Consider the following 57,671-nt stretch of genomic DNA (forward strand, 5'->3'; position numbering starts at 1 on the left):
CAAAGCGACGCAGTCAGTCCTCGAACATCAAGGCAATCGGCCATTGCCAAAAAAGCGCCTCTCGCCGCCAGAATCGCGCGGTTTTACGCCGCCGCTAACATCAATTTCGCGCAAGCTTCCTCACGGCAAGGGCACGCGTGAAGAATCACCACCGAGATGCACCGTCGCCGGTGCGCTCAGGGTGGCCGTGGTCCACTGGGCGTTGGGCATCGTCTACCCTGAGATGCGTCGCCCGGCGGTTGGGGCCTGAATCAGATCATGCGCGGCATCCTGGGCTCGAGCTTCCCAGGATCACACATCGTTGGTTGGAGGTGCCGCGACCTCGGATCGTCACCGAACGATGTGAGAGGGCAGTGGCGAGGTGCCACGGACGACTCGCGGCCACGCCTCGCGGTGGATGGGTGGTGCGCTTGGGCGATGAGTTCTTCGAATGGGGGAAGGCAAGCCCGAGGGTCAATGCAGACTCTCGCGTCGTGTTGACATCGGCCACGATGACGCAGAACGGCTAATCGGATCGTTGGACGCGTGAGTTTCGAGTTTCGTTCGTAACTGCTGGGCGGTGGAGAGATCCTCACGCGTCCCGATGATTCCGATCGATGCGGCTCGCGTCAGGATATCAATGGCGCGATTCACGTTGGCCAGTGCTGCATCGTGCTCATCGCCGAGCGCGAAAGCGATCGTCCGGTTCTGAAGCGGCGCTCGCTTTGTAACAGACCCGCCTGCAGCACTCGCCCAATCAAGCGCTCCACGAGAAGGAGTTCGACAGGATAGCGAGCAAGGTAACTGCACGAGTTTGCCGTCCGGATCGAGTCCGGGTTGATGGAACCTCACTCTGTCACCGCCATCGACACTTTGCCAAGTGTCGCCTCCGGCAGGGGCGCGTCGATTGTATTACTCACATCCGGAAGCGTACGCAGCGTGATGGCGCGAATCGATGGCGCGGTCGTGACAGATTTGGCGCCAGTCGATGCCAAGTGTAGGTGAGGCGGGGGATGAGATTGCAGTTGATGTGAATCTATGAAGTATCCAGAGTGCCCGCGTTGGCTTCGCCGATGGAGTTCCGCAGCATCCATGGATACACGGAGTTCTGCTTCGAAGAGTCGTGGTGTGGGCGAGAGCGATGCCATGAGCGGTGAGCGATGTTTCGCGCACTCCACCACAGAGAAGAGCAAAGCCGACTGGCAGCCACTGCAGGAGCATTCGCTGAGCGTGGGGGAGTTAGCGGCGGCGAAGGCCGAGGCCTTTGGAGCGGCAGGCCTTGCGAGGGTGGGGGGCACGCTACATGACCTCGGCAAGTACACCTCACAGTTTCAGAGACGACTAGAGGGCGGGCATCCAAGGAGGGATCATGCCACCAGGGGGGCACGCGTTGCTTACGAGCGGTACGGCATGCTCGGGTTGCTGCTGGCCTATGGAATTGCAGGCCATCACGCCGGCTCAGCGAGTGGTGTCAACGGCGTAGCGCGAACGGCGCTGCGCGAGCGATTACAGGCCGAGCTCCATCCTTTGTTGCCGCAATGGCAGCAAGAGATCGTCCTGCCTGAGGTCGTGGCATGGCCGGATCGCTTTCAGCCCGTGCGCTCGCGCGGAGCATTTCAGTTGTCGGATCGGCCCTCAAACGAGGGTGATCAGCGAGCCGTAATCTCGAAGTGCTTCGTCGTTCGTCAGCAAAATCATCGGCTCTATGGATGCCTGCGCAACGAGTATTCGATCGAACCGATCTTTGTGTATCGGCGGAAGCTTGGCGACTCTTGCCGCGTGCTCACCGGCGATCGGCAACATCGAGAAGCCGGCCGGCTCGACGCTGGCCAGTAGCTCGTCGGGGTCGGCATCGAGCTTGCCAATGCTCGATTTGATGCTAATTTCCCAGATCGATGCGGCGCTAACGAAGACTTCGGCGGCATCAATGTGCTTTCGGGCAGGCGTGGGCAGCTTGGAGGCAGCGCTTACTGCCCATAGAAACAAGTGCATATCGAGCAAAATACGCATGCTCAACGTCCCTCAAAACTGGCGATGACTTCCGGTGGCAACGGTGCATTGAAATCGTCCGGAACCTTCACCTTTCCCTTCAGCAACCCGAGTTTTTTCTTCTTCACCGAAGGGTAAACCGGACTCAATATGGCGAGCGGCTTGCCCGCCTTGGCGATGATCACTTCTGCGCCGGCCGCGACCTCATCGACGATCCTAGAGAGGTGGGTTTTTGCCTCGTGAATGTTGATGACGGTACTCATGTGGCCCGTAATCCGAAACTGACTGAACTAAGCTTACGTTTAGTCGAATGGGTCCGGTCAGGCAAGCCTCCGGCGCCGCTCGCCCAGTCGATCCGGATGCCCGGCTCGGAGGGTAGGAATCCATGTGCTGCGGGTGATCCAGCTGCGCCCGATGTACCGTAGCGCCGCTTGCTCCTTCTGGAGTTCTGATTGAATGAAGACCTCCGTATACAGTCGTCGCAGGATAGAACGTAAGATCCTTCACCTCGACGGCTTGCCGTAGAGCCGCGCAAGTCAGCGACGAGCGCTCCGACGCACACAGGCCGTTACACCGCTGCGTCGTTCTCATCAACGGTGAGAATTAGGATGTCCACTTTAGTAGACAACTTTGCCAAATGCGCCTACGAGGCCTTGATGCGGTGCCGTCGATGCGTCACATTTGTTTCCATGTCGTGACACTCGGTCGGCTTCGACGTTCGTGACGCAGTGAATCGGGGCTCAACGAGCGATCATTCTCGCAGGGGCGAGATGCTCCGATGGGAAACTGCACGGCGTACTTGCTCATTGGAGGCAAGGCATTTCACAGCTCCAATTGACAGAACATCGGCCATCATGATCAGATACCTATCAAATCCCGGGTGTTCCTCTCGACAAGAACGTGAGGGCGGTCGGGCGCAAAAGCCGCCGCAAGGCGGTTTTTGCATTTCTAGGGTCAGTGACGGCGTGCGCTGATGCGGTCAGCCGGCGAAGGAGTACCGTGCATCCGGACGCGCGCGTATATCGATGGCTACAATCTCTACTATGGTTGCCTCAAGCGGTCGGCGGATAAGTGGCTGGATCCGCGGGCACTCATCGAATGTATTCTTCCTACCATCTTGCATGAGTCTCACGGTCAGCCCATCGGTCATCGATGTTACCCGCGCACCTTCAAATTTTTCACCGCGCCCATCCTGGAAGCGTTTGCGAAATCAAACGATTCGATCACGTGCCAATGGCACTATCACTCGGCATTGCAGGCTCATCTGCGCGGTGATCTCCAGATCATTCAAGGTTATTACGACGCCCGGCCCGCACGCGCCTACCGATGGGAGAGAGGGAGGCCGGCGCGCACCTGCGAAAGGATCGAGATCTGGAGGCTAGAAGAGAAGCAGTCAGATGTTGCGCTCGCCTTGCATGCGTACAGTGATGCGATCCGCGGACACGTCGATCAAGTCATCTTCATCACCAATGATACTGACGTGGTGCCGGCCCTCGAGCGGCTCCGAGAGGATACGTCCGTGATCGTGGGGCTCATTGCTCCGATTCGACGGGGGCGCGGTAGTGTCAACGCAGCGTTGGAGCGATGCGCGCACTGGACGAGAAAGCACATCGGTGATGAAGAACTTGCTCGAAGTCAGCTGCCCGTGAGGGTTCGCGGCAGGGCCGGAGTGATCCATAAGCCAATCAGTTGGTATCCGCGTCCCGATCTGCTCGCGCCAATTTTCGAGGAAGCCCGGCGGGTGAAGGGGAGTGCGGGTGGTGCGCGTCGCTGGCTGAATCTACCTTGTGCGCACCTTGGTGGCCGGATTCCCATCGAGATGTGTGCTGACGATGGGGCCGCGCTGGAATTGAAAGCTTACATGAGTCGCTACGCCGAAGAGTTCGGGATCTAAGCGAGCCCGAAAACCGCTCCGGTTGCAGTCAAAGATGTCAAAGGCGACACCGCTGGGTGCGCTGCTGGGATAAGTATCGACCATTCCGTGCATGGGGCAACGCGTTGGCGGCTAGAGCAACAGATGGAACCAACGGCTCACGATACAGCTTCGATGATCGACGCTCTCGACAACCCATCGTGGCGAGAATTGCTGCTCGGCGAGCTGGATGAAGAGGTCGAAGCGTGCCAGCGCAACGATGCGATGTTCAAAGCCTTTCAGGAGTCAGAAAAGGTGGGGAAGATCCATTCCTCATTGCGGCCCTCGGGAAGCGATTGCGTCCGGCTGATCGAGATCGGCATGCGCGGACAGTTTCCCTCGCGCGAACCCTGGAGACCGGTAGGCACAGAGATTCTCAGTTGGTTTTGGACGCTGGTGCATCCTCGTTTCCCCGAAACGGTTCAGACGCACTTCGCAGCAGCGAGCGACCCATCGCGAGCCTATGGGCTCACGCTTCTGGCAACCCAATCGACGCCGGAAGCCGCGGCTTCGATCGTGACGTTGCTTCGTGAATACCCCTTGCCCAAGTGCCTGCCGCCTCGCTTCTTTTGGGAGATGAGCAAGCGCCACGCAGCGACCGGCTCACGGCTGTTTCCGAAGATGCTGGTCGAGGCTGGGCCGCATTTGGCTCACGTCATGAACTTCTTGAATGTCTGCCTCGAAGGCTCTGCTCTGGTCCCAGAGGCACTCGCGCCGGTGTCTGATTGGGTGGCGAGCGAAGCAGTCCGACTTCTCGATGCGCTCGAGCCACTGCAACGATCCGTCGGCAAGCAATGGCGATGCGATGAGAGACATTCGAGTATGCGATCGCAGCTCGGCGTCTTTCTCGATCTGCTGGGGGTCATCCCGGAGGCAACGATGGCGCCCTGCGTTCGAGCGGTTCAGCTCAAAGACCCCCTGTGTGCATTCTTCGCAATGGCGTCGATGCTCAAGAAGAACCTTCAGCCGCCAAGCGCGGCGATCCAGCTCGTTGCAGAGTGTTTTCAGACGCGGGTGTCGCTCTACAATCAACTACGTCATCTCAATCGACTCGATCTGTTCCCCGCCCATTTGCTCACCTTCGACTCCCTTTGCAGCCGCGAGCATGGCGGAGTGGCTCCGGTATCCCACCGAACTCGGATATGAGCCGACCCGACTCGATGGCAAAGGTGTCCGGTGTGGGTGGGGACGAAGAGTTCCTCATGTGCCTCTGGAAAGTCAGTGCGGAGGGTCAGTCCGACTTTGCCGCTGCATCTGGTCCAAAGATGCGAACGCGCCGATCGGGCCACTCTCGGGCGACAACCCGTTCTCGAATTTCACCGAATGGAAAAGCCGAACGCCGGATGAGCATCTGCCGCGCTGTAGCCAAGGCGTACGCCTCAAGGCCTGCTGTAGTTCGTGCACGGGCGCGGCGCCGATGCGCCGCGCGAGATCCTTGCGCGACAGGCGCATCAAATCCGCGATGGTGCTAACGCCAAAGCGCATCAGTTGCAGCTCGATCGCAAGCGGCCAGTGCAGGCTCGCAATCGGCGCCGCGCTCGAGACGCGGGGCAATTCGCGAGGCAGACACACGCGCGGTGCGTTCGAGGTGCGGGCGAGCCACTGGCCGCGCGGGCGGTTGGGGCGAGGGCCACCTGCAGACCTGCATCGAGACTCGCAAGCGCCGCGCGAATGCGCGCGATGAGCGCCTGCGCGCCGCCAAACAACCGAAAGCTGCCGCGCACTTCGAGCAGCACCTCATTGGGCGGTTGTATGCTCTCACCGCCGAGGGAACCTCGAGGCCGGCGGTCGCGATGCGTTCGAGCAGGCGGGTCTCGGCCGCGACCTCGCGCGAGACGAGCACGAGCGATGCGCACGAGGCGATCGCGGCATTCATGCGATGACCGGTCGCACGCCGTGCGCCCAGGCACGTTCGTTACACGCGACGACGTGTTTCAAACGATCGGTGTCGATCACCGCCCAGGCGGAGGCGTCGAGGAGCACGCGTCGTTCGAGGGGGCCCGCTTCGTGCTCCAGGAGAACGAGCCTGTGGTGTTCAAGGGCCGGGCACTCGACGTCGCTCGCATCGGGGCTGCGCTCACCGCTGCAGGTGGTTGGCCTCAGGATATTGCCTCCATTTCCTCATCCCTTCGGTTCTCGAAGCGGTCTCTTGCGTGCTGCTCGTGCCCTGTGTACCCTGTGTACCAGGTGTCGTACTGGTACACCGATGGTCGCTCGGTCATGAAGATTTCCATCGACATCGACGATCCGGCACCGCCGTTTGCGCAGCTGATCACACAGGTGAAGGCGGCCGTGCAAAGCGGCCGGCTTCGGCCTGGCCAACCGCTGCCATCCATTCGTCAGCTTGCGAACGACCTGGCACTCAATCTCAAGACGGTCGCCAAGGCTTACCGTTTGCTAGAGCGGGATGCCGTGATTCAAACCCGTGGCTATCGGGGTTCCTTTGTTCATATGGACGCGGTCGCGAACTGCAGTGTCGACTTGAGTGAGCGTGCGCACGAGAGATTGCAGGAGACGATTGCCGAGCTCAGAGCCGAGGGCGTGACCGATTCGGAGATCCGCAATGCATTCAACCGTTCGATGAACGGCAGCTCTGCCAAATAGGGAGAGACGACCATGGGCGAGACCATCCTGTTTTGCATCGTGTTTCTGAGTCAGGTGCTATTGATCTCCTGGTTCTACCCGAGGCGGATCGTCAGTCGCGGCAGATATGTACTGCACCATTTCCCCCAGTCCACGCATCCGAAGCTCTATCCATACCCGCCCGAACAATTCGAGCGCTGGCTGCGCAAGATCGAACGATTCAACTTCGCGATCGTCGTTGCCGGTGTTTCGATCATCGCCGGGCTGATCCTCGCGACGCTTGGCGGGGAATGGGATGGGAAGATCGTGACGCCCTGGTCGGCAAGCGGCCGATGGGTTGCAGCGATCGTGATTCCGTTCTTCATCGTGCAGTTCATCGTGGCCCTGGCTTACATGAACTTCTCGGGGCGCAAGCTGCTATTGGCGATGGCGAAAGCGCCGCCGCCCCGCGTGCGAACGACGGAGCTGCGCCGTCGGCGACTCGTCGATTTCGTTTCGCCAACCATGCTGGTGGTCGCGGCGCTCACGAACGTCGCCTTCATCATTTATATCCTGTGCGACTATTGGTTTTTCGGGTTATCCAGGTTCAAGGCGGTCGGCAGTATCCTCAGCGCTTTGTTGGTGCTGCTGGTGTTTTCCGTGACCGTCGCACTCGCGCTTCGCGCGCCGAAGTCCGATCCGTATCAGGCGCAAAAAGACCGAGGCAACCTGATCAAGTTAGTGGTGCAACAGGCATTGGCATTCAGCATCGCGTATCCCGTGCTACTCGCGATTTGGCTGACCATCAAGATCTTCGATCCGCACCTGCTCGAACCGGTCATTGCCAGTTTGTTCTGCCAGGGAATTGCGCTGGCTTCGCTGTTGCCTTCCTACCGCTATCGCCTCGATCAGGTGGACTTCAATGTCTACAGGCAGGGCGCCTGAAACTCGACGCATCTATCTCCACGGGGCCACTCCATACACGGGGGTTACCTGCTCGTATGTCATTGGCGTCATGATTGGGCCATCACGCGCTACCGAGAACCAAGCACGCTGCGTGGCCTCGTGGTTCGATGGCAGACTTGCACGATGGATCGTGCGTCGTCGGACAGGTGTGTGCGGCCACGCCATCGTTGAAGGTGGAGTAGGAGCCGTAATCTCGAAGCGGACCCTCCGGCAGATGCGGACACGCCTTCAACGCCCACGGGGTGCTGATCTTCCTACGTGACGTTGTGGCAGCGCGAACGTCGCGACTGGGGGTAGGCCGGTCCGCCAGATTGGCCGGAGGCGACGCATTTCTTCTCACATCGCACTCGTCGCGACATCGGTCGATGGCCCAGGCGCATGCAGGTCCTTCCGGTGCGCGCACGTGCTCCGACCGTCACGGAGGCGCCATGGCAACCTGGACACCCGATCCGAGGTTCTGCCCGTCTGCGCCGATGGCGATGCAGGCTCGGCCGAGAAGCTTGCGGCTGCCGTAGTTCACGAGAGGGGAACCGCAGCAGGTCGGTAGAGTTGCAATCAGTGCACCTTCCGATTATTTCGCAAGAGCCGCGAAAGTATGAATTTGCAGCACGTCCTGGAAGGCTTGAAGCGCAGTGGTCTGTCCGTCTCAGTCTGGGAGCGATGGGATGCAGGCTGGTGCGTCGAGGTGGAGGGCATCAGCGAACCGATCGTGGACACCCTGACGGAGGCCACCACTTGGCTGCATCACACGGCGCTCGAGCTGCCTCACGGGGCCCGATACGCATCGAATGCACAATCGATCATCGAGTCTCCCGCGCCCCGCGGGTTCGAGTTTCCCTGGGTGCTGCTGGGTGTATTCGAGAGTGAATATCACGTCGGCATCGCTTCTGCGGGCAAGAAGGCCTGGAAAGTCACGCTCAATTCGACGACGGATCGCGTGCCAGACCTCGACACTGCCGCGGGTTGGCTGCATAAACAGGCCTTGCAGCAGGATGCGGACTCGAGCTATGCGAAACATGCCAGGTCCGTGGACGAATTCGAGCGGTGGCTGCGACGGCGTACTTTGCGTCGGGAGAAGCACAACGAGCGCTCCCTCGTGGCGAGCCGGCGCGGGTCCGCGGATCAAGGGCAAGCGCGGGCGCATGCACCGTCTCGTCCCTGGCGAACCCGTGAGCCGGATTTTTGGGCCGATGTAGCGAAACGGCAGGGCCTTCTCGACCGGCGCGAGGGAGATCTGCTGTATCTGTGGGGACCGATCGATTCAGCGGGTGTTCGGCTGCCTGGCACCGTTGAGTTGTCGCACGTTCGACGATTGACGAAAGCGGAGCTCGCCATCGTCCGCGAACACGAGCGCTTGACGAACTCCATTCCCGAGCCTGTCGATGAGGAGTGGTCGAGCGACGAGCACTCAGGTGAGGGAAGCTAGAGTCCCGCCGCTGATTCCTGGACAGGGACACGCATGTTGGCGCGATCCACACTCCTCGAAATCCGAGGCGCCCGCCGAGCGCCGATGCCCGGCTTCATCGCGCCCTGCCATGCGACCCCAACGACGCGCATTCCGCCGGGGCAAGCCTGGTCTCATGAACTCAAGTTCGACGGTTACCGCCTCCAGGCGCACCTGCACGAGGGCACCGCGACGCTGTACACGCGGCGGGGCTTCGACTGGACTCACCGCTTTCGTGTGATCGCCGCGGAGCTTATGAGCCTGGAGGTGGGCAGCGCCATCCTGGATGGTGAAGTCTATGCCCCCGATAAAACGGGCCGATCGGATTTTCATTTGTTGCAGCGGGATCTGGCGCAGGGCCGGACGGATCGGGAGATTTATTCCCCTTTCGATCTGCTGTACGTCAATGGCATCGACCTGCGCGAGGCGACACTCGCGGACCGGCGCCGGGTGTTATCGAGCCTGGTGGTCGCCGAGAATCATCGTCACATCATTCTGAGCGAAGCGATCGGCGTCGAGAGCGAGGAGCTGCTGAAGCGCGTGTGTGAGATGGGCTTTGAAGGTGTCGTGAGCAAACGTCTCGATGCGCCCTATCGATCGGGCGAGCAGGCGTCCTGGCTCAAGGCCAAGTGTCATCTTACCGGGGATTACCCCATCGTTGCGTTCGTCGAGAAGCTGGGCGCCCGACCGCGAAGAATTGCTTCGCTCTATCTCGGTCGATTCGAGCTGGGAAAGCTCCTCTACGCGGGCAAGGCGCAGACGGGATTTCAAACTGACGACCTGTATCTGTTACGGGAACGGCTCGATCCCTACATCACATCGACCTCTCCGTTGAGCATACCGGTGAACAAGCCGAAGGCGACCTGGGTACGTCCCGAACTCGCGGCTGAAATTCGATACAACGGAACGACCGCCGACGGGCTGCTGCGGGCCCCGGTGTACAAGGGACTGCGCGAGGACCTGGCACCGTTGGAGGTCGCAGACACCGGGCGCCGCAAGGCGCGGAAAACACCCGTGCCGATCCGCCACCCGCGCGCCCCCGCCGTACCGAAGGAGAACATTCTGCAGCTGCTCCCACAGGCGGTGCCCATCCCCCACGATGACTTGAGGCGCTACTGGCGGCGCGTTCATACCGTGGCGTTACCGTATCTTGCGCGGCGGCCGCTGAAGCTCGTCCGGCAGGTGCAGGGCACGAGCTTCTATCACAAGGGGCCGTTGCCCGAGATTCCGGCGAGCGTCCATCAGCTACGGGTGACCAAGCGCGAAGGTGGCCAGGGGACGCGGGTGTGGGTGGATGATCTGGACGGGCTGCTCGGGCTCGTCGAGATGGACGTGGTCGAGCTCCATCCGTGGAATGCGACGGTCGAGGATATAGAACTCGCTGACCAGATGGTGTTCGATCTCGATCCCGGTGAAGGTATCTCCTGGACCTTTGTGCTGGACACCGCATTCACACTGCGTGAGCTGCTCGAGCAGCACGGCTACGAGCACACTTGGCCGAAGCTCACCGGCGGCAAGGGCCTTCACGTCATGGTGCCGCTCGCTCGACGCATCCCGCATGAGTCGGCGCACCGGCGCTCCCGGCGCATCGCAGAAGCACTGTCGAGCCTGGATCCCGATCGATACACGGTGTCGGCCGCATTGTCCGCGCGACGAGGGCGGCTGTTCATCGACTACTTGAGAAACGGACGCGGGACGACGGCGGTGGGTGCGTACTCGCCGCGAGCGAAGGCGCGCTGGACGATGGCGGTCCCGCTCGAATGGAGCGAGCTCGAGACCAGGCTGCGACGCCCGGATGAGTACACCATCGATGCGCCACCGATGACGGAGAATCGGACACGCCGTTCATTGCCGACCGCGCAAGCTGAGAAAAAGGCACGACGCCGACGCCGAACGAGGTCGGTCTCGCGACGTTGAAGCGGCCGCATCGTGCCGCGCCTCGCATCGCCCATGGTTGCCTGCGGCTAGTGAAAATCCCGGGATGGAGCCTCGAGCACGCCGAGCCATTCGGTGTGATCGAAGAGTGCCTGCGCGATGAGATGTTTGAGGTTGCTTTCAGTCTGAAATATTCCTCGAACCTCTAGCAGCGAGGCACAGAGAAAAGCACCTCGATACTTCCGTGCAACGCCATCCCACACGATCACTCGTACGTCCGGTTTCATCTTCCACCGCGAGAAAGGCGGTGTGTTTCGTTGTGCTCGGTGCTTGCCGTAGTGTGACGAGCCCGCAAATGCGCACGCCGGCACCGTTCTGCGACTGCAAGACCTCGCTGGCGGCGTGCATGCCTCCTCGAATGAGGCGATCTCGTAACAGCGCGACGGGATGACGGCGCAGCCACAGCCCTGTGCTGCGCAAGTCGGCGAGAATGTTTTGGGCCTTTCGCTAGGGGGGCTCGAAGTCACGGGCTTGCCTCGTTGGATATTCAGATATTCCAGTATCCGAACTCCGCATCAGAGGATCAGCTGGACGATCCGCTCCCTCAGCAGAGCCTCATCGCGGCATTGCATCTCACTCAACGTCGGTCTGTGCGACATGCGTCGCAACGGAACACTTGATTGGCTGGGCGCCGTCTCGCTTCAGCGGGGTGGCTGCCAGTCCACTCTTACGGATTGACTCGTACGAAACTGATGGTCAAATCTGCGTAGCACGTTACTGGCCGACGGCAGCTGAATGACGTGTGCGCGCGCACGACGAATAGGAAAAGCTCTTGCCATCCGTGGGGGACCGATGAAGAAGTTGTGGCGGTTCGTTAGTACGCCCCAGAACCTAGCGGTGCTCGTGGCGGTCGGTGGCGCGCTTGGCTTCCTAGTCACGCAGGTACTCGTGCCCCTGTGGGGGTCCCCGACGAGTCACGGCGACGCGAGTACATTTCAAGAGGCGCGTGCTGATCGCGGTACGGCGATCAACGCCTCTGGTCAGTCGCGGGTCGCCGTGGGTCAGCCGACGTCGACCGCATCTGCGACTCTCGCGCCTACGCCGTCGAGGGCGGCTGATGCGAGCGAACAGAAAGCCCAAGCGGGCCCTGGTGGCGTAGCAATAAACTCGAGCGATTCGGCGAACGTTCGAGTCGCCACCGACTCCGACCGTTCCCAGCAGCCATAGTGCGACGATATCGGGCGGCGGCCGCCGCGCTAATCTCCATCGGCTACGTGCATGCATGTGAGGCTGCCGACTCACAGCTGGCCACCGCATCTGGGCCCTGTGGTGTGGCGATCAACGCGTCCGGGCAGGCGCACGTGATCGTAAACAACGACAGGTGCGATTCGGGTACGGCTGCTACGGTTCAGAAGCTGCTCGATGACTCGCAGCGACTGGCGCAGCACCTTCTAGACTATCAGAAGTCGACCGATGAACAGCTGGCGACCCTGACTCGTCAGGTCAGGGAACTCACTGTGGCCATCACGAGCGTCAACGCCATTGCGGCCGAGCCAAATGCCAACGAGGCAGACAAGCGTGCCGCAGAGTTGCTGGCGCAAGGTGATGCGAGCGGCGCGATCGCACTGTTGGGGCGTGAAGCAGAACAGGCCCGTCAATCAGCGCTGGACACCAATCAGCGCGCAGCAGATCTGTATCGCCAGCAGGCTGCGTTGCTCACCGCTCGCAATGTAAGGAAAGCGTTGGAAGCGCTGGCGCGATCCCTAGAGATGGTTCCGGACCAATTCGACACGCTATGGGATGCAGGTGACCTCGGGTTGCTCGTCGGTGACACACAACGGGCGAAGGGCTACTACACGCATATGGCGGAGCTGGCACGAGCGCAGATTCGCTCGAACCCGGCGAACACGAAGTGGCAGCGCGATCTTTCGGTGAGCTACAACAAGATCGGCGATGTGTTGGTCTTCCAAGGTGCCGGCGCCGGTGCACTCGAGGCTCACCGTGAGGCGCTGGCGATCGCCGCCCCGTTCGCGGCACGTGATCCAGAGAATACGCAGTGGCAGCGCGATCTGTCGGTGACCCATGAGAAGATCGGCAATGTGTTGGTCACGCAGGGCGATGGTGCAGGTGCGCTCGAGGCGTACCGCAAGAGCCTGGCGATCCGTGAGATGCCCGCGGTACGCGATCCGGCCAACACAGAGTGGCAGCGCGATCTCTCGGTGAGCCACAACAAGATCGGTGATGTATTGGTCGCCCAAGGCGCCGGTGCCGGTGCGCTCGAGGCGTACCGCGAGGCTCTGGTGATCCGTGTGATGCTCGCGGCACGCGATCCAGCAAACACCCAGTGGCAGCGCGATCTCTCGGCGAGCCACGAGAAGATCGGCAATGTGTTGGTCGCGCAGGGCGATAGTGCAGGTGCGCTCGAGGCGTACCGCAAGGCTCTGGCGATCCGTGTGAAGCTCGCGGCACTCGACTCGACCAACACGCAATGGCAACGTGATCTCTCGGTGAGCTACGACAAGATCGGCGATTTGTTGACCGCTCGAGGCAACCGCGCACGTGCGCTTGTGGAATACCGCAAGGCTCTGGCGATCGCCGCGGCACTCGCGGCACGCGATCCAGCAAACACACAGTGGCAGCGCGATCTCTCAGTGAACTATGACAGGATCGGCAACGTGTTGGTCGCGCAAGGCGAGGGCGCCGGTGCACTCCAGACGTACCGCAAGAGCCTTGCGATCCGTGTGGCGCTCGCGGTCCGCGATCCGTCCAACACACAGTGGCAGATTGACGTCGCAGTCTCTCATTCAAAATTGGGCATGCTTGCCTTCGGTCAGACGTTGGAAAACCGGCGAGAGCATTTGCTGCGCGGAAAGAACATTCTGCTATCACTCAAATCGACTGGGCGCCTTTCACCAGACCAGGACCACACCGTCTGGTTCGAACAGCAGCTCGCCAAGCTGCCGGCGGAGTTGCAGTAGGCGGAAACTGGTTGCGCCGCGTTCTTGAATGAAGATGTGCGCTTTCCGGAAAGCGCAGACTCGGTCATGAGCGGCGGGAATTGCCGAAGTCAGACATGTAGCACGCGAAACTCGAGTTCGGCGCCTTCCCGAATGGCCATTGCACGCTGACGCCAAAGCAATGCTCATCGTGGTCGCATGGTCCATTCAGTCAGCGGGCGAGGGCGACTTTTCGTCCTAACACTCCGCGCGTTCCTCCAATCATCGGAATCGATGGTATCCGTAACGCCTCGCGGCTCCGTCGAAGGCGGTCACGTCCACTACAATAAACATTCTCGCGTCGCAGACTTGCGGCTGCGCCGTTCATCCGTAACATTCTTTGCGTCCTTTGATGTCACATGAGCACCGTCCCGTTACGGAGCGCACGCGACGGCGAGGCTCGCCTCCATTTGGCGGTTTTCGGCCATGTGACCCCGGCCGTATTCCCGTATCGGGACATAGATAAGATGTTGGGTCTTTTGGCTCTCGACACATTGCGGCGTGGCCGGGTCGCTTGCTAGGCGCTTAAGTGATTGATTTACCGGGCCCCATTGTCAAAGAGATGAATTGGGTGAGCGGCTTCTCTGTTGATTTACTCTCACCCATTAGGTACCTTGTGGGTATGGTCAGTCACTCCGAGTGCGATGAGGAGATCGAAAGCGTTGCGACGCCTGGCGCTCAACTCGCCAATATCGCAACGTCTCTGGTGCGCACTCGTGAGCGCGTGCAAGCGACGGTGCACGCCAGTCTCCAGGAAGAATGGCTCGCCTCACATTCGCGAGAGTCCCCGGTGGAAGTTGCCGGGGAGGGCGCCGCGGACAGTGGCGTTGACCTGATCCTTCGCAAGGAAGGTGGTGGGGTCGTGCGGATTCAGGCGAAGAGTCGCGCCGAGGCCGCTGCGTCCAGCGCGCCCGTCTTTACTGTCAGTGGGCAACCGGGCACGGGCAACTCTCATGTTGCGCGTCGCGAGTCGCTAGATCACCGGGTCGAACTGCTCGTCGTCGGCGTTGAAGTGGATGCGATGTATGCGACGGTGCGTACTGAGCCGGTGCGTGATCGCGATCGGTACGATGTCGACGTGAACATCTCGTTGAGCGATTTGGATGGGTTTGAGGTCACCGCCTTGAAGCGGCTACTGACCGAGAAGCTGCGATCGCTCGTGACTGCCGCACGCGAAGAAAATGCCGATCGCCGCATCACACAGCTCGTGCAGGCCATCGCGCCGGAGGACCCGCTGGCGGACGTGGAGCTGCAGGTGGCTGAAAGCACGGTCGAGCTGCGCCGTGAGTTCATCGATCGGGTGCCCGTGCTCACGAGTGCCGATGTGCACAAGAATGCAGGCTTTCCGGGCTCGAATCCCTCGCAAACGGTGCTGCGGTGGCGGCGCAGTGGCAAGATCTTCGGCATCAATTACGGTGGACGCGATCTCTATCCGGCCTTTCAATTTGGTGTTGATGGTCGGCCGTTACCCATCGTGGCTGAGCTGCTTGCGATCTTGAAAGACAATCCGGATCGTACAGATTGGGATAATGCACTTTGGTTTGCCGGCGACACCGGCTGGCTCAATGGCGCCTCACCTATTGAACGTTTGCAAACCGATCCTGAATCGGTGAGGCGGGCGGCGGAACAAGAGGCTTTGAGGGATGAGTATTAATCACGTCCCTCCGCCACCCCATCCTTTTCCTCAACACATCAATTCGACGACACTGCCTGTTGGCACCGAGCTTCATCGGATCTACGGCGCCAAATTCCCGGGCAATGGTTTCAATCCGCGCGTAGACAAGCTCAATCGCTTCTCCCCGATTTTTAGCCGAGGTGAGCCGGTTCCAGTGCTCTACGCCGGTAGCACGGCCGAGACTGCCATCTATGAGACGCTGTTTCACGACGCTCATGTGAAAGGGGCGAAGCATCAGTCGCTTCCGTTGAGTGCGCTGACTCACCGACGCTACGGAAGCTGGAAGACTCAGCGCTCACTCAAGTTGGCCACGCTGCACGCACCGGACCTGGCTGGCTTCGGCGTTACCACGGACCAGCTAACAGCGACGAATTCAATTTACTACGTGCAAACGGCGCGCTGGGCGGAAGCCATTCACGACAACCACGCTGATATCGAGGGTCTTCAGTGGACATCCTATCGCGCCGACCCTGGGGTCGCTTATGTGTTATTTGGCGATCGCGTCGGCTCGGAGGATCTCTTCTGTACGGGTAATGAGGTTCTGATTCGAAGAGATGTCGCCCTCTATCGCCTCGTTCTCGAGTGCGCGGCGCGCAGCGGCGTGCGCATTGCGCGTCCTAGAATGCCCTAGCGCTCAGAGCCCTGACATAAACAACGCACTTGGCTTCTCTCATCAATAGGCAGACCGAACAGTTTCCTCTAAGCGGAGGTCATGGGTCCCAATGGGTGGTGCCGGCGTTCGGTCGCGCCCCGCAAGGGTGCGTGAATTAAAACACGTTGTTATCAATCCTCCAGCCGCTACCCTGGGATCGCCCCAGCGGACGCGAGGGTTGAAATGTTCACAGCCTCAGCGCCTAGTGCCTGATTGCGCCGTCGCGCTCCACGCGGGCGCGTGGGTTGAAACCATTGGCCACATTCGAACTGCTCCACCTCGTAAACGTCGCGCCCACGCGGCCATTGATGGGCTTAGAAAACATCCCGCCTTCTGTGGAACGGGCCACGTGGCCCTCTATCTCAATTGGCTGGTTCGCGCCGCTCGGGCCATATGCTTATAAATTTCACCGATGTATGTTGACGGCGTTGCGTCCCGCGCGGACGCGTGGATTGAAACACTCAGGGCCTGACGCGAGCGGCTTCCGCCGGCAAGGTCGCGTCCCGCGCGGACATGTGGATTGAAACTCTTGGACTTGTAAGTACGCCACCTCGAAGACCCGGTCGCGTCCCGCGCGGACGCGTGGATTGAAACCTTCCGATCACCGAGGTTTCCAACAAGCGTCTGTGTATCGCGTCCCGCGCGGGCGCGTGGATTGAAACCGATTCACCGAGCGCTCGCATCGCGCTACGATGCCGCTCGATCGTCTGTTGCCGACGCGACGGCTCGGCGATGATGTTCCGTCTGCTCGAGCGTGCCCATAGCCGATGAAACTGCGCATCTTTTCGGATCTGCATCTGGAGTTCCAGCCTTTCACGCCGCCCCACCGTGAGGCGGATGCCATCGTGCTCGCCGGGGATACGGCGGAGAAACTGGCGGGTCTCGATCGGGCGCGCGAGCAGTTTCCCACGGAGCGCATTCTTTTCGTTGCGGGCAATCACGAGTTCTACGGGATGCGATTGCCCGATGCGCTCACCGCGCTGCGCGCGCGTGCCGATGAATTGGGGATCGATTTCCTCGAGAACCGAGCCGTGGAGATCAGCGGGGTTCGCTTTCTCGGGACCTCGCTCTGGACGGACTATGCGATCGAGGCACGCAACGAAGAGGAAGCGAGCCGTGCGATGGCGGTGGCGAAGCGGAGCATGAACGACTATCGACACATTCGCTTCGGTCGGCCGCGGCGAAAAGGGCGCGATCGGATGCTGCCCGGGCACGTGCTCGCCATGCATCGTGAGTCACGTGCCTGGCTCGCATCGCAGCTGATACAGCCATTCGAGGGGCGCACGGTCGTCATCACCCATCACGGACCGCATCGCTCGAGCGTGCCCGCGCGGGCGGCGGGTGATCCATTGACACCGTGCTACGCGAGTCACCCTGCCGGAGCTCGTGCGCTCACCGGTGGATCTTTGGATCCATGGGCACATTCATGACTCACTGGACTATGGGGTCGAAGGTACACGGGTGATCTGTAATCCCCGGGGCTATGCGCCGCCCCATGACAACGCGGCCTTCGATGACGCGTTGGTCGTCGAGGTTTAGCAACCAAAGGCGTGAGTTCGCGCGTCGGCGCCTGAGGAGAGTCACGCCCCAGACCCCGGAAATCTAACGTGAGAATTTACAATTCCGGGGTTTCGGCGGCAAGGCCAACGGGCCAATTTGACGGTGTCGATGATGGAAATCCTCGCCAGCAATTTCGAGCGGCGATGAGTGACCGAGGAGGCACCGTCATAGGGACGCCTACTCAGGGCGGCCAGATCGTGCCGGGATCGGACCTATGGACCTGCGGGTGGCAAACCGAGCGTAAACATTTGACACGAGAGGCTCGCCTGGGCGGACCTCCCGCTGGAAGTGTTAGGTCTCATGCTTGCCGCTCTTTGCACCGAGGGATTTCAGCAACTCTACCATCTTGATGCTTCTGCTAGAGATTGCGAAATCTAACGCTGACCATCCATGACTATCGATGATGTTTAGGTGTGCGCCCACCGCGGCGAGGAAGTTGACGTAGTCATAGCGGTTGTACGTGACGGCGTGAAACAGTGCCGTTCGGTTCCGAATGTCACCAGCGTTGACATTGGCTCCATGAGTTAGGAGAACTTGAGCAACTTCAATTCTTCCTTTTCGACCGGACCAAATGAGTCCGGTTAAATGGTTCGAATCTCTCGCTTCCGGATCGACTCCTCGAGACAGATACTCTTCGACGATGATCGGCTTGCCTGTACTGCAGGCGTTGAAGTACTGCTGCGGGGCCGTGCGTTTCATCAATCTCAAATGTTTGAAACAGACAGAGATCGGACGAATGGCATATCAGCCGCATGATGACCAGTGCGTCACGTGCAACAAACTCTGTTTCGCTTGCTATTCGGCAAGGAGCCATTGATGCCCAATGTGATGACGAAGCCGTTCATCGGGGCCGTCAGCGCAGCTACCGGTGAGACCACTGAGGGGCCAGGCGCTGCGGCGGTCATGTCCGCTTCTGGCTGCGGATTCAGCTGGTCGATGCAACGAGTTGCTGAGGCTGCGTCCGTCCGCCGTCGCAGCGTCCACTCTAGTCGACATTCGACTGATCGCTTGGATTAGTGTCGGTCCTCGTGCTGTAGCATTGGACGTGTCGCATCGGCGAAAGGGGCTCGATGCTCATGAGCGGGCGAACTGGACGCGGTACCTGTCGCGCGCCGCCACCACGAGTGCCGATCCAAGCATTCGGAGAATGACACTCGAGGCCATGCGATGGCCATCCCTGACGTACCGTGGCAGAGGGCGGGCATCGACTTCCGGAGGTAGAAGATGAGGCAAAGTATGCACATCGAGGATATGACTTCCGAATTTACCGGGACGCTCGGTCTATCGCGGGTCGAAGGAGGGAACATGTCGCGCAGTTCGCTTGCCGTTGCGGATTATCTGATCAAGCGGCAGCGGGAACGGGGGCGTTCACTCACCCCGATGCAGTTGATCAAGCTCGTGTATATCTGCCACGGATGGAATCTGGGGGTACACAAGGAGCCACTCATCACTGAACCCATCGAGGCGTGGGCTTACGGCCCAGTGATTCGGCGTCTGTATGACGCCGTCAAGGGCTATGGAAGCAACCCCGTGGGCGAGATCAACGCCGCGATCGAGCCGCTCGAACTGAGCGACGCGGAAAAGACGCTGATCGATCGCGTCTCCGATTTCTACGGTCAGTTTTCTGGCATCCGCCTGTCTCAGATGACGCACATGCCAAACACCCCCTGGGAAATAACCAGGCGCCAACACGGGCTCAATCGGATCATCTCCAATGATCTAATCGAGGAGTTCTACGCGCGCCAGGCTGAACGCGGTGACGCAGCCGCAACTTCCTGAGCTTCCGCCGCCGCCGTCCGAGGCGGAGGTGGATTCGCTCGCGGCCAAGGAGGCGAATGCATTTGCCAACGAGACGCTGGAGCGACGGACGCGTGAGGCGGACCACCGGCGTTCCGAACGGGCAAAGTCGATCGTCGTAAATGCCATGTTGGCACTGTTCCTAATGACGTGCGTTCTTTTTGCGTTGGGCGTCGTCGGGCTCGCGTGGCACTTCCTCGCGCCTGCTTCGATGTGCTGGATGTCGCCCGACCAACTCGGCGCGTTGAAGGGGCTCGTGGCCGGTGTGATCTTGTCCGGTGGGGTGCAGGCATTGAGCAAAAAGTATCTCTCATTGGCCTGACGGATGCGTGGGCGTCGTTCTCGCTCGTGCCGCGCAGGGGCGGCCAGCGGTTCAACGTCAGGTCCGATGCCCTTTTTCGTTCCGTTCATCGGTCGCTCGAGGGCGCTTGCGCGTCAAAGGACCTCTCGCTCGGACGGGGAATGCGCGGGCGCCGAAGTGACGCCCACGCTCGCGGAAAGTCTTCGGTCTCTTGAATGACACCGTCGCGCGTCATGCACCGAGCCATCTGAATCGGTGCGGGGACCTTTCGCTGCTCTGGCGGGGTCCGCGGATTTCCATGACAGGACCGTGCTGAGGTATCCGATACCGATCAAGTGCCGTCGAGCCACGGAGCCGCGGAGCGACCAAGGGATGGAAGACGGCCTCTCGAGGACGAAGACCATGCGCTCGTATTTCTCATGGGAGCGAACGTCGATCGCGAGGAAACAACTCGTCGAGCCCGGGTGGCCGACGAGCTGCCACGTGAATCTTCTCTTGCGCCGTGGACTGTCGAGGCCGCTTACAGTGCACACTGAGGGGGCCGAAGTCGGGCTTCCGCTGCGTCATCCGGTGCCACATACGGGCCGCGTAGCGATCCTGACCGACCACCGGCAGACCCCGTCATGGCGCGATTGCGCTGCAGAAGGAATGTTTCCTGAGCAACGCCATGGTCGTCGAGGAAGAAACGACGGGTTGGCGGGACGAACGGTCTTCAGAAGTTGCAGATCCGGATGGACAGCGCCGTGGAGTTATTTCATGATCTGCGGCACAGTGCAGATGAAATAAAACTCGCTCACCGATGAGTCGACTGCCGTCGAGCTCGAGTGTGATCGTACGAGTAACGATGAGAGCGATGATCGCGAGATCGCGTGGGTGCCGGGTCTCGAGTGGCTGGGTCAGGGGCGGCAGCGACGGGGGCGCCATCGTGGCGCGCACGCCCTCGGCCTGCGAGGTGGCCGTGCGGATGCCGTGAGTAGGCGGTGAACCGTGTTCGAGTCCACGCTGCCTCGTGAGGTCCGGGCACGGGCTGGGCGTCGAGCATCGATCAAAAGAGCAGCACGAAGATTAGAAACAATAACTAACGGAAGCTTCCACGAGCAACGAAATGGACGTTCGAACGAGAGCACGTCACCTGCTGTGGACCCTCGTGGGGTTCTCGATCGTAATGACCTCGCCGCGAGCCCAAGAGGCGCCGAACGAAGTCGATCGCCCCATCCTGGTGCGTCGAATCGTGTCGAGCGACTATCGCGAGGCGGGATTCGCACAGACTCACCTGCCGATCCTGCTCAGCCGATCCATGAATCGTGCGGTCCGCGTCGAGAAGGACGCGACCGTATCGCAGATCCTGAAGGAGCAGTTCAACGTCGTCCAGGGGATCACGCCGCAGGTGTACGAGGAGATCGAAGCGCACGTCTCCCGGCTGAACGGGCTCGAGGATTTGTCGAAAGATCTGAAGGCCGGGTCGATGCTGAAATTGCCCGACTTGCCGCGCGGGGCGGAAGTGGCGTTCGATCCGAATCTGCAGGTGCCGGCGCAGGCCCAGCGATCCTTCTCGAGCAACTGGAATGCGCAACTCTTTGCGTTCACCGATCGGCCGCGATTTGCAGCCAACGTCTCTGCGACCGCGAAGACGGAACTGCAGATCCGTTTCGTCCCGCAGTCCTTCTTGAAATCACTCGAGCTACCCAGATCCACCGCCTCGCTCGGTGAATTGAACGAGCAGTACCTGCCTGGCGAGGAGTCGATGCCGCTCACGCTCGCCGACACCCTCGCGCCGCCCGCCCAAGGCGCTTGGCTCGCACCGGCGGAGGTCGTTTCCTTGCGCGCCTTTCTCGCGAGGCCCGCGAAAACGAGGCCGCTCGTCGTGATCTTCGATGATTCCTTCCCGTCACAGAAGGATTTCTCCAACGCGGCGCGGTTCGTGGTCGAGGCCTCACGCACGATTCGTTCGAAGTTTGGTCTGCAGGATGCCGCGCACGCAGACTCACCGGCGCTGCTGCAGCTCGCAAATCAGCAGGGAACGATGTTCTGCGATGAGGACTGCGAGTACCCGAAACTGAAACTGCATTCGGCGATGATCCGCCGTTCGTTGAGCGAGCTGAGCGATCTGGATCCCAATGGGCGCGTCGAGGTGATCTACCTTCCCGTCAATCTCGCTCAGACGTACGCAAAGCAGATGCTCTCGGAGATTCTGCGCGTCACGTTTCTCGCCGACTCGGTGACGGCAGGGTTGGTGTTGACGACGGAGGCGGGCGGCACCTGTCCCGCCAACGTTCCGCGCGGCAAGCCCGACTATGAGAAGGTCGATGCCGTCGTCAATCACATCCTGAGCGCGCCGAAACTCGATCTGGCGCTGCGGCCGTACCAGCCGGGCGACGTGATGATGGCGCAAACCGACCGGGCGCTCGTCGATGCGGTGGTCAACTTTTTGTGGTTGTACTCGATGGCCACGCGTCGGCCGCACTTTCTGTCGATGTCGTGGACGGCGCCGAATCTTCAGTATCCCGCGCTGTTTCGGACCAACGGTTATGGTCTGTGGTTGTCTGCGGCCGGTAACGAGCCGGGCGTCAACGTTCACCTCGCGCTTCGTCAGTTCGCCGCCCGCAGCAGCGATCCCGGCGACGTCCTCGCCGTGACGAACGTCTCGTGCGACAGCAGCACGCTGCTCGCGGACCCCGCCATTCCGGTGCTGGGTTTCTCCTTTCCAGGTCGCATCACCCCGAGCCTGTGTGGCACGAGTTTCTCGGCGCCGCGAATCGCTTGGCTGCTCGCGGCACGTGAAGCCATCAAAGGCGAATCCATTCAGCCCTGCAGCCTGTCGTGGACCCAGTGGCGAGCCGCGAAGCACACGAAGTTGCGCGGCCTTCAAGATGCGGCTCAAGCGGGGCAGGGGCGTTATGCCACCACGGTGTGGAAGCTCATCGAGGAGACGCCCCCGTGAACTCTCTCTCTCATTCAAAGAAGCACCGAACGTCACCTTGGAGGATACGGACATGGAGCACTTCTGGCTGCGGTGCGCGCGCTGCGCGCTGACCTTCGTCCTCTTCTTGCCCGCACTGACGCAGGCGGACCCGGCGAGCGACATTCAGGCGCTGAAGAATGCCAAGGAATTGCTAGAGGCGCAGACGGCGAGGGATAACGCGGAAGCCGCTGCGATCCAGGCCGCGACCAACCTCGTCAAAGCAAAAAAGGCCGCCGCCGACGCACAGGCCGGCGCCGCGGCCGATGCGACCGCGCTGCTCGCGGCGCAGACGGCGAGGGACAATGCAGAGGCCGCGGCCATCGTCGCGGCGGCAGCGTTGGCCAAGGCCAAAGCGGCAGCGCAGCTCGGCGCGAGCAGCCTCGAGGCCACGCAGGCGGCTGCCGATGCACAGGCGGTGTTGGCCGCGCAGACCGCGAAAGACACGGCGGAGGCCGGCGCGATCAATGCGGCGAGCGCTTTGTCGAAGGCGCGCGCGAGCGCGGCAAACGTCGCAGATGAGATCCGCAAGAGTGAGTATGAGCAGGACGCCGCAGTCACCAAAGCGAAGGTCGGTGCCCAGACGGCGCAACTCGAGGCGCTAAAGGCGGTGTTCGGGAACGTTCCGACGATTGGCACGGACGGCAACGTGACGATCACCGATGCGACCACCGGGGTGCTGTTGCAGACGAAGGCAGGGAGCCTCGAGGCGACCTGGAATTTCGCAACCGCTCTGTGTGCGGCACTGAAAACTGCCAAGATCGAGAACGCCTTCATCGCGCCGGTGGATCTCGACACGAAGATTCAGAGCGCCCGTCTGGTGTTGCGGGAGTTCAACGGCCTGAGCGAGAAGGTCCGCGACCCCACGAATCGGGAGCTCGTGGGGCTCGCTGGCGCACAAGCTCAGCTTGCGCCGGCGGCCATATTGGGTGCGGTATCGATGCTCGAGTATGGCGCCGGTGCCTTGCAATCGGTCGCGAAACTCTTTCGCTCCGACTACGCCGTCGCGCTCTCGACGGATGCTTCGCGTGCCGCTTGGCTCGAATATTTCATGGTGGCAGAGTGCCCCGAACAGGTGCCGCGCGCGCAGATCGAAGCTGTGGTGCGAAATCAGTCGATCGACGGCGTACTCAATAGTCTCAACCAGCTGCAGGAATTCTACAACGCGGCGGCGAACGCGAAGAGCGCGACACAAAGTGGGATCACGCGGATCGAGGCGCGACTCACGGATCTGAAGGCGAAGAAGCAAGACACCGCCGTGCTCGATGAGCAACTCGAGCGGCAACGGCACCGGCTCGAATCGATCGCGGCACTGGATGCCTGGCTGCCGCGCGTTCAGAGCTTGCTCAACACCGTCGCGAGCGCGCCCGGCGCTTTTCTCGATGCGCACACGTGGTACGCCTTTGGCGATGAAAAAAACGCGCTGAAATTGAGCAGCAAGCCACGCATCACGCTCGTGATGACGACCCAGGATGGGCAGATCACGAAGACGCACTGGCTGACGGGCAAGAAGCTCTATGCCAAGTCCGCAGGCGAGGTGATCTACCGCACGCAGAACGCCGAAGGACAGGTGCTGGCCGTCGGCTATCTCACCTCGCACGCCTCCAGCGGCAAGATCAATTTGAAAGCCACGGCGGCGCCATCGACCGCGGCAAAGCATCGATCGCTCGCCTCGGCGGACGACGTGAAAGTCGCGACGGGTGCGGTGCCCGCGTCTACTGGCAAGGGGGCGTCCACGTCAGCATCACCAGGCACCCCCGCACCGGTGCCATCCGGCAACTGATCGCAGCTGAATTCATGGAGCGTGCCACGAAGCAGCGACGCCGTCGCCGCGTACTGCCTCGCCCATTCGCTCGTCCTTGCGCCGAGGCATTGCGTTCGCCGCGCCGACTGGCGCGCGCAGACACGCCATGCGAGCGCGCTCAGCTTGTCCGCTGCCGTTTCGACAGGATCGACGCAAAGGAATTCTGGAATCTCTGGCGCTTGTTTCTGGGCGCGCGAGATGAGCGATTGTATCGGATGTGAGATCGGCTCTAGGGCGGGTGACGGGTGGCTCAAAAGACATCTCAAGACGCAGATGAGGACGCAGGCCGGGTCCGGCGTTGAATTGGCTCGGATAGTTGAAGTCTGCATTGAAGAATCGGCTCGCGTCGCGTGCCCGTTGTGCTTCGCCGATAATCTGGAAGTCTTGAGCGGCCATCGCTTCGAGTACAGCTTCGCGATAGGTGCGGCGCTGTGTGCGGGTGGCCTTTTCCGGCATCGCCACTTTAAAATCTACATCCTCAGAAAACCGCCTGATGAGACTCCATCCTATGGAAAGGGACGTGCCGCCGGAGAATATCGGTCGGATGTCTGCGTACTTGAGCTTGGACAGCACGCGGAGCGCGCGCACGACGTGCCAATCCTTCTCGACCATTTCTGACCGGGTTCCGAGGGTGCTTGCGATTTGCTCAACGAGACGCGGATCTAGCACGTTCAAAGCTCAGAGAGATACCGTTGTATCCTATCTTTCGGCGAACGCGTTTTTTTAGCGGCAACGCGACGGCCTGCTGGCTTTCACGTTGGTTCTAAAACTGCCCTCGATTGGCGCGGTGTACGACACAACCTGAGCTTTCGCGAAGTGCTCAATTTGTGGGGCGACGATCCCAAACCATTGCCATTGTGGTTCACAAAGCTATTCGATAGCAGATATCAGGTGACGCAACTGTTTGATGGAGGATTGAAGCGGCATTTCGGGCTGCAACCGCTTCCGAATGGCAGACCGGAGGTTCTCGTCTCGGTCCCTGAGCGGGCAATGCTCGAGCTCCTAAGTGACGTTGGCAAGAGTCAGTCCCTCGAAGAAGCCCGACAGATCGTTGAGAGCCTTCGCTTCCTGCGAGAGAAGGTTCTCGATGAGTTATTCGCCCACCTAGTTCGCATCAAGGTCATGCGCCTTGCCGAAACTTTGTCGAGCGAACTCGATCTTCCCTGGGCTGCGCTTGCGAAGCGCCACAGTCACCGCATAGGAGGCGGGAAGCGTTGGGTGGGGTCTCTAAAACAGGCGAACGTCTCGATCTGCGGCGCCCGTGAACGAGCAGTACGTCAACACTGTCCGACTGCTGCTTGCGATCTTGCCTGCAGTGTTTCAGTCGTCTCGCTTCGCGATGAAGGGCGGTACAGCCTTGAATGTGAGCTGGCCTGCACATGTCAGAGAACGCGAGTGGATGCGGTGAGCCGATCACGCGCGATGACGTGATCTCAATAAACGGCGATGACCTTGACTCGCTAGCGTAGCCCATCTCGTTGGAAATATTTGTTTCGTGCTGCTGGGGAGCGCAACCGACGAATGTGGGAAATCGCACATTACCCCTCTCAACCTTCATCAAGGTGATCTCCGGCCCTGGATCGCAGAGATCATACTCGCCTCGCGCCACATGGCTCTCACGCGTTGCGCCAGATTGGATTGAAGAGCGACGCCAGCCTTACGAGCCGGGGGAGAGCTTTCATGGCGTGCATGACAATCATTCACGCCATGAATGATCAACTGATTCACCTCCAGACAGCCTCATGCCGAGGCTCGAGCGAGAGCGTTCGCCATGACGCGAGTAAAACATGAACATTGGCTCGAGCGTCGCGATCCCACGCGCATCTAGAACTGCGACCAGGATCTCGTGACTAGAAGCGTTGGACCAATCGAGATTCCAATCGCTAGTGATGGGGGCTCGATGTGATCGAGCATCGCGAGCCCGTCGGGTGCGGTACTGCGTCGGGCATCCGCGCCTGAGCGTCGCGGGTTACGCCGCTCAGAGCTCATCGCGTTGAGTTTTTACCACCTCAAACCGACCGCGATACTTTTTGAGTGTCGCCAAGGCGGCGGCACGTCGCGCCTCGGCGCTCGTCGATCGCTTCGCTTTCAAGCGCGCAACGAAGTCAAGGACCTCCCGAGCGTCAGCTTCGGGCAGCGTCTTGACCGCATTGCAAGCACATCCCAGCAACGCCGGCCTCCCGCAGCGCGCTGACCCGACTCGCGGTCTGCGGGCATCGGGTATCCTGCGATTGAAACTGCCCGATGGGCGGCGGATGCACTGTCTTCGTAGAGTGCCCAAATAAGCTCAGGAGGATGGGGGTGAAGCAGCCACTCAGTGTTCGCTGTCGGCGAGCCGAAGCCGACGAAGTCGTAGACAGGACATCGGCTCCTGTGTCCGATTTCATCCTGGACGCCACGCTTGTCAGTGACGACCGCTGCCGGAGTTTGGCGACAGGAGGGCCGAATTAAGACTAAAGCGGCGACACAAATGCCATCTTGTGTCTAAAATAGCGACATAATTCACGTCTTATCCCTAAAATAGCGACACCATCAGCCTTTCTATTGCCTTCTCCTGCCGCTGCAGGCGCCTGGCCTCGGCCCAGTCATTGCCGGCGATTTTCAGCACGTCGCTGTTCTCCACTCGGCAGGGGCAATTGCAGCGGCTGGCGCCCGGCATCTATACCGACAACGTGGATGCGCCCATCGAGTCGGTCACCCGCGGGCACCTCAATGAGATCTGCGCCGTCATCATGCCTGGCTGCATTGTGTCGCTCTCTCACAAGACCGAGAACGGCCAGAGCGGAACCGACAGCTTTCGATCTGACCCACGCGCCGCTGCCTTCGCGGCTTTCACGTCGTCCGCCGAGGCGCGCGATCGATCCTTTGCCACGGTCGAGGGCGCGGCCGTCGTCACTGGCGAGGGAACTTCCACGTCAGCAGGCAGCCCCGCACCGGTGCCCTCCGGCAACTGATCGCAAGCTGAACCTCATCAGGCTTCCCACGAAGCTGCGTCTCCTCGGCGCGTGTTCCGTGGGCCATTCGTTTGTCATTGCGCCGAGGGCATTGCGTTCGCCGTCTCGGGCGGCGGTGGGCGTGCACGAAGTGGCGGAGGCAGGGTGGCAGGGTGAGGTCGAGGCACCCACCCGGTCCCTCGTGCATCCATGACGGAGTCGTCGGTCGAGGAGCGATGGCAAGAATTCGCATCATGTACGATGAGACTGCGCGCCGGATGAGGAGCATCGGCTGGTGGGGACGCCTCGATGCGATGGGTACGCGCAAAATCGTCTCGGGCCCTTTTCGATACTGCTTGCACGATAGTATGTTGTTTCTGCCGCGAGACGAATCCATCCTTGGGAAAGCTCATCGTCTGCGTTGGGGCGTGTGTCCCGAAGAAGAGTTGAGAAATTATCCCTGGCTCACCGTCTTCGATGAGGAAGCGCCACAGAATCCCTTGGAGATCGATGAGCTGTCCACGGGGATCGGATTTGCCGTCCGCTACTCCAAGCGCCATCGGGAAACAGCGGTCGGGCGCGTCCCCGTGAATTCATTCATCGCGGACGGCGTTCTGGATGCCATCAACGACGATCCGCAGGTGCTGCTCGCGCTTTCCAAAGTGGGCTTCGAAGAGCTGATCGCCGAACTCTTCGCAAGAATGGGGTTTGCCGTCGATCTGCTGCGATCCACCAAAGATGACGGGATGGATTTCATGGCGGTCTGGGATGACGAGCGGTCCGATCCCATCGTGTTGGCGGTACAGACGAAGCACCCGGATCGAAGATCCAGTGGGCGCAAGCGAACAACCTTGTCGGTGGCCACGGTGCGGGAAATCTATGGAGTGGCCAAGGCGTGGAATCTCGCAGGGGCCGTTGCAATCACGAGTAGCGCGTATTCGCCGGAAGCCAAGCGATTCGCCGAGATGAAGCCTGCGGAAATCAGCCTCGCCTCGAGGCAGGACGTTCTCGAGTGGATTCGTCGCTATCGGTGGAATCGCGATGAGTGAATGACAGGCGCGCTTCGGTGACAGCCATCGCGTCTTCCTCACGAGAATCGGCGGATGCAGGCGGGTGCGAGCGAGGAGAAGAGATTTCGAACATTGATGCGCCCCTGTGCCCATCGTTCTTCTGCTTGGCTGCGCAGCGACGACACCCTGCTCGTGGAATCGATGGTACGTCGGCTCTCCGCCCTCGGTCGCCGCAGGCGCAGGCGATCATCCACGCCGAGATTCTCTCGATGCCCATCGCGGCCCTCACACAAGGCCCTGCCATTTTTTGGGCGCCAAATCGCGCGTTGCCAGTGCTCCTAAGGATGTTCCCGCGTGAAACCGCCGAGAATATCGGTGGTGTGGAAATGTCTACTAGAGTTGACAATTTGCGTCCGCCCCGTGCTCGAGGCCTTCCTTTTGAACGTTCGGCGACTAATATTTGGTCCCGAGGCGAGCGGGACGCGCCATGCGCGTCGATGTTAGTGCTACGTGCTCGACGTCTCTGGGGCGACGGTTGTCGGCTGCCGCGCGCGGTGTCATTCGCCGAGGTCGTGCGTGCCGCGTGTGCAGTGACCAGCTACGAGCAAGGTATTTCGCAATCGAATTGACAGCCCATCGAGTGTCATGGTCAAGTTCGTCCAAAATCCCGGTCATTCTTTTCGACAAGAACGAGAAGGCGGCCGGGCGCAAAAGCCGCCGAGTGGCGGCTTTTGCATTTATGAGCCTAGTGAAGGCCAGACTTGATGCGACAGGGAGGCGACATACAACGACGCATCAGGACGCGCGTTTATATCGACGGTTACAATCTCTACTACGGTTGTCTCAAGCGCTCGGCCGACAAATGGTTGGACCCGCGGATGCTCGTCGGCTGCATTCTGTCTACCCTCAGCTACGAGCAAGACGGCGAGCTGATCGGTGATCGTTGTCAGCGGCTCACTGTAAAGTATTTCACCGCCCTCATTTTGGAGACGTTCGCAAAATCCAACGACTCGGTCGCGTGCCAGCGGCACTATCATGCGGCGCTGCTCGCCCACCTGGAGGATGATCTCGAGATCATTCAGGGCTATCACGAGGCGAGGCCTGCACGTGCTCACCGATGGGAACCGAGGAGGCCGCCGCTGACGTGCGACACGATCGAGATCTGGCGGCTCGAAGAGAAGCAGTCGGATGTGGCGCTCGCCCTGCATGCCTACAGTGATGCCATCCGCGGACAGGTCGATCAGGTCATCGTGCTGACCAACGATACCGATGTGGTCCCCGCGCTCCAAATGATCCGTGAGCATACGAATGTCATCATTGGTGTGATTGCGCCGATTCGGGTTGCGCGCGGCACCGTAAACGTGGCAATCGAACGATGCGCACACTGGACGCGAAAAAACATCGGTGATGAAGAGCTTGCACGCAGCCAACTGCCTGCGCGAGTTCGTGGCAGCGGCGGGATGATTCACAAGCCGATCGGTTGGTGCCCGCGTCCCGATTTGCTTGCGCCGGTCTTCGAGGAAGCCAAACGAGTGAAGGGTAGCGCGGGTGCGGCGCGACGTTGGCTGAATCAACCCTGCACCCATCTAGGCGGACGGATTCCAATCGAGATGTGCGCGGATGACGTCTCTGTGCTAGCACTCCAGTCCTACATGAGGCGCTACGCGAAAGAGTATGGCATCTAAAGCTCGTTCGACATGCGGCGTGGTTGTGCCTCTACGGCAGTTGGTCAGTCCGCCGAACTTCCTGCGGCACGCGTGTGACGCCGAGGTTGCGCCGGGCGGCGCGTGCCGGTATCGCTTGCGGATGCGGACTGTAGGGCAGACGCTTTCCAGTGAGATTCGCCCGACAGCGTAACGCATCCCTTGCCAACATCGATGCCGATGAGAACCCGATGCGATATCGTCATCGATTGCCCTTGTCGCTATGTTTATGGGCGGCCAGCGACTTGAGGATGAACGCGAGGATAGAAGGGGATGTGCGGCTACCGGTAGCTGGGCGGAGTTGCTCGACGAGCCGCCGGTCGCAGCGGGCCTCGACCCGGCGGATCTGTGCGCTAGTGTTCCACAAGAGTTCGCGCGCCGGGCGGCTCACGCTGCGGCCATCAGCGCGACGGTCGAGAGGTGGAAGAGCGTCGATGAGCGCCGCGGCTGTTTTGGCGATGAGCATTCGACGCTCTAAATGGCATGTCGTCATTCTTGGCATCGTCGAGCGAATCGCAAACTCGTGCTGGTTTCGAGCCACACGGCGTCGTCCGAAGAACAATGGGTAAGAACTTACCCAATGTCGGCCAAAACGGCCAATATATGACCCATCAAGGGATTGCTAGAGACATCCACAAGAGAACCCAATCGCCGGGGAAGGTGTCATGTGCGATCAGTTCGCAAGCAAGAATTGTAAATCAGCTGGGAAGCGGCTGTGAAAGCGAAGATGCGCAAGCTCGCCGAGTTGGCGAATCAAAGGTAGCTGGCCGGCGGTTCGAGTCCGCGCCCCTGAACGGCCGTGTCGCCCGGAGCAAAGACTCATCTGATTACTTGCATGAGTCCACAGTGGCATCTGATGCTAGAGATCAATCGAGCCAGCCAATTTGGTGCGACGATGTGGTCCAAATGCCGAAGAATGTTTGTTTCACCATGCCGCGTATCGAAGGAACTTGCGTGCCACGCGAACGGAGCGGTCCGGTTGGATCAATGAACGTCAGTATTGCGGAAGGCGCGTAAATTAGTCTCACTGCAGACGTGCTATGCTTCCTGCGCGCTCGGAAATACACGGAGTAGTATATGAAGCCGACGACGGCGGTATCGTGCATCGTGGTGGTCCTCTTAATTCTCGCGGCTTGCGCGCCCGGTCCGAAAAAGGCGAAGTACACGGTTGACCAGTATCTGGCGGACCGCCCGCTCATGAATAAGAGAGTCGAGGAATGCGCCAATAATCCAGGTGAGCTGGATGATGATCCGGATTGTATCAACGCGATAGCGGCAGCGAGACAGGCCGCTCATAAATCGTTGAGAGACCTGTATCGTGACTCAGGTTCAGAGCGTCCAACGAACAAGCCGGAGCAGGTGGGCGATCAATAGATACCCAGGCGAGGTTTAGACAATGAAGAAGCTGTCACTCCCCAACGGGTGAACTCCCGTGCGCTCCCGCACGAATTGTCCACCGAGAAGTTGAAGACGATACAGCACGAGGTCGGTCTCTTCATGCTTTCGACGCTTGCCGGTGTGCGGTGACTTGCGCGCCTGCTCGCGTCGAGCGCGTGCGCAGTGATCACAGACCCTACGTTGCCTCCCCAGCCGATCGATCAATATGATCGCATGACAACTCCCACAGTGCCGGAAGAAGATTCGGTCGTTGCGAGTGATGCCTTCGCCGAGCAGCGTGAATCGTTCAAACTTGGTGTGTGAACTCGGCGCGAGTCGCCGCCACGTCTCATAGACCTCGCACAATCGCTCGCCACGCTCGATCGTCGCATCGGAAGTAGCGTCGAGTTTGCTCAATTCTGACGCGCCCAACGCACAATATAGGAGCGCCAACACGGCACTCTCGTTCCGCTTGCGTGCAGAGGAGAAGAACCCTTCGAACGAGGTAGGCGTCGGTCCTCGGTAGCGGCTCTCGGTGGGTACACCGGCGCGTCGCCTCAACGTTGCGAGCTGGTGATAAGTGAGCCCCGTGAGCGCTTCGATCGTCCGAGTGCGCGCTCGATGGCCGATCAATCTCATGGCCAATTGGCGGCGACGCAGCTCGCGTTCCATGCGGCCGTCCCCGATGTCTCCGTTCATCTTCCGCGTCCTGATGCGGCATTCGCCTCGTCGAAACTATTGCTACACCAAAACTGTCAGCAAGGGAAGAGCGGATATCACCGAAGAAACCACGAAACTCGCCAACTAATTTGTGGTGGATCAGTCAACACTGAAAGCTTCGGTGGCAAGCGGTCGACTCACATGTCTAATCAGGATGGACATCGGACGGATCTTCGACGCGCATCGACCCTGAACGAGGGTCGCTCGAAGGAAGTCGTGGATTGGGGGCTCCTCCGAGCGCTGAATGAACGATGTCTAGAACTCATGGTGGAGCTCGCAAGATCGGATCGAGAGCATGCGCCGCCCGCCGTCGCTTCGAATCGAGCGCTCTGGTGCGGCTTGGACGGTGGGGCACGCGAGCGCGCCGCGAACTGTGGACTGCTCCTGCTCGACATCAACTTCACCGATCCTGCGTGGTGGCGTGCGGCGGCGGCGGACCGACCGGTCGAACGAACGGGCAACCTCGAGGGATATTTGCAACCGGCGGTCGCCGCGGAGTTGATGCGCGAAACGATCACGCTCGCGTGGATCGTCGCCCGCGAAGATCGCGGCCAGGCGACCATCTTTTGCGGGTTGGCGCCGCCGGTCGCGACCCAGTTCGCATCATTTTCTCCGTCGGATCTCGATCGGCTGTCCGCCCGGTACCATCGCCACCTGAGATTGCGATTCGACGATCAGCCATCGTATTGGCGAATGCATCTGACGATCGACGGTAGCAAATGGGTATCGCGCGGCGCGGGTTCCGAAGTGACCGCAGAGTCTTACTAGACACAGCCCTTCGTCGAGGCTCGCGCGCCCACTCGGGGAACCGCCGAGCGGCGCGCATCGTGAGCGTGCCAATTATCCCGAAGCGCGAGTACGACGGCGGCATACCGTGCCGACCGTAAATGCTTTCGGCGTAAACGTTTCCAGTGACGATGAACAATAAAGAAGGCCCGCTCGGGCAGCGGCGCACAGCGTCGTCATGAGCCCAGTGCCGACCCAAGCGCATCCGTGGGCGGCAGCGATCTCGCGGGACCGGTAGCACCGAAAAGTACGAAATTTTTAAGTTTCGCCGAATTTTCCACGAAACGACGTCTGCGCTTTGGCGGCGGCTACTGATGAGATAGCACCCGCGACAAACAACCGGGGACGCCTCGTGTCACAGCCCAAGTCTTGCAAGCAAACGATTCGGCAACGCGCGATCTGTCTTCTCATATTACAAGCAACGCCGCTTGCGGCGTTTGGACAAGCCTCTCCGTTCGATACGGGCGCCGATTCGCTGCTCACGTGGGCGCTCGGTATCGCGATGCCCATCGCGGCCCTCTTCATCATCGGCTTGGGCATCGCAGCCCTGGTGGGGCGGATCAGTGCGGGCCTCGCCGTCGGCTGCATCGTGGGGATCGCTTTGATCTTTGGCGCGCCCCAGATCGTCACCTGGATGCGAGGCATGTTCGGCGTATGAGGAGCGACGTGTCATGGCCGGACGCAATGAAGGACTGGTCGCCGATGTGGTGTTCGTCGCCGTCACTCGACCGCCGATGCGTTGGGGCGTGGCGTACGAGGCGCTGCTCATGAACCTGATCATCACCATGCAAGCGTTCATCCTCACCCAGAATCTGCTGGTGCTACTGATCGCGGTGCCGGTCCACGCGCTGTGTGCACTCTTGTGTGCACGAGATCCGAGAATCTTCTCTTTGTTGATCTTGGCCGCGAGAACACGCCTGTTGGGCGTGTTCACCACGATGCGGTACTGGTCTGCCGCGAGTTACTCACCGCTGTCCATCGATCTGCCGACGCGGCAGGGACGCCGCCGCCATCACCCGTGCCCCCTCGTCGTTCACCGAGCGAGGAGGGAGGAGCGATGAGGACCGATGCCCGCTCATCGCTCGCGCGAGGCGAGCTGCCTGCATCCCATCACGTTCCTTATTCGATGCACGTCTCGCCTCATGTCGTGAAGACGGAAGCCGGGGATTATCTGCAGGTCTTCCGGATCCACGGGCTGGCGTTCGAGACCGCCGATGATGAGGATCTCAACAACTGGCACGAGCGACTCAACGTCACCTGGCGCAACGTTGCGAGCGCCAACGTGAGTCTCTGGACGCACGTCATCCGCCGAAGAGAGCGGGTCCTGCCCTCGGACGAGCCGACGGACGGATTCGCCGGTGCGCTGAAGCACAAGTATCGGCAGCAGCTCGCCCGGCAGACGTTGATGCTGAATGAACTGTACCTCTCGGTGATCTATCGACCCTTTCAGGGAACGCCGATGAGTCCCGTGGCGAGCGTGCTGCGCATCCGGTACGACGAGCCTGCGCAGACGCTCGCTCGCAAGGACGCGCTCGATGTCTGCGAGAAGCTCGCGCAGACGCTCATCGCCGCGCTTGCATCGTATGAGCCGGAGCGGCTCGGAATCGACCATCGCGGTGGCAGGGACTTCTCGACGCCGATGGAGTTCTTCTCGGCGCTCATGAACGCTGAACGTGCGCCCCGGCCGCTGCCTCGCGCCTCGATTCGCGTGGTGCTCGCGACGACGCGGCCCCTCTTCGGGTCAGAGACGATCGAGTATCGCTCGCCGACTCAGACGCGCTTTGGGGCGATGCTCGGCATCAAGGAGTATCCGACATCGACCACGGTGGGCATGTACGACGCGCTCTTGTCCGCGCCGTTCGAGTTCGTGCTGACCCAATCCTTTAGCTTCCTCGCGAAGGCGACCGGCCAGGGCCTGCTGCAGCGGCAGTATCACCGGATGTCGAATGCCGGGGACTTCGCGGTCACTCAGTCCGAGGAGTTGAAGGACGCGCTCGATGCGCTGACGGCGAACGAGTTCGTCATGGGCGATCACCACCTGAGTCTGCAGATCCTCACGGAGGCCACCGCGTCCCATGCGGTCGATGCGGCGAGCTCATTGAAGACGCTGAACGATCACGTCGCGCTCGCGCGCACGATGCTCGCCGACTGCGGCATGACGGTCGCGCGTGAGGATCTCGCGCTCGAGGCCGCGTTCTGGGCGCAGTTGCCGGCGAACTTCGCGTTGCGTCCCAGAAAGGCGCCGATCACCTCGCGAAACTTCGCCGCGATGGTACCGCTGCACAACTATCCGGTCGGTCGCGCCACGGGCAACCACTGGGGGGACGCGCTGACCATGCTCGTCACGAGCGCGCGCTCGCCGTATTACTTCAGTTTGCATGCCTCCGACCCGCGGGAGCCGGATGGCGGCAGTCGCAAGGACACCGGGCACACCTTCATCTGTGGTCCCACGGGTAGTGGCAAGACCGTGGTCATCGGGTTTTGGATGTCGATGCTGCACACCCAAGGCGTCACGCAAGTGGTGTTCGACAAAGACTATGGGCTCGAAATTTTGGTGTGTGCGCTCGGCGGGGAGTATCGCGCCCTGCGTAATGGCGAGCCGACGGGCTTCAATCCTTTGCAGCTCGAACCGACGCCTGCGAACGTCGAGTTCCTGAAGCGCTGGTTGCGGATGCTCGTGCGCGGGCAGACGCCCCTCGGCGCTCGTGAAGAAACGGATCTGGAACAGGCGCTGCGCGGCACGCTCGCGCTCGCCCCCGAGGCGCGTCGTCTGTCGCGGCTCATCGAGTTCACCGACTCGACGCGGCACGAAGGTGTGTATGCGCGCCTGTCGAAATGGTGTCACTCGACTCGGGGCGAATATGCCTGGGCCTTCGACAACGAATCCGACGTGATCGTTCCGAGGCTGCGCGAGCACGCGATCGTGGGCTTCGACGTCACGCATTTTTTGAATCACGAGGTGCTGCGCGGTCCGGTGAATGGTTATCTCTTCCACTTGGTCGAGCAGCTGGTCGATGGACGGAAGCTCGTGTGCTGGGTCGATGAGTTTTCGAATGCACTCGCCGATCCCGATTTTCAGAGCTTCGCGGACAATGCGCCGAAGACCTGGCGCAAGTTGAATGGCGCGCTGTGCATGGCGACGCAAACCGCGCGCTCGGTGCTCGCAAGTCCCATCGCGCGCACTCTCGTCGAGCAGACCGCGACGATGATCTTCTTCCCCAATCCCAATGCGACCGTCGAGGACTATGTGGAAGGGTTCGGGCTCACGGAGCGCGAGTTCACGCTGATCAAGGAGCAGATCGAGCCGGGCTCGCGGATGTTCCTGGTCAAGCAAGGCCACTGGAGCGTGCTGTGCGAGCTCGATCTGCGCGGGTTCACACAGGAGCTCACCGTGATCTCCGGTCGGCGCGAGAGTGTCGAGCGACTGCATTGGCTCGTGAAACGCCATGGCGCGGATCCCGCGCACTGGCTCGCTTCATTCATGGGTGAGGGTGAGAGCGCCGGAAATGTTTCTATTAGGAGATGAACATGAGTGCGAAGGGACTCGCGGGTGTCATTGGGATGATGTTTCTTCTGCTCGGCCTCACGCCGACGGCGAATGCGCAGTGGGCCGTGGTGGACGTGGGCGCGATCACGCAGCTGATCCAGCAGGTGAGGACCATGCAGGAGCAACTCTCGACCGCCCGCAATCAGCTGTCGCAGGCGGAATCCGCGCATCGGTCGATGACCGGCGGGCGTGGCATGGAGCGATTGCTCAACGACGTGCCTCGGAACTATCTGCCGGGGCAATGGCGGGAGCTCGTGGACGTCTTGAGCCAGACGAGCGTGAGCTATGGCGCGATCGCGCGTGAGATGCAACGAGTCATCACGGCGAACTCGGTGCTCACCCGCGAGCAGCTGAATGCGTTGGCGCCCTCCGACCGCCAGATGGTCGAAGCGTCGCGACGATCCAAGGCCATGCTTCAGGTGATGACGCGAGAGGCGCTCAATCGTACGAGCGACCGGTTCGGTTCGATTCAACAGCTGATCGATGCGATCGGGCGGGCGGATGACCCGAAGGCGGTGTTGGATCTGCAGGCGCGGATCCAGGCTGAGAGCAACATGCTCATCAATGAGAGCACCAAGCTGCAGGTGATGTATCAGCTGGCGCAGGCGGAGGAAGCCGCGCGTGAGCTGCGGGCGCGCGAGGAGGCGATCAACGCGTTTGGGTCATTGCGCGACTTGCCGCCGATTGGGCTGTGAGTAGGAAAGGGATCTGGGGCCATTCGGTGCGGTGTGTGAACAGACGGCTGGGGTGCAATGGACGTTGTCTGCATCATCCCGCTGACTCCAGGTCGCAACGGACCGATGTAGCAAGCAACCAAGGGAATGGGTGAGTGCCATGGGATTCTTCGCGGAATTTATGGGCTGGCTGAATCGGATCCTCGAAGGCTACATCGCGAACACGACGGCGACCATTGCTGGAGTTCTGGAGCCGGTCATCGTCACGCTGGCAACCCTCTATGTCGTGGTGTGGGGCTATCTGCATCTGATGGGGCGCATCGAAGAGCCGTTCGCTAATGGTGTGAAGCGAATCTTTGTACTTGCCATCATTTTGGGGATGTCTCTCTCCTTGTGGTACTACAACGAAGTCATCGTCGACACGTTTTTCTATGCACCATCGGTATTGGCGGTTCAAGTCATAGGTCCATATGACGGCGTGGAAATAGTGGATGGTGTCCTATTCGCGGGTAGCGACATTGCTGATGCACTATACCGGCGGGCGGGCATTCTAAAGGGAGATGTTTCTTTCTATTTCGCGGGGCTGCTTGTGCAGATCATCGTCGGCGTAACGGCGGTGTACACGATGTTTTTGCTGGTACTTTCCAGGGTAGCGCTGTCCGTTCTTCTCGCATTGGGTCCCTTCTTTATCGCGCTGCTGCTCTTCGACACTACGAAGAAGTTTTTTGAGAGTTGGATTGCGCAGCTCGCCAACTATGCTCTTATCACTGTCCTAACCGGGCTCATCGCAGCCCTCATGCTTACTGTCATGACTCGTGCAGCGGGACGGGCTCTCGCTGTTGGAGGGGAGATGGAGATGGCGGAGGCAGTTCGACTGTGCGCTGCTGCCGGCGTGACATTGCTCGTGATGCGTCAAGTCATGCCGATGGCCGCCGGGCTCGCGAGCGGCGTCGCGCTCAGCACCTTCGGTGTCATGAGCGCGGCTGTTTCGTGGGGGCTTCGGGGCCGAGACAAGGATCGTGAGACGGGCCGACGAGATCCTGCGAGCCGCGGGAAGGACAACGACTCGCGAGGGAGAGTATCTAAAAGCGCGCGAGCGCGATGGCACGCAGCCCGACGACCCAACTCGATCCGGTCTGTTCAATGAAGGGAGTCATTTTCATGTGGATCACGAATTCATCGATCGAGCGAGGCCACGAGACGCGGCGTTTATCGAGCGTGGCGTCGACCTGGGTGATCGTCTCGACGTTGGCCCTGCTCGCAGGCTGTGCTTCGAACGCGCCCTCGTGCGATGGACGGTTCGAGCCGATCAACGTGCCTGCAGTGAGCGTGGCCGAGGACCGAAGCTCCCCTGAGTCGGACGGCGATCATGAGCGACGTTGATCACTATCTCGCGGAGGCGGCGTCGTGGGATGCGGATCGGGAGGCTCACCGACGACAAACCCTGCGCACGACCCGCTGGGCGGCGGGGGCTGGATGGGCGTGCGCGGCGCTTGCGACCACGGCGATCGTCGTCATGAGTCCGTTGAAGCGCACCGAGCCGTATTTGATCCGCGTCGATAGCGCGACCGGGGTCGTGGACACGGTGCCGGTGTTCGTCGGCCACGAAGAGATGCCGCAGGCACTGACGCGGCATCTCTTGAACCTCTACGTCACGACCTGCGAGCGCTTCAACTTCGCGACCGCCGAAAGTGACTATGCGCAGTGCGGATCGTTTCATACGGCCGCGCGCAATCAGGCCTGGGCGGCCGCCTGGGCGCGATCCAATCCAGCCTCGCCCTTGAACCTCTACAAGGATGGCACGACGATTCGTGCCCAGGTGCGCTCGGTGAGTTTCTTCGACCGGGCCGGCGGCGAGGGCGATCTTGCGCAGGTGCGTTATCTGAAGGTGCGCCGGGTCGGCGGCAATGGCGTCGATCACGTGAGTTACTGGGTTGCGACGGTGCGCTATGCGTACGCGAAGGGCGCCGAGGCGCTCGACAAACGCGAGTGGAGCGAGCAGGAACGACGCGAGCGCGTCTGGAATCCGCTCGGCTTTCGGGTGCTCGACTTTCGCCCGGAACCCGAGGTTTTAGGACAGGAGGAATCCACGAGCGCGACCACGGTCGCGACCGAGGCGAGGAGCACGGGAGCGACGACGCCATGAGGTTCGATCTATCGCGAGCTTCGCATCTTCTTGCCCTGATCGTCCTCTGCACGTTCCTCGGCGAGCGCGCGCCCGCGGAGGTGGTGCCGAGCGCAGGTGACACCGACCGACGGGTGCGCAGCGTCGCTTACGATCCGGATCAAATCTATCGGCTGTATGGATTCGTGGGCTACAGCATCGAGCTCGTGTTCGAGCGCGGTGAGGTCTTCGCAGGGCAGGGCGGCGGCGATCTCGACGGCATCGTGTTCGGTGCGCACGAAAATCAACTCATCGTGAAGCCGCGCGCCGCGAACGTCGGCACGAACTTCGTCATCTACACCGATCGGCGCGCCTATCGATTTCACTACACCGTCGCGCAAGGCGTGCCCGAGGCCGCCAATCGCCAGGCGATGTACGTCGTTCGATTCACGTATCCGCAGGTCGCAGGCGAGGGTGCGCCGACGCCTGAGCAACGCGTCGATGCGCAGCTCGCTCGAGCGCGCACGTTGCGGCCAACGAACGAGGACTATTGGTATCGCGGGCCGCAGACGCTGAAGCCCGTCGCGGCCGTCGATGATGGCGTCCAGACGCGCCTCACCTTCGGGGCGCGCACCGAGTGGCCGGCGGTGTTCGTGCGCAATGCGGATGGCACCGAGAGTTTGCTCAATTTCAGCGTGGAGGGCGATGCGCTCGTCATTCATCGCGTGGTGCGCGCGCTCATCCTGCGGCGCGGACGATCGGCTGCCTGCATCGTCAATCATGGTTTCGAAGGCGGGGGCGAGCGGTTGCCCTCGGGCACGGTCTCGCCTGCCGTCGTGCGCGAACGCAAGGCAGGCGCGCCATGAGTGGATGGTCACGACTCATACGCGGGCTCGAGGTGTTTCGCCGCGATCGGGACGGCGTCGCATCGGATGAAGATCGCGAGCAGGACACGATCCCGGGCGATCGCGGCGTGAGTCCGACGCAGCGCGCGCTGTCGGTGCAAACGCGCGTCACGAATCTCGTGGCGTTGGGGCTCGGCGCGCTCGTCGGCACGACCTTTCTCGTGTGGTACTACCAGCACGCCCTGTCGCGGCCGCGTGCTGCCGCGCCCACGAACGATCGCACCGTGAGTGCCGCCCCGACGCTGCCGCCCCTGGGCCGAATCGATCCGCCGCTGATCGAGCGCGTGTTGGGACCGCCACCGGCGTTGCCGGAAGAAACGTCGTTCGATGAGGACGCCGCATCAGTGCTCTTTCGTGACGTGCGCGATCGCACGTCCTCGACGGGGATGCCGCCGGCGCGATCGCGGACGCCAGATCGACGCTTGAGTGGCGAGGCGTTCGTCGCGGCCTCGACGCCGATGCCGCTCGCGGCGAGCGTTGACCCTGCCGCCCGTGCGATGCCGGCGTTCGGGATGCCGGGATCGGCCGCGACACCGGCGAGTGGCGGTGAACTGGCGGAGCGCTTGACCCCGACCGTACTGCCCGCGGCGCAGGCGCGGGTGCTGCCGACTCGACGATTGTTACTCCCGAAAGGCGCATTTTTGGATTGCACGCTCGAGACTGCGATCGACTCCTCGCTCCCCGGCATGACGACCTGTGTGACGGCGACCGATACGTTTGGCGCCGATGGCTCGGTCGTGTTGCTCGAGCGCGGCAGCAAGTTGATCGGGGAGACGCGCGGGGAGGTGCGTGCGGGCACAAATCGCGTGTTCGTGCTGTGGACCGAGGCGCGCACGCCGACGGGCGTCGTCGTGACGCTCGCCTCTGCGGGCACCGATGCGCTCGGTCGCTCGGGACTGCCCGGCGCGGTCGATCGACATTTCTGGGATCGATTTGGCGCGGCGATCTTGGTGTCGGTCATCGACGGGGCGGTGCAGGCGGCCGTGCAGCGCGAGGCCCGCGGCACGTCCATCACCGTCAATCCCGCCGGTTCCTCCGACATCATGACGGAGGTGCTCGAGAGCACGATCCACATTCCCCCGACCGTCACCCTCGCCAACGGCGAGCGGATCGCGGTGTTGGTGGCGCGAGATCTGGATTTCAGGAGCGTGTATGAGCTTCGGCCCACGAGCGATCGATAGCGCCGCGGCGCTCGGCACGCACAGCCCCGAGACGCTGGGCCCCGAGGCGCTGGGCATGGAGCGTTCGGCGCTCGCGCTCACGCTCGCGCCCCTGCGGTGCCATCTCGAGGATCCCACCGTCACCGAGCTGTGCATCAATCGGCCGGGTGAGGCGTATGTCGAGACCGCGCGCGGCTGGCGGCGCGAGACGCTTTCGGCGGCGGATTTTCCGTGGTGTCTGCGTCTTGCGAAGTTGATCGCACACGCGACGCGTCAGCGGGTCGATGAAACCTCGCCGCTCTTGTCCGCATCGCTGCCCTCCGGGGAGCGCGTGCAGCTCGTCGTGCCGCCTGCGACGAGCGCGCACACGGTCGCAATCTCGATCCGTCGGCCGGCGAGCGCGGTGTGGTCGGTCGGGCAGCTCGCCGAGCGGGGCCTGTTCGCATCGACGCGTGCGCCCGACGCATCGCCGGATGCGACGGCGCGCGAGCTTGCGCGCCTGCTCGAGGCGCGTGCGTACGTCGAGTTCATGCAGCTCGCGGTCGTGAGCCGGCAGAACATCGTGGTGTCGGGTCCGACCGGCTCGGGCAAGACGACCTTCACGAAGGCGCTCATCGGTGAGATTCCGCGGCACGAGCGATTGATCACGATCGAGGATGCGCAGGAGCTGGTGCTCGATGCGCATCCCAATCACGTGCGGCTCTTCTACAGCAAGGACGATCAGGGCGTCGCGCGCGTCACGCCGAAGCAGTTGTTGGAATCGTGCCTGCGCATGCGCCCGGATCGCATCCTGCTCGCGGAGCTGCGGGCGGAGGAGGCGTTCGATTATTTGCGCAACGTGAACTCCGGGCATCCCGGCTCCATCACGAGCGTCCACGCCGGCAGCGCCGCGCTCGCCTTCGAGCAGCTCGTGCTCATGATCAAACAAAGTAGCGGTGGCCAGGAGCTCGCCCGCGCGGACCTCAAGCAACTGCTGCATCGCTCGATCGACGTGGTCGTGCAGTTCGGGGTCTCGAACCACCAGCGCTTCATCCAAGAAATCTGGTATCGCCCGATGCACCGGCAGCGAGGTCGCGATGGCCGCTGAAGCGAACACGCACCGCCCCTCGGTCGGCTCGCGCGATGCACGGCGGGTCGTGGCGCTCGTCGCGACGGTCGTCGCGGCGCTGCTCGTCGCACAGTATCTCGCGGGCTGTTTCTTGCTGCTCTCGTTAGGGGTGTCGGTGCGCGAGGCCTCGTGGCTCACGATCGCACGCTATGGGTACTACCATCGCGACTCGCCGCAGCTGCTTCGCACGCTCGTGGTGTGTGTGGGGGGTGGCGTCGCGGCGGTCGCAACGGTCGCTGCAATCGTGCTGCGACCTCGACGCGCGGCCTTGCATGGCGAGGCGCGCTTCGCGCGACGTGCCGAGATCGAACGGGCCGGATTGCTCACCGGGCAGGGGCTCATCTTGGGTGAGCTGCGCGGCCCGTGGCCGTGGCAGCGGCGCTTGCTCACTTTGCCCGGGCAGCAGGGCATCGCGCTCTCGGCGCAGCCGCGCTCGGGCAAGGGCGTCGGCGTCGTCGTGCCGACGCTCCTGACCTGGGCCGATTCGGTCGTCTGCGTCGACATCAAGAAAGAGAATTGGACGTTGACCGCCGGCTGGCGCGCGGCCGCCGGGCAGCAGGTGTTTCTCTTCGATCCGCTCGCCGCCGACGGCCGCACGCATCGATGGAACCTGCTCGATTACGTGGGCGACTCCTTGACTCAGCAGATCGACGATCTGCAACTCATCGGCAACATGCTCTTTGCCGATCCGGCGAACGCCGATCCGTTCTGGATGGCCTCGGCGCGCTCGTTGTTCTTGGGGATCGGATTGTATGTATTCGCAACCCCCTCGCTGCCGCGCACGGTCGGGGAGATTTTGCGGCAGGGCATGGCCGATGACGAGGAGGGGTTCTCGGCGCATTGGCGGCGCGTGATCCAGGGACGCATGCGCGGGGCGCAGCCCCTACCCGAGCAGTGCGCGCGGGCGCTCTTCGATGTCATCGATCTGGCCCCCCAGACCGCCTCGAGCATCCGAAAGACGTTCACCTCACGCCTCGAGCTGTGGGCCAATCCGCTGCTCGATGCGGCGACGGCGGCGAGCGATTTCGATCTTCGCCAGCTGCGACGCACGCGCATCTCGATCTACATCGCGGTTCGACCGAAGGACTTGCACCGGCTGCAACCCATCCTTGCGCTGTTGTTTCAGCAAACGATCGCGCTGCAAACCGATGAGCTGCCCGAACACAACCCGGATCTTCGCCATCAACTCGCCTTGATCCTGGATGAGGGCCCCGCGCTCGGGCGCATTCCGATCCTCGCCGAGGCGAGCGGCTTCACGCCAGGCTTCAACATCCGCACGTTGTTCGTGATGCAAACTCCCTCGCAACTGCGCGAGGTGTATGGCGAACACGGCAGTCGCACGTTGCTCAAGACGCTGTCGAGCCGCATCTATTTCGCACCGAAGGACATCGAGGAGGCCGAGGAGATCTCGCGGGAGTTGGGGACGACGACGGTGCGCGTCACTTCGCACTCGAAACCGGCGGGCTTCGCGTGGCAGCGCCATCGCGCTCAGAGCATCAACGTGAGCGAGCAGCGGCGCGCGTTGATGCTGCCGCAGGAGGTGCGCGATGTGGGTCCCGATCGGGCGCTCATCTTCATGGACGGCGTGCCGCCGATCCTCGCGCGCAAGCTTCGCTATTACGCGGTGCCGTGGCTCGCGAAGCGCGTGATGCCGCCGCCGCACGTGCCTGCGATCGAGCCGATCGTCTCGACGCCGGCGAGCCCGTCGGCGCCTGCGGTTGGAAGCGAGATCGCACCGGCCGGCAGCGAGCGTCAGTTCCGTCCCGGGACCGTGGAGGATGTCGAACGGATCGAGGCGTTGACGCTCGAGGACTTCGATCTCGATCTGTCATCGGTCGTCTTTCCGGAGGCGGTGGCCGGCGAGGCGTTGAGCGAGCAGGCGCTCGCGCAAGCGGCGAACGACTTCTTGGCGTTGCTGAAGGGCGCGCCGCCGGCGCCCGGGGAGGCACCGGATGGCTAAACGAGATCGCACGCGCCGGGCGCGTAGAGCCGAGGCGGCCAAGCGCAAACGCGTGGCGGACGGCGCGCGCATCAATGGCATCGAGGCAGCCGTATCCGGTGAGCGTGCACCCGCATCGAAACCTCGCACGAACGCAACGCCGCCGGGCGCCACGCCGGCGCGCTCGGTCGCGGCCGGATCGGCCTCGCACTCACCTGCGATGCCGGAGGCGATCCGGCGACGCTTCATCGTCGCGCGTAACATTTATTATTTTCCCGGCGGTGGTCGCGCATTCGTCGATCGTGGCGATCGATTGACGAGCCGCAGCGAGAAGCGCGAGGTGATCGACAGCCTGGTCGCGATCGCGCACGCGCGCGGTTGGCGGCAGCTCACGATCACCGGCACCGATCGATTCAGGGCGCAGATGTGGCTCGCCGCGCGCCTCGCGGGACTCTCGGTACGCGACTATGCGGCGAGTAGCCATCTTCAGGGGCAATTGGCGCGCGCGCTGTCGCGGCGAATGGCCCAGATGGCGCCTGCGAGCGTGTCGATCGAAGCGCCGGAAAGCACGCAGGACGCCGGCGCGGCTCGAGCGCCGGCGCCCCGCGAATGGCGGGGGCGGCTGATCGATCACGGCTCGGCCCCCTATCGACACGAGCCGACGGGGCGTTCGTCCTACTTCATCAAGCTCGACACCGCGGCCGGTGAGGTCGATGTTTGGGGCGTCGATTTGAAGCGCGCGTTGCAGGCGTCGCTGAGCCGGGTCGCGCGGGGCGAGGAGGTCGTGCTTCGTCGCGTGGGAGGCGAGGCGGTGAGAGTGAATGCGCCGAGCGCGGCGAACGGTGAGCGCGCAGAAGACGCGGCGCGGCTCGTCCATCGCAATCGCTATGGGATCGAGACGCGCGAGTTCTGGGCCGCGCGCGAGGCGATGGCTCACCTGGTGCGTGATCCGTCGGTGTCGGCGCAGGCCGCAAGTCGCCGACATCCGGAGCTTGCGGGAACCTATCTTAAGCTGCGCGCCGCGCAGCTCTTCGCCCGGCGCTTGCGACACGCCGAGAACCAACGGCGCTTCGAGGCGCTCGTTCGTCGCGGACTCGCGGCGGCTCTCGAGCGCGGGGAGCCGCTGCGCTCCGTGAGACTGCGCACGCGAGCGGCCGTGCGCGAGCCGCGTATGGCGCGATCGGCGCCCGACGCCAGTCGCGGTCGTGGATGATCGGGCGGGGTCCGTGGATCGAGATCGCCGCAAGGATGCCGATCGCGACCGCGCGCTGCCGACGCGCGCGCAGCGCCGCCTCGTCGGCGATCAAGCGCTCATCGTCGGGCGGCTGCAACGTCATGGGGTCGCGCCGTATCAGTTTCGACGCGACCAGGAGCTCTCCTACTACGTCGATCTCATCGTCGTGGGCCAAAAAAAGCGTCTGTGGGGAAAGGATCTGAAGCGCGCGCTCGAACAGGCCCAAACCAAACCCAGCGTCGGGGACGTGGTGGGCGTGCAATTGGTGTCGCGGCGCGAATTCAACGTCACCGATCAGGTGCGCGATGCGGACGGTCGGGTGATCTCACGAACGACCCGCGAGGCGCACCGAAACGAATGGAAGATCGAGAAGGTGCAGTACTTCTCCTACCGTGCGCGGGCGGCGCGCTTGGCGCGCGATGCGCAGCGCGAGCGCGCCCGCGCCATCGCGGAGCATCCGGAGTTGAAATCGACATTTCTCACCCTGCGCGCGGCGCAGGCGCTCGCGGAGGCACGACTGCCCGATGCGGCAGATCGGGAGCGGTTCGTGAAACTCGTGGAGGAGGCGATTCGTGAATCGAGCCTCGCGGGCGAGCCGGTCCGCGCGCCGCGCGTGCGCGAGCGCGCGCCCCAGAACGCTGCCTCGACGCGCGCTCGCAAGCGGGATGATCCGGTGCGTTAGAGGATGACGATAGGGGAGAGCGACACCGTGCAGCACGGATGCTCTCAAATCATTTGGCGCGTCGCTCACGGCGTGTCGCGCCTCGATCCGTTCCTGACACGTCGATCGACTCCGCTTCCGCTCTTCAATTTGAGTTCGGTCCGATCGGCGATGGTCACCTCGGCTCGGGATCGCAGCAGTCGCGTCCGAGGCGCGAGCGGCGCCGTGCCGAATGAGAAAAGAACAGAAGAGGCAGTGAGACAAAAGAGGGCGGGTTGCTGAACGTCCCAGTCTAATCGCGAGGTGCCCGCCCTCAAGGACGAGCGCGCCGACGCGCTCGCCGCCTACGGCGGTCTAACGATCCTTGATGGCGGTCCCCTCGCGATTGAAGTGCCCTTCGGGCAATCCCGCCCAGAGAAAACTCTCGAGGACTGCATCATGGATACGTCGAAAGGGCTGATGGGACAGCATGCAAAATTTGCCGATGCGTTCGAGGCCGAGATGACACCGCAGCAGCTGCGCACGCTGACACCGGCGGTGTACGCGAGCGCGCCTCACGCAAAGATGAGCGCACGCTATGCGTTCGTGCCGACGGCGCAGGTGATCGAGACCATGAACCAAGCCGGCTTTTGCGTCGTCGAGGCGCGGCAGTCGCAAGCGCGCACGCGCGAGCCTGCGACCGCGGCGCATGCGCTGCGTTTTCGGCGGCGTCGGACCGAGGTGTTGGTGAACGAGGTGATCCCGGAGATCCTGGTACTCAACTCTCACGATGGCTCGACCTCCTATCACGTGCGGATCGCGCTCTATCGCGCTCTGTGCGGTAACGGTTTGATCGTCGGCGATGGGGCGTTTCCGGTGTGGAAGGTGCCTCATCGCGGCACCGTGGCGGCGCAGATCCTGGAGGCGGCCCTCGGGCTGAGCGAGCGGTTCGGGGAGCTCGGGCAGACGATCGAGGCGATGCGAGGCACGCTACTGAGTGTGCCGCAGCGACTCGCGTTTGCCGCCGATGCGTTGTCGCTGCGCTATCCGGGGGAGGTCGCGGGCGTTGCGGTCGCGCCCGCCGACTTGTTGAAGGCGAAGCGTCGCGAGGATGAGGGGTGTGATCTGTGGCGCACCCTGAACGTGGTGCAAGAACACCTGCTGCGCGGTGGCGTGTCACGCCGTACGCCGACGAATCGCAGGGTGACGACGAAAGGCATCCGCGCGGTTCGGGAGGACGTGCGCTTGAACGTCGGTCTGTGGGATCGGGCGATGCTCGACGTGGCGTAACGTTGATGGATGCGGGGAAGGGCGCTCGCGGCCCTTCCTCGTTTTGTTTCGAATCGAGGTGCGAGCAGAAAGAAGAAGCGAGCGGTGAAAGGTTGCCTGAACGCTTCAGCGTGCCAGAGCTCGCTCGTGAAGCTCCAGGCCGAGTCTGGACAGACTCGCCGGGCGCGAAGCGGCCTGGACCTTCACGAGCGAGCTCCGGCGGGAGCGCTCTGGCAGGCAAGTCGCCTGTGAGCACTGGAGCGTGTCATGAGTCGTCACATCGTCGATGCGAAGTTCGAGGATCATCCGATCCGAGTCACGGTTGGTTTCGATCGTCCTTCGAACTCGTTCTATCTGCACATTGGCTGGGTGAGCGCGCGAACCGGATCGGTGTTCGCTTACGCCGCCGATCTGAAGCTTGCGTATGACCCGAGCGACTGGCGGACGATCCGAGGGTTCCTCGAGTCACAGCGCATCGTCGTGCCCGAATCGGTATGGACCGAACTTGCGTTCGATCGGGCGACGGGCCGCGGCAATCGGGTGGTGAGACATCACGCCGATGGGCGGATGAAGGAGCTCATGGCCTGGTGAGCGAGGCGGTGATGGGGACCTCTGCAGGTGGCGAGGTCCTCGTCATCGAAATATTCCGGCCCGAGCATCGGCGGGCGTGCTTGCAACACGCGACAGCCTATCACGTCGGTCACACGATCCAAGCCGCGCTGGCGGACTTTCGCGGCATAAACGGCGCCTCCCCGCAGGAGGCGGGTCCCCTCCATTTATTCCACGATCCACCACCGCGGCTTGGATCGTGCGCCCGACGTGAGGTGGGCCGCTCGGGCAATCCCGCCCTCGAGAAAATGCGGAGATGAGTCATGAGCCAAGCATCCTATGTATCCATCGACCGTGGCGATTGTGTGGTCTGTGGCTGCAAGTTCGAAACGGGCACGTTGATGATCGAACGTGAGGTGCCGGCCGAGGGGTGTGTCCTCGGTTGGGAGCTGTGCCCCTCCGATGCTCAGATGCACAAGTTCGGGTTCGCCGCGATCGTCGAGTGCGAGCTCGACATGACGGCGGCGAAGGCGGGCGATGTGATCCAGCCTCACGCGGTGAAGCGGACGGGCAACCTCATGCACGTCACGCGAGAGACCTTCACGAGCCTCTTCAACACCCAAGCGCGACCGACGCTGCCGTGCGCCTACGTGCCCGCGGGCACGGTGCAGCAGCTACGGGCGCTTCTGCAACCCGCGCTGAACTGACGGTGTGATGGACGAAGAGGACATGGCACTCGTGTCCTCTTCCAACCGTGCGCGCGAACTCACCAGGCGTGCAGGGAAAACATGCAGCTACGGGCCGAGTGAGTCGACGCTCGTGCGTGGGTGAGAGGGTGTCGCTCACCATTGCCCTGATGGGAAGCCTCGGGCGAGTGCACGTCTCGGACCGGCGGCGCGGTGCTTCTTCGAGCAGCGGCGGCCGAGGTCGCCGCTGCCGACCAGGGAGCAGGGCGGTCGTCCCATCCGATCTGTGTCACGAAACATTGCTGAATGCATCCTGAGATCTAATTGGAATCCGATAGAACTCGAGAGCGTGATTGCGATTCAGGGGCACCACGCGTGACACGCCAGTCTGCGTATCGGCCACACTCGACCAACGGGTGGGCCGAGAGGTCACACGGGTCACAGCAAGGTTGTGAGCGCAGGAGGAGAGATGAGGCAGGAGGAGAGATGAGGTAGGAGGAGAGATGAGGCAGGATAGCCTTCGGGCCGCCAACGGACCACGTGCGCCCGCACCGCTGGCGCGAGCGGAGGCGGTTGAACGTGGATGCACTGCTTCGGGTGGACTGTGCGGTTCGATTGGGCTCTTGTGTTGCCAGGTCAGGCAAGTTCCTTTGTATCGGCCTCAATCGCCGATCACACTGCCGAGACGGGCGCCGCCATTGCCAATGAGCCCATCATCTTCATGAAGGCGACCAGCGCGCTGTCGGGAGCGAGTGACGCTGTGATGATGCCGCGCGGAGTCAGCAAGCTGGATCGGGAAGTGGAGCTCGCGTTCGTGATCGGCACCGAGTGTCGCTATGTCAATGAGGCGGCGGGCGCGGCGGCGATCGCGGGCTAATTCATCTTCAATGACGTGTCCGAGCGCGCGTTTCAATTGGAGCGCGGCGGACAGTGGGACAAGGGGAAGGGTTGCGATAGTTTCGGTCCGATCGGTCCCTACCTGGTGACGAGCGATGAAGCAGACGACGTCCACAATCTCGCGATGTGGCTGGAAGTCAACGGCCGCCGTTATCAGGACGGTTCGATTCGCACCATGATTTTCAAGCCGGCGTTTCTGGTTTCGTATCTGAGTCGGTTCATGAGCTTGTAACCTGGCGACATCGTCACGACCGGTACGCCGCCGGGCGTAGGGCTGGGGCAGAAGCCGCCTGTATATCTCAACGTGGGTGACGAGATGCGTTTGGGCGTTGAGGGGCTCGGTGAGCAACGCCAGAGGGTGGTCGCTTGCGATTGATCGTGCTGCGAGATCGGCTTTTCTCCAGGTGAAATGACTCGGACCGAGTTGCGGCGTACTCGAATATGCGCGTCGGCGCGATGAGTTTGAACGAACGCCCCGGTAACGACGTTTGATCCTGTAAAGTGGGTATGAGGCTCACTTCGCTGTAGGATCGTTGAGGAGCTTCGCGGTGGCGATGAGCTGTCGTGCTCCACTGGCGAGAGCGCGCAGGCGCACGTTGGTCCGTCACAGAACTACCACGATCACTATAGTAGACAACTTCTTCCGCAGGTGCGGGCGAGCTCTTGAGGTGATGCTCCCCATTGCGTCACTATTGGCCAAAGACCGTGATCGGGTGGATATCCATGACGCGGCAGGCGTAAAACTCATCGAACGGATAATCGGCAGGGGCGAGATGCGGACGATCGATATTCACGAAGCGAAAGCGAACTTGTGTCGGCTGGTTGAGCAGGCGGCGCAAGGGCAATCATTCATGATCGCAACCTACGGCAGGCCGCGCGTAATGGTGATTGGCCTGGATTCAATCGAGGCAGGTCACTTGAGGTGCCATGGATTGCTCGAGCGATGTGTGACAGTTGCGAAAGTGATTGATCCGAGGGACGAGACCGAGACCGAGCAGCTCTTTGGCTAAAGCTCGCCGTAGCGGGAATAAGACAGCGCAGATTTGTGTGGGGCTGAGCTCCATACGGACATAGTTGGCCTGCCGAAGTCCGACGGCGAAATGTTTCTTACCGAAGCCCGAAGGGATGCGAGGCGACAGTGAAGTGAACCAAGGTCAGATGGGAAGGGAAGGCTTTGGAAAGCTCGCGCGAGGCTGGCCCGGGCCGGCGGTTGGTCAGCGGTGCACACATATATGTGTGTCAGAGTGAGTGCACCCAGACCGAACGATCGGCATGCAGCGCCTCCAACCCCCTGAAGTGCCGGGGTTCGCAAACGGTGGCAACTAGCGATCCTGTGAGAGCCGTGTTCGCGGGAGCCGGGGAGCGTCCGTTGCGTCGGTGGCCCGTAACACCTCACGTCGATGTTTGTGCAGATGAATCCGTTGTTCGGTGGGAAATGCGCCCGCTTTCTGCCGTGGTTGAATGCCGAGCGCGGTGAGAAGCTCGGCCGGGCAGGCCTTGGCAATGAGCAGCGTTCCATCTATTCGAAGCTGATTTAGCTGCCATCAAAGAGATGATCGATGTGCGGGGTCATCAGCAGACCCTTGTTACCGTCGAGGCGCTCGGATTATGCAATTCCACTAGCGGCGGATGTGGCTTGCGCGCAAGACCATCCCATGAGACGTCCGCTAGATGAGGCGAACAGAGCTACGAAAGATCAATGGTTTGCAGGCATCGGGAAGAATCGCCGTTTTTTCCTCGAAATTGAGCCTTGTTCTGCGCCGGCCGCTGGGCGACAACGTGGCCATGACGACGATGAGATATTTGAGGACTCGGGTATCCGCCGAAACCAAGGCGCTCGTTCAATCCGTCGCTGCGCAAGCCTATCTCACCGAGGCTGCCTGGTTCAGACGGACCATCGACCGAGCGCTACGAGGAAGCGGTGCGGTCGATGCTGAGATAGGCTTGGCTGCCTTCAGGGATCGCCGAAGCAGATCCGGCCTGCGCCGGCAAAGCACTCGGGTCTATATCCGCTTGCGAGGCGATGACCGGATGATCCTCGCCGAGCGCGCCGCCGCTCGCGGAATGCCGGTTGCGACCTACGCGTCCGTGCTTCTTCGTGCCCATCTTCGTCAGCTGCCGCCGCTACCACAGGCAGAATTGGCAGCGCTCAAGGGCACCGTCGTCGAGCTCGGGGCGATCGGGCGCAATCTCAATCAAATCGCACACGCGGCTAACGTGGGGCGCCACCCTGCAATGCCCGAGCGCACGGACCTCGAAGCGTTGCTGAGGGTCTGCGAAGCTTTGAGAATACACGTAAAGGATCTGCTCAACGCGAACTTGCGAAGCTGGGCCGTGGGCCATGCCGAGGATCAACGTTAGGGTTCCGGGCGGGGAGCCGCTCTTCGATCTCACGAGCTACGGCCGCGGCGGACCGGCACGCCGGGATCGCTTGTCGCCCGCCGAGATCGCGCTCATCGCCCGCACTGTCCATCGTGCACCCGAAGTCATGGTGAAGGTGCTCACCAAGGGATCGAACAACCTCCCTGCTGTCGCGAATCATGTGGGATATATCGGACGGAACGGAACGCTCGCGATAGAGACGGACGAGGGCGAGCAGCGACGACACCCCAAACTCGCTGAGGAATTGATTGAGCATTGGAATCTCGACTTGGAGGACTATCGGCGTCAGCGTCAGCTGAGTGCCGGCATGGGTCGCAAATCCGTGAAGCTCATCCACAAGCTGGTGCTCTCGATGCCCGCAGGTACCGCAAGCGAGGGCCTGATGCGCGCGGCGAGACAGTTTCTCCACGACGAATTTGCGGGCAAGCATCGTTACGCGTTCGCGATGCACACTAACGAACCGCATCCCCACGTGCATGCGGTGGTGAAATCGGTCAGCGAGCAGGGGAACCGGCTTCGCATCGACAAGCGCACCTTGCATCGATGGCGCGAGCAATTCGCAAAGCACCTGCGCGCCGAGGGGATCGAGGCGAATGCGACACCGCGTGCGGTGCGAGGGGAGAGTCGAAAGTCGAAGCACGACGCCATTTTTAGAGCGGCACGGCGCGGCGCGTCCACCCAAATACATCGTGAGGAACGAGCGTTGCTATGTGAGCTGTCACAGGGAGCGATCCGTGTGGAGTCAGGCAAGTCTCGCCTACTCAGCACTCGGGCGAAAGTCGAGGCTGGTTGGTCGGCGTTGAGTCGCAGGCTGTCGGTGGAGGGGCAGCCTGCGCTTGCCGAGGCGGTCGAGCGGTTCGTTCGAGGGTTGCCACCGGCGTGGACGGATAAGGAGCGTCTTGCCTACGATCTGCGTCGTCGCGTGCAGGCAAGGCGGCTTCAGCGCGAGTCGCCCAGTCGCTGAAGGGCAGGGGCACCTGCGATGTAGAGAACGCTCAGGGATTCTCCAGGTTCGACGCCGGCGGCCGAGGCGGCGCGGCGATTAGCGACGAAACGAATCTGTTCGAATGTCCGCGGAAACGGCGCTCGGTGCGGAGCCATTGGCGCGTACGCTGCGCATTACTGGCTCGCAAACTTCCTTTCGATGGACGGGCTGCGCACTCGGTGCGTGGATGCCGATGCAGACTCGGCCGCCCTTTATCCGCATCACCCTGAAGCTGATTTGATCGCCGATCGCCAATGATTCTCCAACACGCCTTGTCAGAATGAGCATGGGACTTCCTTGTATGCTGCGAGGTTTCAGGTTCCGTCCGAGGCAGCGTACTCACGAATGATAGGACGGGTGATCCGTACATATGAGTAAGGGACAGGAACGATTGTGCCAAGGCCCTCATGCGGTGTCCGAATCGAATTTTTTCGATACATGGTGGTAGCTGCATCGCGCTCTTCATCGATCGAGCGGGGCCAATGGCTGAGGTGCCAGATGCTAGTGAGGATTGATGGATGAGGGCGATTTTTCGAGGCGGCTTCCCGTCGAGCGAAGCGAGGAACTCTGGGCGTTGAAATCTGAGCGGCGCGCCGCGCCATGGGACTGGGGAAAGCGGCCAACGAAAGTCGTCGACTACTCACAGACGACCGAGCTGACCTGTATCGTTCATTCTCCTCTGGCGACAAACGCAGAGTGACCGAGTTCTGAGGAACTGTCGGCGTCGCCTGGCCTGGAACGGGTGGAAGCGTTCGAGATGAGTGCGAGGCCGAGGGTGACGGCGCAGGTCACGATCGCACAGCGTTACGGCTGCAGATGGGCCCGGCATCGTCCATGTCACGAGTACTCTCGGGTTGTTTGCTCGACTCCAGTTCATTCGACCCCAGGCAGGTGCACGTGTTTCGGTGACGACCGCTTGCGAGCGTAGACCTCGAGAGGATGCGCTTGCCGCCGCCGCATGTCGCGATTCTGATGTGAAGATGAAAAACGATGTCGATCGTGCCATCTCGATTGCGATGGGAGTCGCTCGCATCGGTTCGCTGCATGGGCCCGTGACGCCGACGTTGTCTACTAAAGTGGACAATCTCATGACATCACTGGATCGGTGTCTTGAAGCCGCACGGTTCTCAAGTACTATCTGTCCAACGCGCGAAAGCGCACTCGCCTCGGGTATGTTTCGTGCTCTGATTGAAATTCGAGTGCTCGCGCGACATGTTTTGATGGCGATGTCGTCGGTATTCAAACTCTCTGATTCGCGATGTTTGCGCGCGAGGGTGAATCGATTCTGCAGATGTGAGGGTCGACACGATGTGTAATCAGGAAGCGACGTTTGCGGCTTCGCTCGAGAGGCGCCAATCGGAGACGCCGACACCGAATCCTCCAGATCGGGCGAGACTCATCGAATGGTTTCGCTATTGGTGCCATCCGATTCGCAGTTGGATCGGGACAAACCAACGTGTTCCTTCCGGAGAAGTCGATGACTTGACGCAGGAAGTATTTCTGAGACTGCTTCGGTATTGCGATGAGGCCCTCGTAGAGGATCCGCAGGGATATTTGTTTCGGGTGGCGACCAATGTCGTCAATAATTGGCGGCAGGGGTGCAGAGTACGTTTATCCCATGACGAGGCCTGGCTGGAGGAGCTGCAGATAGAGGATGCAGAGGAGCCAGAGAATGCGGTCGCGCGGACGCGGATGAATCAGTATTTGCGCGCCGTCATCGGTCGACTACCCCGGCGTCAGCGTGAAATCCTGCTACTGCACGTCGATGAGGAAATGACTTATAAACAAATTGCTCAGAGTCAGGGTCTGACCTATCGGACTGTTTTGCGTGATCTGACGCGAGCGTACAGCTCACTGCGCCAGCAATGCATCAAAGAGGACCTGTGATGAATCGAACGCAGAACCGGGGCGGTCGCTCATCGACGATACGAGAAGAGTCCAAGGACTATTTCAAGAAGCTCGGCGGGCACATCGCGTTCGTACGAAAGTCTAAAGGTTACACACAGGCAGAGCTCGCTCGAATGATCGGTGTTTCTCAGCAAGCGCTGTTTGCGTATGAAATCGGCGAGCGACGCGTCTCAGTGCTGATGCTGGAGAAGCTCGCGAGAGCGCTCGGCGTGGGACTCGAAGAGTTGACGCGCTCGCCCAAACCCGTCCGCTTGCGACCGCAGCGGCTATCGCCGCGCGCTGCGTGGCATGCTGAGCGTCTTCAGGCATTGCCGAAGACACCGCAGCGCTTTGTTCTACGGATCATCGATGTGTTGGAGGGCGCCCATGCGACCGACAAAGGTCGCTGATGGAGGCGCTCCTTGGGACGGGCAGTTCGACGGGGCTCAACGATTGGGTGCGCACTTGCACGCGGGGAACGCGTGCCGCGGAACGCCGGCTCGGAACCGGCCCTGTGGCGACTGCGGGCTACATCGACCCCGAATCGCCATCCAAAAATATTCGCGACGCATGCTTCAACCAGCCCACGCGCATCCGCGCCTGCGACTCGCCAGTGGATGCTCTCCTCAACGTCTTCGACGGCGACTCCCCAAACAACGTCTTATAGTTCCTCGCCAGCAAACTCGGATCAAACACCCCGAACCTGGCCGCAATATGCGTCACTGTATCCAACCGCGGCTGCGTTCTCAGCAACGCCGCCCGAATCTCATGCAACTGCCGAACTTTCAACAACCGCATCGGCCCGACGCCGAAGAACTCATGAAACATGTTCCTAAGCGCCCGCTCGCTGACATGAGTCGCTCGACACAGGTCATCGATGAATACCGGCTGTCCTTCATTGGCATTCATAAATGCCAATGCCGACGAAATCACAATGGACCTCGACAGTTGGGGCCGCCCAATCCGCGGCCCGGGATCCGCGGGGACGCTTTGCTTCAACGCATGGATGAGTGCCGAAGCGATCTCGCCATCTGCGCTGGCGACATCCATCCCACGCGCAGACTCGATGAGCCGCTTCACGCCATCCAAGACCTCGGCGGAAGTGCGGCGACGCACGGTCCCGTTCGGCGCGCCGCTGGCCAGCGCCGACGTTACCACGGTGTGATTCAACGGAACCGACACACTGGCCCAGTGACTCGCATCGCTCACCGACCAAAGAAACGGCCGATCCTCGCGCAGCACCACGAACGAATCGGCGTCCAAAATCTGCCCGTTGACCCGAACCGTGCCAATGTTGGTCAGCGGCACATGAAACGTGAGTGTCCCGGGCTTGCCGCGGCCGGCGAAGGTGAACGGGCCGCCGGTGTGCAAGTGCTGCATCGAGGCGGTGGCGAGCTCGAGCCCATCGATCCACCAGTGGGCGGCGGAGGGCGCAGTGCGGATGAAACAACCGATCGTGCCTCGCAGCGCGTCGGCGAACTCATCGATATCCTGGTAGACGATCCTGGTCACGGATGATGGAGGAGTTAGCGACGCAGCATGAGGAACCGGAAGTCTCTTATTGTTCAGTGAGAAACACCATCAGGAAATCCCCACAGCCACTCGGAGCGGGCTGAAACGTCACGTCGCACTATCGTGTGATTCGGCAGGCACGTAATCAGATCACCGCCGGATTCCGCAATTCCTCGAGCTGCAGTTCCGCTTCGCGCAACCGTTCCTTCGCGCGCCCGCCATGCGCCGTATCCACCGACGCACGTTTCATCGATTCAATCGTTTTCCCCAACCAGCTCCGCGCCAACCGGCGGTGCTCTGCCTTCGGTAACGGCCCACCCACCGTGGCCAGCCGCGAATGCGTTTTCCCGAGCTGCAGATACACCAGCCCCTCGTAGTACTGCGTCTCCGGCAATTCGCGATCGGCACTCGGGTTCTGATTGCGAAGTAATGTTTCTGCGACCGCAAGGCGCGACAGCGCCTCCCGCGGTTCATCGATTGCAAGCAGGGCGGCCGATACCTGTCCCAACGCATGCGCCGCGGCGATCGGCGCCTCGAAATCGCCTGGATCCGCGGCACGGAACGCATCGAACCTTCGATACGCTTCCTCGAACAACGGCAGGGCTTCCCGGGGCTGATCTAACTTCAGCCGCGCCGAGGCCAGCGCCATCGCCGTGTACGCTTGTGCCCGCGACAGATCGCCGTTGTTTGGATCCGCATCGGACATCTCACGCCACATCGCAAGCCCGTCCGTGAGATATCGCGCGCCTTCCTCGTAGCGCTCGGTACGCTCGATGAGCGTGTACCCCATGCGATGGTGACTCAAGGCCAGATTACGCCGCGCCCGAATGTCATTGGGCTCGGCGGCCAGCAGCGCGCGATAGTGTGCCGCGGCCTCGAGCATCAATTCGAGGCCGTTTTCGAGATGGCCGAGCGACACGCAGTGCCAGCCATAAGAGAGATACGCGTTACCGAGCCCGCGACGATCGTCCACGGTCGCATCCGGCGCATTCGCGAGCGTTGAGGCGATCTGAGTGATCTCCCGAAAATGCTCGGTCGCAGCCGCCGGCTCATTGCCGACCATCAGCAGTTCCGCAAGCTTCCCATGCGCGCGAAGCAAGTCTCGTTGCAACTCAACGTTATTGCCTTCCGCCGCAAGCAACGACTCGCGCGTCCGAATGGCAATCCGATAGTTTGCGATGGCGCCATCGGTA

51 protein-coding genes and 4 pseudogenes (1 of these 55 running past the window's edge) are annotated in these 57,671 nt (G+C 61.7%); 46 read left to right on the forward strand and 9 right to left on the reverse strand.

The genetic code is table 11. The annotated features are described in order from the left end of the window. Positions 1-250, forward strand: a 250-nt coding sequence (locus ACFPN2_RS21370) for a hypothetical protein (protein WP_380600376.1), incomplete at its 5' end; no start/stop codon positions are given. 875 nt (positions 251-1,125) lie between these two features. Next, positions 1,126-1,524 (forward strand): annotated as a pseudogene (locus tag ACFPN2_RS21375) (CRISPR-associated endonuclease Cas3''); the annotation flags it as partial. Between the two features lie 90 nt (positions 1,525-1,614). On the opposite strand, the gene ACFPN2_RS21380 reads toward ACFPN2_RS21375, so the two are convergent. Next, positions 1,615-1,989 carry a type II toxin-antitoxin system VapC family toxin gene (locus ACFPN2_RS21380; protein ID WP_380600378.1) on the reverse strand — a complete coding sequence of 125 codons (375 nt, stop codon included), beginning with the start codon at positions 1,987-1,989 and terminating at the stop codon, positions 1,615-1,617. A 2-nt stretch (positions 1,990-1,991) separates the two neighbouring features. Continuing rightward, complete coding sequence (locus ACFPN2_RS21385; RefSeq protein WP_380600380.1) at positions 1,992-2,231, reverse strand: type II toxin-antitoxin system Phd/YefM family antitoxin; 240 nt, start codon at positions 2,229-2,231, stop codon at positions 1,992-1,994. Positions 2,232-2,941: 710 nt separating this feature from the next. Between ACFPN2_RS21385 and ACFPN2_RS21390 the strand changes: the two genes are divergently transcribed. The 10 genes from ACFPN2_RS21390 (at position 2,942) to ACFPN2_RS21435 (ending at position 17,480) form a co-directional block, all read left to right on the forward strand. Continuing rightward, positions 2,942-3,862 (forward strand): NYN domain-containing protein, encoded by a 921-nt coding sequence (locus tag ACFPN2_RS21390; RefSeq protein WP_380600382.1) that lies wholly within the window; start codon positions 2,942-2,944, stop codon positions 3,860-3,862. Positions 3,863-4,015: 153 nt separating this feature from the next. Continuing rightward, positions 4,016-5,026 carry a hypothetical protein gene (locus ACFPN2_RS21395; protein WP_380600384.1) on the forward strand — a complete coding sequence of 337 codons (1,011 nt, stop codon included), beginning with the start codon at positions 4,016-4,018 and terminating at the stop codon, positions 5,024-5,026. A 1,074-nt stretch (positions 5,027-6,100) separates the two neighbouring features. Next, entirely contained in the window at positions 6,101-6,484 is a 384-nt protein-coding gene (locus ACFPN2_RS21400) for a GntR family transcriptional regulator (RefSeq protein WP_380600386.1), read from the forward strand. Between the two features lie 12 nt (positions 6,485-6,496). Continuing rightward, positions 6,497-7,387 carry a hypothetical protein gene (locus tag ACFPN2_RS21405; protein WP_380600388.1) on the forward strand — a complete coding sequence of 297 codons (891 nt, stop codon included), beginning with the start codon at positions 6,497-6,499 and terminating at the stop codon, positions 7,385-7,387. A 616-nt stretch (positions 7,388-8,003) separates the two neighbouring features. Next, positions 8,004-8,834: a hypothetical protein gene (locus ACFPN2_RS21410; protein ID WP_380600390.1), complete on the forward strand. Its 831-nt coding sequence runs from the start codon at positions 8,004-8,006 to the stop codon at positions 8,832-8,834. An 84-nt stretch (positions 8,835-8,918) separates the two neighbouring features. Next, positions 8,919-10,769: a DNA ligase D gene (gene ligD, locus ACFPN2_RS21415; RefSeq protein WP_380600392.1), complete on the forward strand. Its 1,851-nt coding sequence runs from the start codon at positions 8,919-8,921 to the stop codon at positions 10,767-10,769. Positions 10,770-11,953: 1,184 nt separating this feature from the next. After that, positions 11,954-13,705: a tetratricopeptide repeat protein gene (locus tag ACFPN2_RS21420; protein ID WP_380600394.1), complete on the forward strand. Its 1,752-nt coding sequence runs from the start codon at positions 11,954-11,956 to the stop codon at positions 13,703-13,705. Between the two features lie 640 nt (positions 13,706-14,345). Beyond that, positions 14,346-15,377 carry a hypothetical protein gene (locus ACFPN2_RS21425; protein WP_380600396.1) on the forward strand — a complete coding sequence of 344 codons (1,032 nt, stop codon included), beginning with the start codon at positions 14,346-14,348 and terminating at the stop codon, positions 15,375-15,377. Next, a complete protein-coding gene (locus ACFPN2_RS21430; RefSeq protein WP_380600398.1) occupies positions 15,367-16,029 on the forward strand; it encodes an RES family NAD+ phosphorylase in 663 nt (220 codons plus the stop codon). Before ACFPN2_RS21425 ends, ACFPN2_RS21430 begins: the two co-directional genes overlap by 11 nt. A gap of 788 nt (positions 16,030-16,817) precedes the next feature. After that, positions 16,818-17,480: a metallophosphoesterase family protein gene (locus ACFPN2_RS21435; protein ID WP_380600400.1), complete on the forward strand. Its 663-nt coding sequence runs from the start codon at positions 16,818-16,820 to the stop codon at positions 17,478-17,480. A 421-nt stretch (positions 17,481-17,901) separates the two neighbouring features. Here the strand turns inward: ACFPN2_RS21435 and ACFPN2_RS21440 are convergent, their stop codons facing one another. Next, positions 17,902-18,309: an ankyrin repeat domain-containing protein gene (locus ACFPN2_RS21440; RefSeq protein ID WP_380600402.1), complete on the reverse strand. Its 408-nt coding sequence runs from the start codon at positions 18,307-18,309 to the stop codon at positions 17,902-17,904. 606 nt (positions 18,310-18,915) lie between these two features. On the opposite strand from ACFPN2_RS21440, the gene ACFPN2_RS21445 reads away from it, so the two are divergent. From ACFPN2_RS21445 to ACFPN2_RS21460, 4 genes are all read left to right on the forward strand, one after another. Further along, positions 18,916-19,389: a Panacea domain-containing protein gene (locus ACFPN2_RS21445; protein WP_380600404.1), complete on the forward strand. Its 474-nt coding sequence runs from the start codon at positions 18,916-18,918 to the stop codon at positions 19,387-19,389. Continuing rightward, a complete protein-coding gene (locus tag ACFPN2_RS21450; protein WP_380600406.1) occupies positions 19,367-19,729 on the forward strand; it encodes a hypothetical protein in 363 nt (120 codons plus the stop codon). The genes ACFPN2_RS21445 and ACFPN2_RS21450 overlap by 23 nt, the downstream gene beginning before the upstream one ends. 1,084 nt (positions 19,730-20,813) lie before the next feature. After that, positions 20,814-22,649, forward strand: coding sequence for a hypothetical protein (locus ACFPN2_RS21455; protein ID WP_380600408.1), 1,836 nt, complete (start codon positions 20,814-20,816; stop codon positions 22,647-22,649). After that, on the forward strand, positions 22,579-24,450 hold the full coding sequence (locus ACFPN2_RS21460; RefSeq protein ID WP_380600410.1) for a hypothetical protein: 1,872 nt from the start codon (positions 22,579-22,581) through the stop codon (positions 24,448-24,450). The genes ACFPN2_RS21455 and ACFPN2_RS21460 overlap by 71 nt, the downstream gene beginning before the upstream one ends. Before the next feature lie 12 nt (positions 24,451-24,462). Here ACFPN2_RS21460 and ACFPN2_RS21465 read toward each other — a convergent pair whose 3' ends face one another. Beyond that, positions 24,463-25,083 (reverse strand): nucleotidyl transferase AbiEii/AbiGii toxin family protein, encoded by a 621-nt coding sequence (locus tag ACFPN2_RS21465; RefSeq protein WP_380600412.1) that lies wholly within the window; start codon positions 25,081-25,083, stop codon positions 24,463-24,465. Between the two features lie 204 nt (positions 25,084-25,287). Between ACFPN2_RS21465 and ACFPN2_RS21470 the strand changes: the two are divergent. The 5 genes and pseudogenes from ACFPN2_RS21470 to ACFPN2_RS21490 form a co-directional block, all read left to right on the forward strand. Beyond that, a pseudogene (locus tag ACFPN2_RS21470) lies at positions 25,288-25,635 on the forward strand (type IV toxin-antitoxin system AbiEi family antitoxin domain-containing protein); the annotation flags it as partial. A gap of 97 nt (positions 25,636-25,732) precedes the next feature. After that, a pseudogene (locus ACFPN2_RS21475) lies at positions 25,733-25,837 on the forward strand (nucleotidyl transferase AbiEii/AbiGii toxin family protein); the annotation flags it as partial. 1,222 nt (positions 25,838-27,059) lie between these two features. Continuing rightward, positions 27,060-27,425 carry a hypothetical protein gene (locus ACFPN2_RS21480; protein ID WP_380600414.1) on the forward strand — a complete coding sequence of 122 codons (366 nt, stop codon included), beginning with the start codon at positions 27,060-27,062 and terminating at the stop codon, positions 27,423-27,425. Between the two features lie 335 nt (positions 27,426-27,760). Continuing rightward, positions 27,761-28,453 carry a restriction endonuclease gene (locus tag ACFPN2_RS21485; RefSeq protein ID WP_380600416.1) on the forward strand — a complete coding sequence of 231 codons (693 nt, stop codon included), beginning with the start codon at positions 27,761-27,763 and terminating at the stop codon, positions 28,451-28,453. Between the two features lie 725 nt (positions 28,454-29,178). Further along, positions 29,179-30,099, forward strand: coding sequence for an antitoxin Xre/MbcA/ParS toxin-binding domain-containing protein (locus tag ACFPN2_RS21490; RefSeq protein WP_380600887.1), 921 nt, complete (start codon positions 29,179-29,181; stop codon positions 30,097-30,099). 220 nt (positions 30,100-30,319) lie between these two features. Here the strand turns inward: ACFPN2_RS21490 and ACFPN2_RS21495 are convergent, their stop codons facing one another. Then, the gene (locus tag ACFPN2_RS21495; RefSeq protein WP_380600418.1) at positions 30,320-30,583 is read right to left on the reverse strand and encodes a hypothetical protein; all 264 of its coding nucleotides are present in this window, start codon (positions 30,581-30,583) and stop codon (positions 30,320-30,322) included. Between the two features lie 611 nt (positions 30,584-31,194). Here ACFPN2_RS21495 and ACFPN2_RS21500 point away from each other — a divergent pair. Next, positions 31,195-31,491 carry an EexN family lipoprotein gene (locus ACFPN2_RS21500; RefSeq protein WP_380600420.1) on the forward strand — a complete coding sequence of 99 codons (297 nt, stop codon included), beginning with the start codon at positions 31,195-31,197 and terminating at the stop codon, positions 31,489-31,491. A gap of 15 nt (positions 31,492-31,506) precedes the next feature. Here the strand turns inward: ACFPN2_RS21500 and ACFPN2_RS21505 are convergent, their stop codons facing one another. Then, positions 31,507-31,911: a hypothetical protein gene (locus ACFPN2_RS21505; protein ID WP_380600422.1), complete on the reverse strand. Its 405-nt coding sequence runs from the start codon at positions 31,909-31,911 to the stop codon at positions 31,507-31,509. A 567-nt stretch (positions 31,912-32,478) separates the two neighbouring features. Here ACFPN2_RS21505 and ACFPN2_RS21510 point away from each other — a divergent pair. The 22 genes and pseudogenes from ACFPN2_RS21510 (at position 32,479) to ACFPN2_RS21615 (ending at position 53,058) form a co-directional block, all read left to right on the forward strand. Then, on the forward strand, positions 32,479-32,982 hold the full coding sequence (locus ACFPN2_RS21510) for a hypothetical protein (protein ID WP_380600424.1): 504 nt from the start codon (positions 32,479-32,481) through the stop codon (positions 32,980-32,982). Positions 32,983-33,352: 370 nt separating this feature from the next. Beyond that, a complete protein-coding gene (locus ACFPN2_RS21515) occupies positions 33,353-33,658 on the forward strand; it encodes a TrbC/VirB2 family protein (protein ID WP_380600426.1) in 306 nt (101 codons plus the stop codon). A 13-nt stretch (positions 33,659-33,671) separates the two neighbouring features. Next, positions 33,672-34,061: a VirB3 family type IV secretion system protein gene (locus ACFPN2_RS21520; protein ID WP_380600428.1), complete on the forward strand. Its 390-nt coding sequence runs from the start codon at positions 33,672-33,674 to the stop codon at positions 34,059-34,061. Then, positions 34,058-36,526 (forward strand): VirB4 family type IV secretion/conjugal transfer ATPase, encoded by a 2,469-nt coding sequence (locus ACFPN2_RS21525; RefSeq protein ID WP_380600430.1) that lies wholly within the window; start codon positions 34,058-34,060, stop codon positions 36,524-36,526. Before ACFPN2_RS21520 ends, ACFPN2_RS21525 begins: the two co-directional genes overlap by 4 nt. 2 nt (positions 36,527-36,528) lie before the next feature. Then, complete coding sequence (locus ACFPN2_RS21530; protein ID WP_380600432.1) at positions 36,529-37,242, forward strand: TrbJ/VirB5 family protein; 714 nt, start codon at positions 36,529-36,531, stop codon at positions 37,240-37,242. 139 nt (positions 37,243-37,381) lie between these two features. Beyond that, complete coding sequence (locus ACFPN2_RS21535) at positions 37,382-38,368, forward strand: TrbL/VirB6 family protein (protein WP_380600434.1); 987 nt, start codon at positions 37,382-37,384, stop codon at positions 38,366-38,368. Positions 38,369-38,382: 14 nt separating this feature from the next. Then, the gene (locus ACFPN2_RS21540; protein ID WP_380600436.1) at positions 38,383-38,604 is read left to right on the forward strand and encodes a hypothetical protein; all 222 of its coding nucleotides are present in this window, start codon (positions 38,383-38,385) and stop codon (positions 38,602-38,604) included. Beyond that, the gene (locus tag ACFPN2_RS21545) at positions 38,591-39,367 is read left to right on the forward strand and encodes a VirB8 family type IV secretion system protein (protein ID WP_380600438.1); all 777 of its coding nucleotides are present in this window, start codon (positions 38,591-38,593) and stop codon (positions 39,365-39,367) included. The genes ACFPN2_RS21540 and ACFPN2_RS21545 overlap by 14 nt, the downstream gene beginning before the upstream one ends. After that, the gene (locus ACFPN2_RS21550) at positions 39,364-40,191 is read left to right on the forward strand and encodes a TrbG/VirB9 family P-type conjugative transfer protein (protein WP_380600440.1); all 828 of its coding nucleotides are present in this window, start codon (positions 39,364-39,366) and stop codon (positions 40,189-40,191) included. The genes ACFPN2_RS21545 and ACFPN2_RS21550 overlap by 4 nt, the downstream gene beginning before the upstream one ends. Continuing rightward, on the forward strand, positions 40,188-41,411 hold the full coding sequence (gene virB10, locus ACFPN2_RS21555) for a type IV secretion system protein VirB10 (RefSeq protein ID WP_380600442.1): 1,224 nt from the start codon (positions 40,188-40,190) through the stop codon (positions 41,409-41,411). Before ACFPN2_RS21550 ends, virB10 begins: the two co-directional genes overlap by 4 nt. Further along, positions 41,383-42,477 (forward strand): P-type DNA transfer ATPase VirB11, encoded by a 1,095-nt coding sequence (gene virB11, locus ACFPN2_RS21560; RefSeq protein ID WP_380600444.1) that lies wholly within the window; start codon positions 41,383-41,385, stop codon positions 42,475-42,477. The genes virB10 and virB11 overlap by 29 nt, the downstream gene beginning before the upstream one ends. Next, positions 42,467-44,458 (forward strand): type IV secretory system conjugative DNA transfer family protein, encoded by a 1,992-nt coding sequence (locus ACFPN2_RS21565; RefSeq protein ID WP_380600446.1) that lies wholly within the window; start codon positions 42,467-42,469, stop codon positions 44,456-44,458. Before virB11 ends, ACFPN2_RS21565 begins: the two co-directional genes overlap by 11 nt. Next, positions 44,451-45,650, forward strand: a complete 1,200-nt coding sequence (locus ACFPN2_RS21570) for an LPD7 domain-containing protein (RefSeq protein WP_380600448.1) — start codon at positions 44,451-44,453, stop codon at positions 45,648-45,650. Before ACFPN2_RS21565 ends, ACFPN2_RS21570 begins: the two co-directional genes overlap by 8 nt. Further along, positions 45,643-46,353: a hypothetical protein gene (locus tag ACFPN2_RS21575; RefSeq protein WP_380600450.1), complete on the forward strand. Its 711-nt coding sequence runs from the start codon at positions 45,643-45,645 to the stop codon at positions 46,351-46,353. The genes ACFPN2_RS21570 and ACFPN2_RS21575 overlap by 8 nt, the downstream gene beginning before the upstream one ends. 417 nt (positions 46,354-46,770) lie before the next feature. Further along, positions 46,771-47,601 (forward strand): DUF932 domain-containing protein, encoded by an 831-nt coding sequence (locus ACFPN2_RS21580; protein ID WP_380600452.1) that lies wholly within the window; start codon positions 46,771-46,773, stop codon positions 47,599-47,601. A gap of 246 nt (positions 47,602-47,847) precedes the next feature. Beyond that, positions 47,848-48,171 carry a hypothetical protein gene (locus tag ACFPN2_RS21585; RefSeq protein WP_380600454.1) on the forward strand — a complete coding sequence of 108 codons (324 nt, stop codon included), beginning with the start codon at positions 47,848-47,850 and terminating at the stop codon, positions 48,169-48,171. Between the two features lie 281 nt (positions 48,172-48,452). Further along, positions 48,453-48,836: a hypothetical protein gene (locus ACFPN2_RS21590; RefSeq protein ID WP_380600456.1), complete on the forward strand. Its 384-nt coding sequence runs from the start codon at positions 48,453-48,455 to the stop codon at positions 48,834-48,836. A gap of 588 nt (positions 48,837-49,424) precedes the next feature. Continuing rightward, positions 49,425-50,088, forward strand: a pseudogene (locus ACFPN2_RS21595) (fumarylacetoacetate hydrolase family protein); the annotation flags it as partial. Between the two features lie 292 nt (positions 50,089-50,380). After that, positions 50,381-50,722 (forward strand): type II toxin-antitoxin system Phd/YefM family antitoxin, encoded by a 342-nt coding sequence (locus tag ACFPN2_RS21600; protein ID WP_380600458.1) that lies wholly within the window; start codon positions 50,381-50,383, stop codon positions 50,720-50,722. A 402-nt stretch (positions 50,723-51,124) separates the two neighbouring features. After that, positions 51,125-51,250 carry a hypothetical protein gene (locus tag ACFPN2_RS21605; RefSeq protein ID WP_380600460.1) on the forward strand — a complete coding sequence of 42 codons (126 nt, stop codon included), beginning with the start codon at positions 51,125-51,127 and terminating at the stop codon, positions 51,248-51,250. 133 nt (positions 51,251-51,383) lie between these two features. Continuing rightward, on the forward strand, positions 51,384-52,073 hold the full coding sequence (gene mobC, locus ACFPN2_RS21610; RefSeq protein ID WP_380600462.1) for a plasmid mobilization relaxosome protein MobC: 690 nt from the start codon (positions 51,384-51,386) through the stop codon (positions 52,071-52,073). After that, entirely contained in the window at positions 52,054-53,058 is a 1,005-nt protein-coding gene (locus ACFPN2_RS21615; protein ID WP_380600464.1) for a relaxase/mobilization nuclease domain-containing protein, read from the forward strand. The genes mobC and ACFPN2_RS21615 overlap by 20 nt, the downstream gene beginning before the upstream one ends. Before the next feature lie 78 nt (positions 53,059-53,136). On the opposite strand, the gene ACFPN2_RS21620 is transcribed toward ACFPN2_RS21615, so the two are convergent. Further along, positions 53,137-53,367, reverse strand: coding sequence for a carbon storage regulator (locus tag ACFPN2_RS21620; protein ID WP_380600466.1), 231 nt, complete (start codon positions 53,365-53,367; stop codon positions 53,137-53,139). A 1,020-nt stretch (positions 53,368-54,387) separates the two neighbouring features. Between ACFPN2_RS21620 and ACFPN2_RS21625 the strand changes: the two genes are divergently transcribed. Both ACFPN2_RS21625 and ACFPN2_RS21630 read left to right on the forward strand, forming a co-directional pair. Then, positions 54,388-54,966, forward strand: coding sequence for an RNA polymerase sigma factor (locus ACFPN2_RS21625; RefSeq protein WP_380600468.1), 579 nt, complete (start codon positions 54,388-54,390; stop codon positions 54,964-54,966). Further along, a complete protein-coding gene (locus ACFPN2_RS21630) occupies positions 54,966-55,376 on the forward strand; it encodes a helix-turn-helix transcriptional regulator (RefSeq protein ID WP_380600470.1) in 411 nt (136 codons plus the stop codon). The genes ACFPN2_RS21625 and ACFPN2_RS21630 overlap by 1 nt, the downstream gene beginning before the upstream one ends. A 118-nt stretch (positions 55,377-55,494) precedes the next feature. Here ACFPN2_RS21630 and ACFPN2_RS21635 read toward each other — a convergent pair whose 3' ends face one another. Together ACFPN2_RS21635 and ACFPN2_RS21640 are read right to left on the reverse strand one after the other, a co-directional pair. Next, positions 55,495-56,478 carry a helix-turn-helix domain-containing protein gene (locus ACFPN2_RS21635; protein ID WP_380600472.1) on the reverse strand — a complete coding sequence of 328 codons (984 nt, stop codon included), beginning with the start codon at positions 56,476-56,478 and terminating at the stop codon, positions 55,495-55,497. Positions 56,479-56,623: 145 nt separating this feature from the next. After that, positions 56,624-57,671, reverse strand: the 3' end of a protein-coding gene (locus ACFPN2_RS21640; RefSeq protein ID WP_380600474.1) for a protein kinase domain-containing protein. 1,517 nt of this gene lie beyond the right edge of the window; only the last 1,048 of its 2,565 coding nucleotides appear in the window; the start codon falls outside the window, past its right edge; the stop codon is at positions 56,624-56,626.

The sequence above is a fragment of the Steroidobacter flavus genome, from assembly GCF_042651805.1.
GTDB classification, from domain to species: Bacteria; Pseudomonadota; Gammaproteobacteria; order Steroidobacterales; family Steroidobacteraceae; genus Steroidobacter; species Steroidobacter flavus.

Coding starts and splice junctions, on each gene's coding strand:
- ACFPN2_RS21380 (WP_380600378.1), bottom strand. CDS start 1,989: ATGCGTATTTTGCTCGATATGCACTTGTTTCTATGGGCAGTAAGCGCT.
- ACFPN2_RS21385 (WP_380600380.1), bottom strand. CDS start 2,231: ATGAGTACCGTCATCAACATTCACGAGGCAAAAACCCACCTCTCTAGG.
- ACFPN2_RS21390 (WP_380600382.1), top strand. CDS start 2,942: ATGCGGTCAGCCGGCGAAGGAGTACCGTGCATCCGGACGCGCGCGTAT.
- ACFPN2_RS21395 (WP_380600384.1), top strand. CDS start 4,016: ATGATCGACGCTCTCGACAACCCATCGTGGCGAGAATTGCTGCTCGGC.
- ACFPN2_RS21400 (WP_380600386.1), top strand. CDS start 6,101: ATGAAGATTTCCATCGACATCGACGATCCGGCACCGCCGTTTGCGCAG.
- ACFPN2_RS21405 (WP_380600388.1), top strand. CDS start 6,497: ATGGGCGAGACCATCCTGTTTTGCATCGTGTTTCTGAGTCAGGTGCTA.
- ACFPN2_RS21410 (WP_380600390.1), top strand. CDS start 8,004: ATGAATTTGCAGCACGTCCTGGAAGGCTTGAAGCGCAGTGGTCTGTCC.
- ligD (WP_380600392.1), top strand. CDS start 8,919: ATGCCCGGCTTCATCGCGCCCTGCCATGCGACCCCAACGACGCGCATT.
- ACFPN2_RS21425 (WP_380600396.1), top strand. CDS start 14,346: ATGGTCAGTCACTCCGAGTGCGATGAGGAGATCGAAAGCGTTGCGACG.
- ACFPN2_RS21430 (WP_380600398.1), top strand. CDS start 15,367: ATGAGTATTAATCACGTCCCTCCGCCACCCCATCCTTTTCCTCAACAC.
- ACFPN2_RS21435 (WP_380600400.1), top strand. CDS start 16,818: ATGAAACTGCGCATCTTTTCGGATCTGCATCTGGAGTTCCAGCCTTTC.
- ACFPN2_RS21440 (WP_380600402.1), bottom strand. CDS start 18,309: ATGAAACGCACGGCCCCGCAGCAGTACTTCAACGCCTGCAGTACAGGC.
- ACFPN2_RS21445 (WP_380600404.1), top strand. CDS start 18,916: ATGTCGCGCAGTTCGCTTGCCGTTGCGGATTATCTGATCAAGCGGCAG.
- ACFPN2_RS21455 (WP_380600408.1), top strand. CDS start 20,814: ATGGACGTTCGAACGAGAGCACGTCACCTGCTGTGGACCCTCGTGGGG.
- ACFPN2_RS21460 (WP_380600410.1), top strand. CDS start 22,579: ATGCGGCTCAAGCGGGGCAGGGGCGTTATGCCACCACGGTGTGGAAGC.
- ACFPN2_RS21465 (WP_380600412.1), bottom strand. CDS start 25,083: ATGGTCGAGAAGGATTGGCACGTCGTGCGCGCGCTCCGCGTGCTGTCC.
- ACFPN2_RS21490 (WP_380600887.1), top strand. CDS start 29,179: ATGCGACAGGGAGGCGACATACAACGACGCATCAGGACGCGCGTTTAT.
- ACFPN2_RS21495 (WP_380600418.1), bottom strand. CDS start 30,583: ATGCTCATCGCCAAAACAGCCGCGGCGCTCATCGACGCTCTTCCACCT.
- ACFPN2_RS21500 (WP_380600420.1), top strand. CDS start 31,195: ATGAAGCCGACGACGGCGGTATCGTGCATCGTGGTGGTCCTCTTAATT.
- ACFPN2_RS21510 (WP_380600424.1), top strand. CDS start 32,479: ATGGTGGAGCTCGCAAGATCGGATCGAGAGCATGCGCCGCCCGCCGTC.
- ACFPN2_RS21520 (WP_380600428.1), top strand. CDS start 33,672: ATGGCCGGACGCAATGAAGGACTGGTCGCCGATGTGGTGTTCGTCGCC.
- ACFPN2_RS21525 (WP_380600430.1), top strand. CDS start 34,058: ATGAGGACCGATGCCCGCTCATCGCTCGCGCGAGGCGAGCTGCCTGCA.
- ACFPN2_RS21530 (WP_380600432.1), top strand. CDS start 36,529: ATGAGTGCGAAGGGACTCGCGGGTGTCATTGGGATGATGTTTCTTCTG.
- ACFPN2_RS21535 (WP_380600434.1), top strand. CDS start 37,382: ATGGGATTCTTCGCGGAATTTATGGGCTGGCTGAATCGGATCCTCGAA.
- ACFPN2_RS21540 (WP_380600436.1), top strand. CDS start 38,383: ATGTGGATCACGAATTCATCGATCGAGCGAGGCCACGAGACGCGGCGT.
- ACFPN2_RS21545 (WP_380600438.1), top strand. CDS start 38,591: ATGAGCGACGTTGATCACTATCTCGCGGAGGCGGCGTCGTGGGATGCG.
- ACFPN2_RS21550 (WP_380600440.1), top strand. CDS start 39,364: ATGAGGTTCGATCTATCGCGAGCTTCGCATCTTCTTGCCCTGATCGTC.
- virB10 (WP_380600442.1), top strand. CDS start 40,188: ATGAGTGGATGGTCACGACTCATACGCGGGCTCGAGGTGTTTCGCCGC.
- virB11 (WP_380600444.1), top strand. CDS start 41,383: ATGAGCTTCGGCCCACGAGCGATCGATAGCGCCGCGGCGCTCGGCACG.
- ACFPN2_RS21565 (WP_380600446.1), top strand. CDS start 42,467: ATGGCCGCTGAAGCGAACACGCACCGCCCCTCGGTCGGCTCGCGCGAT.
- ACFPN2_RS21570 (WP_380600448.1), top strand. CDS start 44,451: ATGGCTAAACGAGATCGCACGCGCCGGGCGCGTAGAGCCGAGGCGGCC.
- ACFPN2_RS21580 (WP_380600452.1), top strand. CDS start 46,771: ATGGATACGTCGAAAGGGCTGATGGGACAGCATGCAAAATTTGCCGAT.
- ACFPN2_RS21585 (WP_380600454.1), top strand. CDS start 47,848: ATGAGTCGTCACATCGTCGATGCGAAGTTCGAGGATCATCCGATCCGA.
- ACFPN2_RS21590 (WP_380600456.1), top strand. CDS start 48,453: ATGAGCCAAGCATCCTATGTATCCATCGACCGTGGCGATTGTGTGGTC.
- ACFPN2_RS21605 (WP_380600460.1), top strand. CDS start 51,125: ATGAATCCGTTGTTCGGTGGGAAATGCGCCCGCTTTCTGCCGTGGTTG.
- mobC (WP_380600462.1), top strand. CDS start 51,384: ATGAGGCGAACAGAGCTACGAAAGATCAATGGTTTGCAGGCATCGGGA.
- ACFPN2_RS21615 (WP_380600464.1), top strand. CDS start 52,054: ATGCCGAGGATCAACGTTAGGGTTCCGGGCGGGGAGCCGCTCTTCGAT.
- ACFPN2_RS21620 (WP_380600466.1), bottom strand. CDS start 53,367: ATGCTCATTCTGACAAGGCGTGTTGGAGAATCATTGGCGATCGGCGAT.
- ACFPN2_RS21625 (WP_380600468.1), top strand. CDS start 54,388: ATGTGTAATCAGGAAGCGACGTTTGCGGCTTCGCTCGAGAGGCGCCAA.
- ACFPN2_RS21630 (WP_380600470.1), top strand. CDS start 54,966: ATGAATCGAACGCAGAACCGGGGCGGTCGCTCATCGACGATACGAGAA.